The 56,897-nt window shown below is 60.1% G+C and carries 48 protein-coding genes and 12 pseudogenes (2 of these 60 cut by a window edge); 34 read left to right on the top strand and 26 right to left on the bottom strand.

Annotation, left to right across the window (positions count from 1 at the left end; translation table 11 throughout):
* Window positions 1-202, bottom strand: partial view of a type II toxin-antitoxin system RelB/DinJ family antitoxin gene (locus tag PZL22_RS29190; RefSeq protein ID WP_010967242.1) — the 5' portion only. It extends 107 nt beyond the left edge of the window; only the first 202 of its 309 coding nucleotides appear in the window; it begins with the start codon at window positions 200-202; its stop codon lies off the left edge, out of view.
* Between the two features lie 424 nt (window positions 203-626).
* On the opposite strand from PZL22_RS29190, the gene PZL22_RS29185 reads away from it, so the two are divergent.
* The 9 genes and pseudogenes from PZL22_RS29185 to PZL22_RS29145 all read left to right on the top strand — a co-directional run bounded on the left by PZL22_RS29185 (window position 627) and on the right by PZL22_RS29145 (window position 8,942).
* Window positions 627-1,628 (top strand): LacI family DNA-binding transcriptional regulator, encoded by a 1,002-nt coding sequence (locus PZL22_RS29185; protein WP_041170005.1) that lies wholly within the window; start codon window positions 627-629, stop codon window positions 1,626-1,628.
* A 179-nt stretch (window positions 1,629-1,807) separates the two neighbouring features.
* Entirely contained in the window at window positions 1,808-2,842 is a 1,035-nt protein-coding gene (locus tag PZL22_RS29180; protein WP_127701581.1) for a sterol desaturase family protein, read from the top strand.
* Window positions 2,839-3,150: a Rieske (2Fe-2S) protein gene (locus tag PZL22_RS29175; protein ID WP_127634532.1), complete on the top strand. Its 312-nt coding sequence runs from the start codon at window positions 2,839-2,841 to the stop codon at window positions 3,148-3,150. Before PZL22_RS29180 ends, PZL22_RS29175 begins: the two co-directional genes overlap by 4 nt.
* Before the next feature lie 74 nt (window positions 3,151-3,224).
* Window positions 3,225-4,172, top strand: coding sequence for a substrate-binding domain-containing protein (locus PZL22_RS29170; RefSeq protein WP_127668391.1), 948 nt, complete (start codon window positions 3,225-3,227; stop codon window positions 4,170-4,172).
* A gap of 59 nt (window positions 4,173-4,231) precedes the next feature.
* Window positions 4,232-5,437: an NAD(P)/FAD-dependent oxidoreductase gene (locus PZL22_RS29165; protein WP_127668390.1), complete on the top strand. Its 1,206-nt coding sequence runs from the start codon at window positions 4,232-4,234 to the stop codon at window positions 5,435-5,437.
* Window positions 5,434-5,724 (top strand): annotated as a pseudogene (locus tag PZL22_RS29160) (sugar phosphate isomerase/epimerase); the annotation flags it as partial. The gene PZL22_RS29165 and the pseudogene PZL22_RS29160, both read left to right, overlap by 4 nt.
* Window positions 5,725-6,051: 327 nt before the next feature.
* A complete protein-coding gene (locus PZL22_RS29155; RefSeq protein ID WP_164830278.1) occupies window positions 6,052-7,491 on the top strand; it encodes a DUF7125 family protein in 1,440 nt (479 codons plus the stop codon).
* Window positions 7,492-7,497: 6 nt separating this feature from the next.
* A complete protein-coding gene (locus PZL22_RS29150) occupies window positions 7,498-8,541 on the top strand; it encodes a sensor histidine kinase (RefSeq protein WP_127701582.1) in 1,044 nt (347 codons plus the stop codon).
* A gap of 11 nt (window positions 8,542-8,552) precedes the next feature.
* The gene (locus PZL22_RS29145; RefSeq protein WP_010968081.1) at window positions 8,553-8,942 is read left to right on the top strand and encodes a response regulator; all 390 of its coding nucleotides are present in this window, start codon (window positions 8,553-8,555) and stop codon (window positions 8,940-8,942) included.
* 370 nt (window positions 8,943-9,312) lie between these two features.
* Here PZL22_RS29145 and PZL22_RS29140 read toward each other — a convergent pair whose 3' ends face one another.
* The 4 genes and pseudogenes from PZL22_RS29140 to PZL22_RS29125 all read right to left on the bottom strand — a co-directional run.
* A complete protein-coding gene (locus PZL22_RS29140; RefSeq protein WP_127701583.1) occupies window positions 9,313-10,356 on the bottom strand; it encodes a sulfate/molybdate ABC transporter ATP-binding protein in 1,044 nt (347 codons plus the stop codon).
* Between the two features lie 81 nt (window positions 10,357-10,437).
* Complete coding sequence (locus PZL22_RS29135; protein WP_127701584.1) at window positions 10,438-11,463, bottom strand: sulfate ABC transporter substrate-binding protein; 1,026 nt, start codon at window positions 11,461-11,463, stop codon at window positions 10,438-10,440.
* 558 nt (window positions 11,464-12,021) lie between these two features.
* Window positions 12,022-12,213, bottom strand: a complete 192-nt coding sequence (locus PZL22_RS29130) for a CsbD family protein (RefSeq protein ID WP_010968084.1) — start codon at window positions 12,211-12,213, stop codon at window positions 12,022-12,024.
* Between the two features lie 705 nt (window positions 12,214-12,918).
* A pseudogene (locus PZL22_RS29125) lies at window positions 12,919-13,095 on the bottom strand (acyl-CoA dehydrogenase family protein); the annotation flags it as partial.
* An 11-nt stretch (window positions 13,096-13,106) separates the two neighbouring features.
* On the opposite strand from PZL22_RS29125, the pseudogene PZL22_RS29120 reads away from it, so the two are divergent.
* A pseudogene (locus PZL22_RS29120) lies at window positions 13,107-13,367 on the top strand (NtaA/DmoA family FMN-dependent monooxygenase); the annotation flags it as partial.
* A 125-nt stretch (window positions 13,368-13,492) separates the two neighbouring features.
* Here the strand turns inward: PZL22_RS29120 and PZL22_RS29115 are convergent.
* Window positions 13,493-14,887, bottom strand: a complete 1,395-nt coding sequence (locus tag PZL22_RS29115; RefSeq protein ID WP_164843115.1) for a sulfite oxidase — start codon at window positions 14,885-14,887, stop codon at window positions 13,493-13,495.
* 433 nt (window positions 14,888-15,320) lie between these two features.
* Between PZL22_RS29115 and PZL22_RS29110 the strand changes: the two genes are divergently transcribed.
* Window positions 15,321-16,499, top strand: coding sequence for a Fic family protein (locus PZL22_RS29110; RefSeq protein WP_164830277.1), 1,179 nt, complete (start codon window positions 15,321-15,323; stop codon window positions 16,497-16,499).
* 108 nt (window positions 16,500-16,607) lie between these two features.
* On the opposite strand, the pseudogene PZL22_RS29105 reads toward PZL22_RS29110, so the two are convergent.
* Window positions 16,608-17,502, bottom strand: a pseudogene (locus PZL22_RS29105) (LysR family transcriptional regulator).
* 82 nt (window positions 17,503-17,584) lie between these two features.
* Here PZL22_RS29105 and PZL22_RS29100 point away from each other — a divergent pair.
* Together PZL22_RS29100 and PZL22_RS29095 are read left to right on the top strand one after the other, a co-directional pair.
* Window positions 17,585-18,511, top strand: coding sequence for an NmrA/HSCARG family protein (locus tag PZL22_RS29100; RefSeq protein ID WP_164830275.1), 927 nt, complete (start codon window positions 17,585-17,587; stop codon window positions 18,509-18,511).
* A gap of 2 nt (window positions 18,512-18,513) precedes the next feature.
* Entirely contained in the window at window positions 18,514-18,774 is a 261-nt protein-coding gene (locus PZL22_RS29095; protein ID WP_127668384.1) for a DUF2798 domain-containing protein, read from the top strand.
* 26 nt (window positions 18,775-18,800) lie between these two features.
* Here the strand turns inward: PZL22_RS29095 and PZL22_RS29090 are convergent.
* A pseudogene (locus PZL22_RS29090) lies at window positions 18,801-19,365 on the bottom strand (UPF0149 family protein).
* Window positions 19,362-19,595 (bottom strand): annotated as a pseudogene (locus tag PZL22_RS29085) (transposase domain-containing protein); the annotation flags it as partial. The pseudogenes PZL22_RS29085 and PZL22_RS29090, both read right to left, overlap by 4 nt.
* A 172-nt stretch (window positions 19,596-19,767) precedes the next feature.
* Between PZL22_RS29085 and PZL22_RS29080 the strand changes: the two are divergent.
* The 3 genes from PZL22_RS29080 to PZL22_RS29070 are packed head-to-tail and all read left to right on the top strand — an operon-like array spanning window position 19,768 to window position 22,965.
* The gene (locus PZL22_RS29080) at window positions 19,768-21,009 is read left to right on the top strand and encodes a site-specific integrase (RefSeq protein ID WP_284718732.1); all 1,242 of its coding nucleotides are present in this window, start codon (window positions 19,768-19,770) and stop codon (window positions 21,007-21,009) included.
* A 56-nt stretch (window positions 21,010-21,065) separates the two neighbouring features.
* A complete protein-coding gene (locus tag PZL22_RS29075; RefSeq protein ID WP_210212685.1) occupies window positions 21,066-21,965 on the top strand; it encodes a tyrosine-type recombinase/integrase in 900 nt (299 codons plus the stop codon).
* On the top strand, window positions 21,958-22,965 hold the full coding sequence (locus PZL22_RS29070) for a tyrosine-type recombinase/integrase (RefSeq protein WP_101780196.1): 1,008 nt from the start codon (window positions 21,958-21,960) through the stop codon (window positions 22,963-22,965). Before PZL22_RS29075 ends, PZL22_RS29070 begins: the two co-directional genes overlap by 8 nt.
* Before the next feature lie 3 nt (window positions 22,966-22,968).
* On the opposite strand, the pseudogene PZL22_RS29065 reads toward PZL22_RS29070, so the two are convergent.
* The 6 genes and pseudogenes from PZL22_RS29065 to PZL22_RS29040 all read right to left on the bottom strand — a co-directional run.
* A pseudogene (locus tag PZL22_RS29065) lies at window positions 22,969-23,664 on the bottom strand (IS66 family transposase); the annotation flags it as partial.
* An 80-nt stretch (window positions 23,665-23,744) separates the two neighbouring features.
* The gene (ltrA, locus tag PZL22_RS29060) at window positions 23,745-25,004 is read right to left on the bottom strand and encodes a group II intron reverse transcriptase/maturase (protein ID WP_127702034.1); all 1,260 of its coding nucleotides are present in this window, start codon (window positions 25,002-25,004) and stop codon (window positions 23,745-23,747) included.
* A 533-nt stretch (window positions 25,005-25,537) separates the two neighbouring features.
* Window positions 25,538-26,278 (bottom strand): annotated as a pseudogene (locus PZL22_RS29055) (IS66 family transposase); the annotation flags it as partial.
* A 48-nt stretch (window positions 26,279-26,326) separates the two neighbouring features.
* Complete coding sequence (tnpB, locus tag PZL22_RS29050) at window positions 26,327-26,683, bottom strand: IS66 family insertion sequence element accessory protein TnpB (RefSeq protein WP_284718731.1); 357 nt, start codon at window positions 26,681-26,683, stop codon at window positions 26,327-26,329.
* Window positions 26,680-27,150, bottom strand: coding sequence for an IS66-like element accessory protein TnpA (gene tnpA / locus PZL22_RS29045; protein ID WP_127668381.1), 471 nt, complete (start codon window positions 27,148-27,150; stop codon window positions 26,680-26,682). Before tnpA ends, tnpB begins: the two co-directional genes overlap by 4 nt.
* 350 nt (window positions 27,151-27,500) lie before the next feature.
* Complete coding sequence (locus PZL22_RS29040; protein ID WP_284718729.1) at window positions 27,501-28,835, bottom strand: ISNCY-like element ISRm17 family transposase; 1,335 nt, start codon at window positions 28,833-28,835, stop codon at window positions 27,501-27,503.
* A gap of 650 nt (window positions 28,836-29,485) precedes the next feature.
* On the opposite strand from PZL22_RS29040, the gene PZL22_RS29035 reads away from it, so the two are divergent.
* Complete coding sequence (locus PZL22_RS29035) at window positions 29,486-31,009, top strand: calcium-binding protein (RefSeq protein ID WP_324280229.1); 1,524 nt, start codon at window positions 29,486-29,488, stop codon at window positions 31,007-31,009.
* Between the two features lie 418 nt (window positions 31,010-31,427).
* Here the strand turns inward: PZL22_RS29035 and PZL22_RS31765 are convergent, their stop codons facing one another.
* Window positions 31,428-31,778 carry a DUF7884 domain-containing protein gene (locus PZL22_RS31765; protein ID WP_459178659.1) on the bottom strand — a complete coding sequence of 117 codons (351 nt, stop codon included), beginning with the start codon at window positions 31,776-31,778 and terminating at the stop codon, window positions 31,428-31,430.
* A gap of 1,480 nt (window positions 31,779-33,258) precedes the next feature.
* Between PZL22_RS31765 and PZL22_RS29030 the strand changes: the two genes are divergently transcribed.
* The 3 genes from PZL22_RS29030 (at window position 33,259) to PZL22_RS29020 (ending at window position 34,683) form a co-directional block, all read left to right on the top strand.
* Entirely contained in the window at window positions 33,259-33,459 is a 201-nt protein-coding gene (locus tag PZL22_RS29030) for a type II toxin-antitoxin system VapB family antitoxin (RefSeq protein WP_013851145.1), read from the top strand.
* Window positions 33,456-33,839 (top strand): type II toxin-antitoxin system VapC family toxin, encoded by a 384-nt coding sequence (locus tag PZL22_RS29025; protein ID WP_010968151.1) that lies wholly within the window; start codon window positions 33,456-33,458, stop codon window positions 33,837-33,839. The genes PZL22_RS29030 and PZL22_RS29025 overlap by 4 nt, the downstream gene beginning before the upstream one ends.
* Window positions 33,840-34,287: 448 nt before the next feature.
* Window positions 34,288-34,683 (top strand): response regulator, encoded by a 396-nt coding sequence (locus tag PZL22_RS29020; RefSeq protein WP_014528244.1) that lies wholly within the window; start codon window positions 34,288-34,290, stop codon window positions 34,681-34,683.
* Between the two features lie 286 nt (window positions 34,684-34,969).
* Here the strand turns inward: PZL22_RS29020 and PZL22_RS29015 are convergent, their stop codons facing one another.
* A complete protein-coding gene (locus tag PZL22_RS29015; RefSeq protein ID WP_164843122.1) occupies window positions 34,970-35,281 on the bottom strand; it encodes a hypothetical protein in 312 nt (103 codons plus the stop codon).
* Between the two features lie 332 nt (window positions 35,282-35,613).
* On the opposite strand from PZL22_RS29015, the gene PZL22_RS29010 reads away from it, so the two are divergent.
* From PZL22_RS29010 to PZL22_RS29000, 3 genes are all read left to right on the top strand, one after another.
* A complete protein-coding gene (locus tag PZL22_RS29010; RefSeq protein ID WP_127535252.1) occupies window positions 35,614-36,450 on the top strand; it encodes a TIGR02587 family membrane protein in 837 nt (278 codons plus the stop codon).
* Complete coding sequence (locus PZL22_RS29005) at window positions 36,447-36,893, top strand: TIGR02588 family protein (RefSeq protein WP_014528240.1); 447 nt, start codon at window positions 36,447-36,449, stop codon at window positions 36,891-36,893. Before PZL22_RS29010 ends, PZL22_RS29005 begins: the two co-directional genes overlap by 4 nt.
* 255 nt (window positions 36,894-37,148) lie before the next feature.
* Window positions 37,149-37,790 carry a DUF433 domain-containing protein gene (locus tag PZL22_RS29000; RefSeq protein ID WP_234836496.1) on the top strand — a complete coding sequence of 214 codons (642 nt, stop codon included), beginning with the start codon at window positions 37,149-37,151 and terminating at the stop codon, window positions 37,788-37,790.
* A gap of 60 nt (window positions 37,791-37,850) precedes the next feature.
* Here PZL22_RS29000 and PZL22_RS28995 read toward each other — a convergent pair whose 3' ends face one another.
* The gene (locus tag PZL22_RS28995) at window positions 37,851-39,185 is read right to left on the bottom strand and encodes an ISNCY-like element ISRm17 family transposase (RefSeq protein ID WP_284718729.1); all 1,335 of its coding nucleotides are present in this window, start codon (window positions 39,183-39,185) and stop codon (window positions 37,851-37,853) included.
* Window positions 39,186-39,326: 141 nt separating this feature from the next.
* Here PZL22_RS28995 and PZL22_RS31720 point away from each other — a divergent pair.
* From PZL22_RS31720 to PZL22_RS31710, 3 pseudogenes are all read left to right on the top strand, one after another.
* A pseudogene (locus PZL22_RS31720) lies at window positions 39,327-39,473 on the top strand (DUF433 domain-containing protein); the annotation flags it as partial.
* A pseudogene (locus tag PZL22_RS31715) lies at window positions 39,470-39,598 on the top strand (DUF5615 family PIN-like protein); the annotation flags it as partial. The pseudogenes PZL22_RS31720 and PZL22_RS31715, both read left to right, overlap by 4 nt.
* Window positions 39,599-39,687: 89 nt before the next feature.
* A pseudogene (locus tag PZL22_RS31710) lies at window positions 39,688-39,791 on the top strand (integrase); the annotation flags it as partial.
* Between the two features lie 285 nt (window positions 39,792-40,076).
* On the opposite strand, the gene PZL22_RS28985 reads toward PZL22_RS31710, so the two are convergent.
* Window positions 40,077-40,481: a MerR family transcriptional regulator gene (locus PZL22_RS28985; RefSeq protein ID WP_127635039.1), complete on the bottom strand. Its 405-nt coding sequence runs from the start codon at window positions 40,479-40,481 to the stop codon at window positions 40,077-40,079.
* Window positions 40,482-40,535: 54 nt separating this feature from the next.
* Between PZL22_RS28985 and PZL22_RS28980 the strand changes: the two genes are divergently transcribed.
* The 3 genes and pseudogenes from PZL22_RS28980 (at window position 40,536) to PZL22_RS28965 (ending at window position 43,273) form a co-directional block, all read left to right on the top strand.
* Window positions 40,536-41,324: a glutaredoxin family protein gene (locus PZL22_RS28980; protein WP_127635038.1), complete on the top strand. Its 789-nt coding sequence runs from the start codon at window positions 40,536-40,538 to the stop codon at window positions 41,322-41,324.
* A 146-nt stretch (window positions 41,325-41,470) separates the two neighbouring features.
* A pseudogene (locus PZL22_RS28975) lies at window positions 41,471-42,129 on the top strand (class I SAM-dependent methyltransferase).
* 793 nt (window positions 42,130-42,922) lie between these two features.
* Window positions 42,923-43,273, top strand: a complete 351-nt coding sequence (locus PZL22_RS28965; RefSeq protein WP_088195959.1) for a DUF2200 domain-containing protein — start codon at window positions 42,923-42,925, stop codon at window positions 43,271-43,273.
* A 169-nt stretch (window positions 43,274-43,442) separates the two neighbouring features.
* On the opposite strand, the gene PZL22_RS28960 is transcribed toward PZL22_RS28965, so the two are convergent.
* The 5 genes from PZL22_RS28960 to PZL22_RS28940 form a co-directional block, all read right to left on the bottom strand.
* Window positions 43,443-44,030 (bottom strand): DJ-1/PfpI family protein, encoded by a 588-nt coding sequence (locus PZL22_RS28960; RefSeq protein ID WP_014990328.1) that lies wholly within the window; start codon window positions 44,028-44,030, stop codon window positions 43,443-43,445.
* A 119-nt stretch (window positions 44,031-44,149) separates the two neighbouring features.
* Complete coding sequence (locus PZL22_RS28955; RefSeq protein WP_013845074.1) at window positions 44,150-45,115, bottom strand: substrate-binding domain-containing protein; 966 nt, start codon at window positions 45,113-45,115, stop codon at window positions 44,150-44,152.
* Between the two features lie 29 nt (window positions 45,116-45,144).
* Window positions 45,145-46,140, bottom strand: coding sequence for an ABC transporter permease (locus PZL22_RS28950; RefSeq protein WP_010967145.1), 996 nt, complete (start codon window positions 46,138-46,140; stop codon window positions 45,145-45,147).
* The gene (locus tag PZL22_RS28945; protein WP_014528236.1) at window positions 46,106-47,698 is read right to left on the bottom strand and encodes a sugar ABC transporter ATP-binding protein; all 1,593 of its coding nucleotides are present in this window, start codon (window positions 47,696-47,698) and stop codon (window positions 46,106-46,108) included. Before PZL22_RS28945 ends, PZL22_RS28950 begins: the two co-directional genes overlap by 35 nt.
* Window positions 47,695-48,387, bottom strand: a complete 693-nt coding sequence (locus PZL22_RS28940; protein WP_127635035.1) for a GntR family transcriptional regulator — start codon at window positions 48,385-48,387, stop codon at window positions 47,695-47,697. Before PZL22_RS28940 ends, PZL22_RS28945 begins: the two co-directional genes overlap by 4 nt.
* A gap of 94 nt (window positions 48,388-48,481) precedes the next feature.
* Between PZL22_RS28940 and PZL22_RS28935 the strand changes: the two genes are divergently transcribed.
* The 5 genes from PZL22_RS28935 (at window position 48,482) to PZL22_RS28915 (ending at window position 55,397) form a co-directional block, all read left to right on the top strand.
* Window positions 48,482-49,486, top strand: a complete 1,005-nt coding sequence (locus PZL22_RS28935) for an Ldh family oxidoreductase (protein WP_010967142.1) — start codon at window positions 48,482-48,484, stop codon at window positions 49,484-49,486.
* A 21-nt stretch (window positions 49,487-49,507) separates the two neighbouring features.
* A complete protein-coding gene (locus PZL22_RS28930) occupies window positions 49,508-50,707 on the top strand; it encodes an iron-containing alcohol dehydrogenase (RefSeq protein WP_095918716.1) in 1,200 nt (399 codons plus the stop codon).
* Between the two features lie 16 nt (window positions 50,708-50,723).
* Entirely contained in the window at window positions 50,724-52,187 is a 1,464-nt protein-coding gene (locus PZL22_RS28925) for an NAD-dependent succinate-semialdehyde dehydrogenase (protein WP_127700920.1), read from the top strand.
* A gap of 15 nt (window positions 52,188-52,202) precedes the next feature.
* The gene (locus PZL22_RS28920; RefSeq protein WP_013845080.1) at window positions 52,203-53,048 is read left to right on the top strand and encodes an alpha/beta hydrolase; all 846 of its coding nucleotides are present in this window, start codon (window positions 52,203-52,205) and stop codon (window positions 53,046-53,048) included.
* A gap of 255 nt (window positions 53,049-53,303) precedes the next feature.
* Window positions 53,304-55,397: an oxidoreductase gene (locus PZL22_RS28915; protein ID WP_284718728.1), complete on the top strand. Its 2,094-nt coding sequence runs from the start codon at window positions 53,304-53,306 to the stop codon at window positions 55,395-55,397.
* A gap of 168 nt (window positions 55,398-55,565) precedes the next feature.
* Here PZL22_RS28915 and PZL22_RS28910 read toward each other — a convergent pair whose 3' ends face one another.
* Together PZL22_RS28910 and PZL22_RS28905 are read right to left on the bottom strand one after the other, a co-directional pair.
* Window positions 55,566-56,543: a 3'-5' exonuclease gene (locus PZL22_RS28910; RefSeq protein WP_010967137.1), complete on the bottom strand. Its 978-nt coding sequence runs from the start codon at window positions 56,541-56,543 to the stop codon at window positions 55,566-55,568.
* A gap of 129 nt (window positions 56,544-56,672) precedes the next feature.
* Window positions 56,673-56,897: the 3' portion of a DUF2161 domain-containing phosphodiesterase gene (locus PZL22_RS28905; protein WP_010967136.1), read on the bottom strand. The gene runs 456 nt beyond the window's last position; only the last 225 of its 681 coding nucleotides appear in the window; its start codon lies beyond the right edge, outside the window; the stop codon is at window positions 56,673-56,675.

Here is a 56,897-nt window from a genome sequence, read left to right as displayed (position 1 = left end):
GCAACACTTTGGCGCGGAACCAAGCGTCGTGCGCCTCGCTGTGGCTGAAGAGTTCCAGCGGCAGGGCGCCCTCATTCGCCGTCCGAGTTAACAGGATTCGAACAGCGTCCGAGACCGTCAGACCCATGTTCTCTAAAACCGCCGTGGCGCGCTCTTTGACCTCGGCATCGATTCGAGTCTGAACAAGTGCATTTGAAGCCATATGCAATCTCCTTCATCGCCAAGGTAATGCACATGCACGACAAATTCTAGAGCCGCCGCAACTGTCTCATGGCCGAATCACCGACTCGGGCCGACGACAACGCCGTTCCTTTTGATACATTATGCGATCTTTTCAGCCCAGAAGCGTGACAATCCTCGCAACAATTCCTGCACACGGCTCGTGAAGAACTGAAGAACGGCTGCCTTCGACCCAAGGGGATCTCGCCACTAGCATCTGCAATTTCCGGTGAATGGCGCAAGGCAGACATGTCACGTGACCAAATTTCCCGCGGCCGTCTCCATTCGCCCCCCGCTTTTGACTTCCCTGCATACCTCTGTGAGGCTTGCGGGCTCACGTGTATGAGCAACGGACACGCGCATGGAATCGACCATGGTCGCGTCAGCCCATTAGAGGGTGCCGGAAAGTGAGCAAACCGAATTATCGCGACATCGCCCGCCATGCGGGCGTAGGGACCGCAACGGTCGAGCGCGTCCTGAACGGGCGCGGAGGTGTTCGCCCGGAACTGGTCGAAAAGGTGGTCGTTGCCGCGCGCGCACTGAACTACCCGCGCACGCTTCCCGACGCCCATCGAGGATTGCTGCGCATCGAAGTGCTGCTGGTCCGCCCCGAGACGACCTTCTATCGGCGGCTTTCGAAGGCGTTCGAAAGAATTGCCGACACCCTCGATCCTTTGGTGGTCGTACACCGCAGCTTCGCCGAAGAGATGAAGCCGGAAGAGATTGCAAGGCGGATCCTGTCCGCGGACCTCACCCGCGCCGGTCTGATCCTTGCCGTACCCAGCAGTCCGGTAATCAGCGCGGCCGTGGAGGCGGTCGTCGAGAGGGGCCTGCCGGTCGTCCATGTCGTGACCCGAGCCTCCGTAGATAAGGGGGAGTTCGTCGGCATCGATAACTACGCGGCCGGGCGGACTGCGGCTCACTTCATCGCCCGCATGGCGCGGGCCGAGGGGCCGGCCGTTGGACTATGCCATCCTATCTATCAGGTACACCGCGATCGCATCCGGGGGTTCTCCGACTACTTTCGCGACAAGCCCGGTCCCATTGCCTTCGATTGGCTCGGCTTCACTCGCGACGAAGAACACTACAGCGCCGAAACCCTGTCCACTGCACTTGAAATCTATCCGAACCTGGTCGGTCTCTATAATGCGGGCGGCGCGAACTCCGCTCTGATCGATGTACTTCGGCGTCATCGGCGCGGCCGGGATGTACTGTTCGTCGGGCACGAACTGACCGAATATACGCGCGCCGCCCTGCGCGAGGGCATTATGGATGTCGTCTTGGATCAAGCGCCCGAGGCCCAGGCCCAGCGTGCGCTCGATCTGATCCTGCGTCGCATCGGCTTGACGGCGATCGAACCGGATTACGCCCCCATTCGCTTCATCACCATCACGCCCGAAGGCCTTTGATCTAATTAGATCAAAGAAGGTCTCGAAGCTTGGAAGGCCTCCTGCTAACTTCGCGGCAAGGAGGAGAGCCTGAGTTGCAAGAGCAGCGCACCGGATCACGGCGCGACTGCATCGCTCCTTCCACCGTAAAAATTCGAACGGGCGCGGGACCTTCAATCCACCGCCCGAAGGAGAGCGCTATGGACGATCTCAAATATGGAACGCGCAACAAGCGCGGTGACTGGGCGCCGAACCAGCCGGTCGAAACCGCCCCCCTATTCGCCTTTCCGCCGCGCCTCAAGGCAGTCATAAAGTGGCTGCCGCACTACTTCTTTCCCTGGAACATGATCTTTGCGGCCTCGGCAGTGGCCTACTGGGCCTGGGTGATCCCGCCGGTGGAAAGGCTGCAGACACTCGGCATCGAGTGGATCGCGTGGCTTTACGTGGTGAACGCGATCTCGGTGTTTCTATTCTACGGCGCTTTCGAGCTGCATCTCTATGTCTTGAAACGGCAGGAAAACCGCTTCAAGTACAACGGCAGGTTCCCGGCCGATCAGAAAAGCAAGGCATTCTGGTTCGAAAGCCAGAACTTCGACAACATCCTGCGTACATTCCTCTCGGGCGTGACCATCTGGACCGCAGTCGAGGTCGCCATGCTGTGGGCCTATGCCAACGGTTATGCGCCCTGGCTCGACTTTGCGGAAAATCCCTGGACGGTCGCGTTGGTCGCGCTGGTGGTTCCGATCATCCACGAGTTCCATTTCTTCTGCATTCACCGGTTCATCCACACCCCTTTGCTCTACAAGTGGGTGCATTCGGTCCATCACAATTCAGTCAACCCTTCGCCCTGGTCCTCGCTATCGATGCATCCGGTCGAGCATCTGCTCTATTTCGGAACGGCCTTCTATCACCTAATCCTGCCCTCCAATCCGGTGCTGATGCTCTATCAGCTTCATTACGCGGGCTTCGGGGCCATTCCCGGCCATGTCGGCTTCGACAAGGTGGAGATCGGCGAGGATAAACTGGTCGATAGCCACGCCTATGCTCACTACCTGCACCACAAGTATTTTGAGGTGAACTACGGCGATACCTTGATCCCGCTCGATAAGTGGTTCGGCACCTGGCACGACGGCTCCGCGGAGGGCGAGGCGCGGATGCAGGAACGCTACCGCAGGAGGAAGGAAAAACTCGCGGTCCGCAAGGCGCGCGTCGGAATCGGGGAGGCTGCCGAATGACCTGGGTTTCAGCCTGCAAGCTTGACGATATCGAACAGGAAGGGGCCATCCGCTTCGACCACGGCGGACGCACCTACGCGATCTATCGCGGGCCGGACGACAGCGTTTACTGCACCGCAGGGCTCTGCACGCACGAGGCGATCCATCTCGCGGACGGACTGGTCATGGATTTCGAGGTGGAATGTCCCAAGCATTCCGGCGCCTTCGATTATCGCACGGGCGCGGCCATCCGGCTTCCCGCCTGTGAGAACCTGAAAACCTATCCGGCGGAAGTGGTCGACGGAGAGGTGCGCGTGGCTCTGGCCTAGGCCACCAACATCAAGCTGGCCAGGTGGGCCTCCGGGATCGAAGTGGGTGGCCCGGCACCCGATGGGAGGATGAGATGAAAACGAGTTTTGTGGCGGCTGTCCTGGCCGCCGCCCTGATGGCGGGTACCGCATCGGCCGAGACGATCGGCGTGTCGATGCAGAGCTTCGATAACAACTTTCAAACGCTGCTGCGCGAGGGGCTCGATGCAAGAGCTTCCAAGGTGAGCGGGGTCAACCTTCAGATCGAGGATGCTCAGACAGACATTTCCAAACAGCGCAGCCAGGTGGACAACTTCATCGCCTCGGGGGTGGACGCAATTATCATGACCTTGGCGGATACGTCAGCCGCCGCGGGCATAAGCGAGGCTGCGAGCAAAGCAGGGATTCCACTCGTCTACCTCAATCTCGAGCCGGAAAATCTCGATCGGCTGCCTGAGAAGCAGGTCTATGTCGGTTCGAAGGAGACCGACTCGGGAAGGCTCGGTGCCGAGGCCGCCTGTGACCTGTTGAAGAAAATTGGCAAGGTGAGCGATGCGCAGGCCTACATCTTGATGGGCGATTTGGCTCACCAGGCGTCGCGCGATCGCACCTCGTCGGTCAAGGAAACGCTGGTGCAAGGCGATTGCAAGGGCGTGACCATCGCCGACGAGCAGTCCGCCGCCTGGACGCGCACCAATGCGATGGACCTGACCACGAACTGGGTCACCGCCGGTCGCCCGATCGACGTGATCTTCGCCAACAATGACGAGATGGCGATCGGCGCGATCCAGGCGCTCAAGGCCGCAGGGATGTCGATGGACGATGTGATCGTCGTCGGCATCTATGCGACCCAGGATGCGCTTGCGGCAATGGCGGCGGGCGATCTGGACGTGACGGTATTCCAGAACGCCAAAGGACAGTCGGCAAATGCCGTGGATGCTGCCGTCGCGCTCGCTCGGGGGAAAAGCGTCGACAGGGAGGTTTGGGTGCCCTTCGAACTCGTGACGCCCGAGAACATGGACCAGTACAGCCAGAAGAACTGATCCCCCTGACCGGCGCACCTGCCCTGTATGCGCCGGTTCATTTTCACTTGGAGAATGCGATGGACGGTATCTTCATCATTGGTGCCGGGGAATGCGGCACCCGAGCAGCATTCGCGCTGCGCGAAGCAGGCTATTCCGGATCGGTCACGCTGATCGGAGCCGAGCCCCATCTGCCCTATGAACGGCCGCCGCTTTCGAAGCCCATGAGCGGTGCGGTGCAGATGAAATTGATTTGCGCGAAGGAATCGCTGGAGGCGGCCGGCATCGACTATCTTCAGGGTGTGTCGGCCTCGAAGCTGGACGCCGGCGCCGGAATCCTGACCTTAAGCGACGGGCGGGTGTCGAGGTACGAGAAGCTGCTCCTCGCCACGGGCGCACGTCCGAGACGGCTCGCATGCCCAGGCGCGGAACTCGCGCTCGACTTCCGCACCCATGCCGACGCCGAGGCGATTTTCGCCAATATTGCGCCAGGGCGGAGCGTTGCGATCATCGGCGGCGGTTTGATCGGAATGGAGCTTGCGGCGGTGCTTCGCGGAAAAGAGGTCCCGGTCAGCGTGATCGAAGCCGCGCCGAAACCTCTCGGACGAGCCGTCCCTCCGCGCTTTGCCGAAAAGCTGCACGCCAGGCATGCGGCCGAAGGCGTGCGGTTCCATCTGGGCCGGGCTGTCATGGCAATCAGCGACGATGGGGTTGCTCTGACCGATGGGAGCATGGTGCCCGCCGATCTCGTCGTTAGCGCCATCGGCGTTTTGCCTGAAACCGCGCTGGCGGACGCCGCAGGACTGGCCACGGGTAACGGAATCCTAACCGACGGGCGTCTCCGCACCAGTGCACCAAACGTTTTCGCCGCAGGTGATTGTGCGGCGGTGGCGCAACCAGGTGGCGGACACACTCGATTTGAAAGCTGGCGGAATGCGAGGACACAGGCCGAGACCGTCGCCCGGAACATGGCCGGTGCCACCGAGACTTTTACCGCCATCCCGTGGTTCTGGTCCGATCAGTACGACCTTGGACTCCAAGTCGCAGGGCTCCCGCAGCCTGCGCAAAAGAGCGTCGTCCGTTCAGTCGCGACCGGTGAGCTTCAGTTCTACCTGGACGATGGGCGCCTTGTGGCTGCGGCGGGGCTTGGCATCGGCAATGGCTTGGCCAAGGACATCAAGCTGGCCGAGATGTTGATTGCCTCTGGAACGAAGCCGGAGCCCGCAGCATTGGCCGACCCAGGCTTGAACCTCAAGGCGCTGTTGAAGAGCGCACGGGCGGCATGATGCAAAAGCTGCTGATTTTCCAGTCGCTCTGGGCCATGGAACGCCGGCACACGGACGGACACGAACGCAGTCTCGATGAAAACATCGCAGCGATTTCGGGGGCTGGGTTCGATGGGATCAGCGCTCATTATACCAATCGACACGATGTCGTGCGCCTCAACGAGGCCATCCGCGGCAGCGGCCTGAAGATCGAAGGCGTCTGCTTCCCGCATTCCGTCGAGGATCTGCGCCTACCGCTGGAGCTTGCCGCGGAATTCCCGGTAAGCCACATCAATCTTCAACCCGACCACGCCGCGGAGCCCGGCTGAGACTGGCGGCCGTCGCTGCCGGTCCAGCGTGGGTTGATCAACATTCCGCCCCTATCGATCCCTAACATTTCAGCGAATGCCGTGAACCGCTTGCTTGCCTTATAGAGACGGCTCTCGGCCGTTACGAAGATGGAGCCGCTGCTCTTATGCTGTTTCGTAGGATGCACGGTGAGGCGGGTTAGCACTGCGCGACCCGCAGGCTTTAGTGGCTCGCCGTCCTTCTGCTCTGTTTAGAACTCGAAATCATACCTGGACGCCCTAACTTCCATTCTCGTCTTCAATGTTGAACATCATCGAGAGGTGAACGTGGCAGAGCGCAAGAAGCAGACAGTGGTGAGCTCTGGTATCTCTGGGCTAGACGAAATCCTCCGCGGCGGCTTGCCAGCATCAAATCTCTACATCGTTCAGGGCGCACCGGGGTCGGGCAAGACGACCGCGGCGCTGCAATTCCTCCGCGCTGGTGTCGCGCAGGGCGAGCCCTGCATTTATGTCAGCCTGTCTCAGACCAGAGCCGAGTTGGAGGCGATCGCGCTGTCGCACGGCTGGACCCTCGATGGAATCCGCGTGGAGGAACTTTCCGCTTCAGATTCGATAAACCGGGCCGCCGACCAGACCATCTTCCAGACGACTGAACTCCGTCTGGACGAGACGAGAAAAGCGATCGAAAGCGCAATTGAAGAGCATAAGCCGAGCCGATTGGTTTATGATTCCCTGTTGGAAATCCGGCTGATTACCGCCGATTCACCCCGATTCCGACGCGAGCTGATCGCCTTCAAAGCGTTCCTCGCCCAGCGCAACATCGTGGCACTGTTGCTCGACACGCAAACCTCCGAGACGGATCGAACGGGCGAAGAGGTCGACGGCATCGCCCACGGGGTCATTCGCCTGGACAAATCACTCGAAGAATATGGGGGCGTTCGCCGCCGCATTGAGGTGAGTAAGATGCGTGGCGTTCCCGTCGCCGATGGCTATCACGACATGGCGATCCGCGAGGGCGAAGGCGTCGTCGTGTTCCCGCGAATCGTACCGGGTGCGGCGGCGAGAACCGTCAAGCCGCAGCTGATCAAGTCGGGTGTCGATACTCTGGACGAAATGTTCGGCGGCGGGCAGGAATCGGGAACGACAACGCTCGTCATAGGCCAGGCGGGCACCGGTAAATCGACGATGGCGTCGCTCTATGCGACTGCAGCCCTCAAGCGCGGTGAAAGTGTTGGGCTCTTCCTGTTCGAGGAACGAATCGAGACATTCTTCCGGCGCTCCGAGGGGCTGGGAATGGCTCTGCGTCAGTTCCATGAGGATGGCCAGCTGATCCTCCGCGACTTCAATCCCAACGAGATCTCGCCGGGAGAGTTCGGCCAGATCGTCCAGCAATCGGTGAACAGTGAAAAGGTGAAGGTCGTCGTAATCGACAGCTTCACTGGATATTTGAATTCGCTGCCACATCGTGAGAAAGCGGTTCGCGACATACAGTCGCTCCTCAAATATCTCGCCCGGGCCGGCGTCCTCACAATTCTCATCGTCGCGCAACACGGTCTGCTCGGCCAGGGCGTAGGCATTGACGTCGATGTGAGCTTTCTGGGTGACACCGTGCTTCTGCTGCGAATTGCGGAACACGAGGGCAGGCTCCGGCGCAGCATCACGGTCGTGAAGAAGCGGCATGGCCCGCACGATCTCGATGTACGCGAATTGTTCATTCAAAGCTCGGGCGTCTCGGTGATCGCGTATAACCCGCTCCCGGAGGTGTGATCGCTCGTGGACGCGACCGACAGCCCTCTCGACTGGGTGTTGACGATGGCTCCTTATCGGCGCGACGCCGAGCATTTGGAAGCGCTCTTGGCCCAAAATGGCTTGCCCGTCCGGCGCGCGGAGGGCGTGGAAGAGCTGACGGCGCTGTTGGAACAGGGTCCAGGAGTTCTTGTCGCGACCCACGAGGCGCTTAATCCGGAGGTCCTGGAGGTGATCCGCCGGTATTTGATCGACCAGCCTGAGTGGTCTGAGATGCCCCTCGTCATCCTGCTGGATCGCGCAGTGCCTCAGGCCCGCGTCCGCGCCGAGCTGTCGGCAGCCTGGCCCCGCTCACGCCAGCTCTATTACCAGCGTCCTGTCACCACGCTGGAATTGCTAAGCGGTATCCAGTCGATTCTGCTGGCGCGTCTGCGTCAACGCGACATACGCGATCGCATCGAGCGCGAGATCGAACTGCGACGCGAGCTCAACCATCGAGTAAAGAACATCTTGGCCAGCATTTCCTCCATCTTCCAGATGACCCGGCGACGCGCTGTTTCACTCGATGAGTTCGCCGAAGATTTCGCGGGCCGGCTCGCGGCGCTTGCCAACGTACATTCGGCGGTCTTTCAGGCGGACGGTGAAGCGGTCGAATTCTCCAGCGTTGTTGAACTGACCTTCAGTCCATACCGAGTAAGAGGCACGGATCGCCTCGTCTTCACAGGTCCAACGGTCCTGCTGCGTCCGGATGCAGCGACCACGCTTGCGCTTTGCCTCCACGAGCTGGCGACCAACGCGCTCAAGTATGGTGCGCTCTCGACACCAGAAGGCCGGGTCAGCTTGCAATGGTCCGTTGCGCAAGAGGCCGATCTGCTGAGCTTTGAATGGGTCGAGAGTGGAGGTCCGTCAGTGTCGGAGCCGTCGAGGAGTGGATACGGAACGCGGTACATCCGCTCGGCGTTGTCTAGTCAGTTTGGCACGCCGCCGGTCATCCTGTTTCATCCGCAGGGATTGCGTTGCATCGTATCGGGCCCGCTTTCGCGCGTATCACCGAGGCAGCCGGAGGTATAGGAGATTAGGGTATGGCTCCTTCCGTGTCGCCGTTGCGGATATTCTATCTCGAAGACAACCCGCTGATCGTCTTTCACATTGAGGCGATGATCGAGGATCTGGGGTATGTCTTTGCGGGCTCCGCCAGCAGCTTCGCCGACCTGGTTGGCAGGATAGAGACGATCGAGGTCGACGGGGTGCTGGTAGATATCGATCTGGCCGATGGGCGCACCGGCCCGGCTGCCGCAAAGTGGCTTCGCCAGCGCGGCATTCCAAGCATCTTTGTCACCGGACAGGAAGCGATCGCCGCTGAGTATCCGGAGACAGCGCTCGCAACGATAGGCAAACCGGTGTCGGAAAGCGAACTCGCCGAGAAACTAGAACTGTTTCGGCTCACCAGCTCCACCAGCAAGACGATCTAACAATTCATTGCCCTTTGGCTTGGGCGCCGCATCTCGCGATCAGTCGGCGGCGCCGCGGCATTCTGCTTCAGCCACTGCACCAAAATGGCCATCCGCAATCTGCTTGGGTCTGCACAGAAATTCCAACCGATCATCCCGGTCTTGCTTAAACTCCCTGGATGATCACCAGGAGGTACGACTTGAGGCGGGAAACTAGGCGCGACCTGGACGGTCTTCGACGTCTTTAGCGGGTTGTCGGCCATCCACCCCCACGATGAAAGGATGCTGGGAACTATCCGCATCGGAGGCGCACGAGCTGCTAGATCTGCTAAATTTGCAGACTGCCTTAAGTCCACGGCTTGAAATCGACGTCATGAACGCTCCTTCCAGGCTACTCGCCACAAAACAGCTTCCACTTCGTGGGGCGGAGCGCGATACAGGTGCGGTCGGCCGAGGACGCCAGCTCGGGCGGCAACTCAACCTCGATCGACGACTGTGTCTTGCCGAGATCCAATTCGAGGTGGCGCGTGCCCGCTACACGCCGACTCGCCGTGACACGCCCGGCGAGACAGCCACTGCCACCCTCAATGAGCTCGACGTCGTGCGGGCGGAAGAAGAGGGTTGCCTGCCCGTCCGGCTCGTTCGCGGCGCGAAGACCGATTGGGCGGCCCTCGAACCAGATCTCACCATTGGCAAGCGTGACGTTGAGACAATTGGACTGACCGATGAAGCCGTAGACGAAAGGCGAGACGGGGTGATCGTAGATCTCGTCGGGGGTGCCGACTTGCTCGATCGCGCCCTTGCTCATCACTACGACGCGGTCGGCAAGCTCGAGTGCCTCTTCCTGGTCATGGGTGACGAAGAGGGTCGTGTACCCGGTGCGGTCGTGGATTTCGCGGAGCCACCGGCGGAGTTCCTTGCGAACCTGCGCGTCGAGCGCGCCGAAGGGCTCGTCGAGCAGCAGCACGCTCGGTTCGACCGCCATAGCGCGGGCGAGCGCCACCCGCTGCCGCTGGCCCCCAGAAAGCTGGGCCGGATAGCGTTTTTCGAGCCCAGAGAGCTGCACCAAGTCGATGAGGTCGAGCGCACGACGGCGGATCTCTGCGGCGGGCGGCCGCCGGTTGGCGGGCCGTACCTTGAGCCCGAAGGTGACATTGTCGAGCACCGTCATGTGACGGAACAGGGCGTAGTGCTGGAAGACGAAGCCGATATTGCGCTCCTGGACGGTCCTCTTCGATGCGTCCTCGTCGCCGAAGAAAATCATGCCCTCGGTCGGGCTTTCGAGGCCAGCAATTAGCCTGAGCAGCGTCGTCTTTCCTGAACCCGACGGGCCGAGGAGCGCAATCAGCTCGCCGGAGAGGATGTCGAGTGTGACGTCGACGAGCGCCGGGAAGCGGCCGAATTCTTTCTGGAGGCTCTCGACCCGGACTTCCATCTCTGTGCGCCTTTCAATGTCTTCGACCAGCCGCAAATCGTCACTGTCGCAAAGGCCAAATACGGCGCCGCCGAGCGCTGACTATCGTCCGGGACTATAGATACGATCGAAGATACCGCCAGCGCCGAAGAACTTCGGCTGAGCTTCCTTCCATCCGCCGAACTCGTCAATGGTGACCAGTGTGAGATCGGCGAAGCGGTCGATGTCCTTCTGATCCGCTGCCTCGGGCTTGAACGGCCGATAGTAGTGTTTGGCGACGATCTTCTGCCCCACATCACTGTAGAGATAATTGAGGTAGGCTTCTGCCATCTTGCGCGTGCCGTTACGGTCGACATTGCCGTCGACAAGCGCCACCGGCGGCTCGGCTCTGATCGAAATCGAGGGCGTAACGATATCGAAGTTGTCGGGGCCGAGTTCTTCGAGCGCGAGGTAGGCTTCGTTTTCCCAGGCGAGCAGCACGTCGCCGAGACCGCGCTGGACGAAGGTGGTCATCGCTCCCCACGCGCCAGTGTCGAGAGCGAGAACATGCTTGAAGAGTTGCGCCACATATTCCTCCGCCTTGGCATCGTCGCCGTTGTTCGTCGCCCGCGCCCACGCCCAGGCCGCCAGGAAATTCCAGCGGGCGCCGCCCGAGGTCTTCGGGTTAGGCGTGATCACCTGGATGCCTTCCTTGGTCAGATCGCTCCAATCCCTGATGCCTTTCGGGTTACCCTTGCGGACGAGAAAGACGACCGTCGAGGTGTAGGGAGCGCTGTCGTTCTCAAGACGGGTTTTCCAATCAACAGGGATCTTGCCGGTGGCCTGCGCAATCGCGACGATGTCCGCTTCAAGCGCGAGCGTCACCACATCGGCGTTCAGGCCGTCGATCACCAAGCGCGCCTGCTTTCCGGAGCCGCCATGCGATGTCTGGATCGTCACCGTCTCGCCCGTATCCGCCTGCCATTTTTCGGCAAAGGCGGCGTTGAATTCCTTGTAGAGTTTCCGTGTCGAGTCATAGGACACGTTCAGGATCGTCGTGTCCGCCTGAGCGAGACCGATATAACCGAGCTGCAGCATTCCGACCAGAAGAGCTCGTTTCACGACTTCGGCAAGTCTAGCGGTTCGCATATCAACCTCCTTGCTTAGCTGGATGAAACTACCCCCCGAACGCCAGACGGGAAAGCCGAGATGGAGGCGATTGTGCGGCGCCCGTGCGCAATGTGCCATACGTGATCGGCGCGCTCAAACTCGCTTTTCCTGCGCATGGATGGTGGCAAGCCGATTGAGCGACGAAGCGACCGATCCGGAAGGTGGAACCACCGGCATCCATCGTGCGATTATCGGATGGTGGCGCCTAGACAACATGGCGCTGGAGCCGCTCTTCAACCCGACTGATTGATTGAAAGGGTGCGATTGTCTTATCTGCAGCGACGCCTCAGGCCCATCGTGTAAGCCCACGGGTCTGTATCGAACTTGATTGCAGGGATAATCGGTTGAGGCGCGGCTATATCCGGATAGTCGGAGAACTTCACGATCGTCGGCTGGCTTGAGGCCATGATGGCGCGCCGTCTCTGCACGTCAGCTCCGGCCAGAAAGATTGCCGGAGCGGCCGGGGACCCTCATTCTTCACCCGAAGCGGCCCGGCTGGCGCGGGAACAGGTTGGCACCAACCGCAGCTTCACTGCTTTAAGTCTTGTCGACAGCGCCTTTAACTGCGTCCTTTAACTTTCCCTTGGCTTGCTGGGCACCGCCCTTTGCCTCTTGCGCTGCGCCTTTGGCGCGGAGCGAGTTGTTGTCGGTTGCATCGCCCGCGGCCTTCTTGGCCTTACCAGCGAGCTCATTGGCCTTGCCGGCCACTTTGTCCTTTGCACTGCCCATGGGGGTCTCCCGGTTTGGAGGACGCGACTTGCGCCGCCACAGACGCTCGAACGAGCGGCTCGGCGCTTTTGTTCCCACTTGATCTGGATCAGCCAGCACGCATCAGCACAGGCTGCGGTCCTCCAACCGTTTGCCGAGATCCTCGCACTTGGAATCCGAAGTGGTCAGCTCCACGATCCAACTTTCGCCTCCGGCACGGGAAGCTTAGCCCAACCGGCAATGATTGGAGAGGATCAGGAATTCCGCTCGCGTGGTGGCCAAAGACCCAACGGCGTCGTCGGTTGCCGCGCCATTGTGAGGCTTGGTATTCCCGCATGCGACTCGTTCCCGATTGCCGTTGACTCGGTACATATGCGATCTTCGAAGCACGAAATTGGAACGTTGGGCGAATGAAGGACGTATGCGCCACTCGCGATTGTGTTGTTCACAGCCCTGACCCCTGCCAGACCGCTATGCTTGGGACGTTTCGAGACGGTTAGGCAGCGAAAGCCAGATGGCGCTTGTGCCTCTGGGAGGAGGCGCGGCAGATGGCCTTCGCCCGTACGTGCTCAACCAACACGAAGCTATCCGCCTGAACGTCGCGGACCTCTCCGTCTCTTTTTCGAGGACGGGGTTTCACTGTCTCGAACATCACGAAGCATTAGCGTTCACCATGGGAGAGCGTGCGGCCCCCTGTCTTGAGAGGGTGATGCTTGCGGGGCCCCCTCAAAACACCTTCCCTTCCCTCAGATGCGTGGTCGTGCCGTTCAGCAGATAGTCGCCCAGCGCACGCGATTTGTGCAGCAACGGGTTGTGGTTGAGTATCGTGCGGATATTGCGCCAGTGCCGATCGAAGTTGTTGTTGCGGGAGGTCGCCGACCCGCCTCCGAGCTCGAACATGCGCCCGGCGCTTCGCAAGGCAAGTGGTACGCCGCTCCGAGGGCCATCATCGGCTACTGATCGGGACCGCAGAAGAGGTAGCTGATGCGCTCATTGATTTATGGGACGACGGCACCGTCGACGGCTACACGCTTCAGCCGCCAAGAGCACCAGACGATATCGAGGAATTCGGGGACAAAGTAGTCCCGATCCTCCAGGACCGCGGAGTTTATCGCAGCCGTTACGAGGAGCGCACCGTCCGCGAACGCTACGGTTTGCCGTTTCCAGCAGACTGAGGATAGGCCTTGTCGACCCGGCGTCAGAGGGCAAGCGGCTTGTCTTCCCGATTGCGAAAACTGGCTCTCACCACCTTTTCACCGCACATGAAGCAACGCCGGTTTGAAACGCGTGCTTTCCGCCTTCAGATTACCCGCGCTGCAACAGAGTGGATCGAGTTGTTGCCGTAGCCCAGACGGTTCCACTCAGCGTGCTCGGGTTGGGTCCGGCCCGTCATGTCGGTGGCGCGCGCCCGTACGGTGAGTGGCCCCGTCTCCTCAAGTCGCGTGATCAACTCCCACCATTGCCACGCAGAGCGTCGTCGTTCGCCAACGAGCCGCGCCTCGCGCCACGGGCTGCCGTTCAGGCTTACATCGACCCTGGAGATGTTCCCGGCACCCGACCACGCGACCCCACGGATCGCGGTGTCGCCGCGCGGCAGGTTCTCCCCCTCTTCAGGCGAAGATATCAACGCTCGCACGTTCATCAGCTTCACCTGCGCGCGCTCATTGTGCCCGTTTCGCACCCAATGGTACCAGTATTTCTCAGCCTGATAGTATGCCTCGCAGGGTTGGTCGGTAACGACAATCTCGGTCAGCCACTTGACGGACGCTACCGCATACCAACCGGACACGATCAGCCGCAATGGATAGCCATGAGGTGGTGACAGCGTTTCGCCGTTCATCTCATAGGCAAGAAGCGCATCCGTTTCACGAATCTGGTCGAGGCTGAGGCCGCGTTCGAAACGAACCGGCGCGTCGTGCCCGTCGACGACCCCGCTGTCGGCACCGCGGAAGGTGAGTTCGGTCGCGCCGGCTCGCAGTCCCGCTCGCTCAAGCACTTCCATCAGGCGAACGCCGGTCCACTCGGCAGTGCTGACGGCGCCCAGTCCCCAGGCTTCGCCGGGCACGGCCGGATCGAACAGGCTACGGCCGTTGCCAGCGCATTCCAGCGTCACAACCTGGCTTTCGGCATGAAGATTGTGAAGCTCCCTCATGCTCAGTTTCAGTGGTCTTTCGACCAGCCCGCCGATCGAAAGCCGGTAGTTGTCACCGCCAAGGTTCGGGATATCGAAGTGGTTCCGCAGGTAAAACCGACCGTTTGGCATCACGGCACCGCCTGCAAGGTCCGGCACCGAGGTCTCGCCATTCAACGGATTGACGCTGTGAATGAGAAGGCCAGCCTCGACAGCATCCTGGCAGGCGTCTGCGGGATCGAGCACCTCTGCCGAGACGTCCACTGGACGTTCTTCGCAGCCGCCGCTCGAAACCATCGCGGCGCAAGTCATCGCTGCCGTCACTTCGACGTTGCCGGCTTGACGGAGAGGCGCCAAAAAAGCCTGAAGGATGGCCTCATCCGCTGCTTCGGCAATGAAGAACAGCGAATGTGAGCCCTGTGCGACGGCTTCCCCCTTGATCAGCACACCGTGGCGAGCAGCGCTCGGCCGGCTCAAATGGTTCAACAGCATCGTGCCCTTGGCTGGATCGCGCGCGGGACAGGTTTCGGGCGAGTGCTGATGGTGCACAATGAACAAAGGCAATGGGACCTCCATACTCGGGCAGCAGCGAACCGTCAGGTCGGTCTGATACGATCAGTGGTGGTCCTTCGGCCACTTCAGCACCCCCGCATGATCAGATAGAACCGCGCGGCCTCCCGGCCAGGATTAGACGCCGGAATTTTGGGTGAACATGTCTTGTCAGCCGCGCTAGGAATAGGTCGGCGGTTGATGTTGTGAGGCCGAAGGTCCGCTTTGGACCGGAATCCGAGAGAAATCCCCCGACTTGAACCGAATCGGCACGTAGACACGCAAATAGTGATGGCCGAGATAACCCTTGTCTCGAAGCGGTTCGAATAGAAGCTGTGATGAGCGACCGAATTAAATAAGCGATCTCACTAATTAACGAAAACGGGATTTCATTTATTAACTGGACATGCTAATTAAAGGCGACAAACTTAGCCAAACTGGAAAGTGCATGAGGAACGAGACCGCTGGCCGCCTTGGTCGTTTTGTGGAGACCGCTGTTGGCGGCGAGCGTGTGAAGGCGTTTGTACCCCCACCTCTTCCTCCCAATCCCCCTCTTGAAATCACCGGCCTCTTGACGCGACTCAGCGCCGCCGAGCGCGCTCTGGGACGACTTGATGGCGTTTCCATCCTGCTGCCGAATAAGGAGCTCTTCCTGTACATGTATGTACGCAAGGAGGCTGTCCTTTCCTCCCAAATCGAGGGCACTCAGTCGACGCTGTCCGATCTCCTTCGCTTCGAGACAGAGGCGATCAGCGGCGAACCTGTCGACGACATCCGCGAAGTCTCGAACTATGTTGACGCCATGATGTTCGGTCTAGAGCGAATGCGGCAGTTGCCCCTGTCACTGCGCCTCATCCGGGAAATGCACCAGCGGTTGCTGGATAGCGGTCGCGGCGGCAGAAGGAGCCCTGGCGAATTCCGCACCTCACAGAATTGGATCGGCGGCACGCGGCCCGGAAACGCCATGTTCGTGCCTCCTCCAGCGAATGAGGTCATGACTTGCCTCGGTGACTGGGAAAGGTTCATTCATGAGGAGACGCCGAGCATTCCGCCGCTGATTAAGGCCGGCCTCATCCATGTCCAGTTTGAAACCATCCATCCTTTCCTAGATGGAAATGGCCGCCTCGGTCGACTTCTGATCGCACTGTTCCTTTGCGCGACCGGCGTGCTTCAACAACCTCTGCTCTATCTCAGCCTTTATTTCAAATCGCGGCGGCCCGACTACTACCGGCTTCTACAGGAAGTCCGAGAATATGGAACGTGGGAAGCCTGGCTGGAGTTTTTCCTGGACGGTGTGGCCGAAACAGCAGATCAAGCTTTCGAGACAGCCAACCGTATTGCACGACTATTTCACGACGACAGGGAACGGATCGTGAGAGAATCCGAACGTACAGGATCGGTCCTTCAGATCCACGAAATCATGCGCACGAGCCCCTATCTGACCGCAGCGTCCGCGGCGAAGCGAAGCGGTCTCACAGTGCCGACCGTGAACGCTGCACTGGACCAACTACAGAGACTCGGCGTCGTCGAAGAAGCCACCGGACGGCGCCGTGGCCGAGTGTTCGTGTATCGAGCTTATATGGACATCCTCAGTGACGGCGCGGGCACTAACGCTGCTCGTTCATAAGGGGCGGTTCCTGTTGATACTTTATGCGATTTTCGATGGAGAGGACGAGCGCGATAACGACGCGCCCGAAAATCTGGCTCATCTCCGATGCCCCTGAGGGCATACGTATCAAAGGTCATCGAGTCTGAGCCGCATGGCTAGGAGGTCAACGAACGCGCGCACCTTCGCGGGCGGACGTGTACTTTCTTGCCAGAGGGCATGAATCGGCACTGGCTTGGGCTCAAACTCCTGCAATACGATTTCTACCTGCCCGGCATCCACAAGATGCCTGATCTCCCACAGAGGAGAATATCCCAACCCTAGGCCACTTCTTACAGCAGAATAAATCGCTGCCATTGCATTGGAGCGAAACGAACCCCGGACTCCAACCATCCGCCTCTTTCCATCAATTTGGAAGGCCCACTGCCCCGGTCTGTTGCCGATTGTTCTGACGATGCAGGCGTGCTGGCGCAATTCCGCAGGATGTTCTGGCCGGCCATTCCGAGCAAAGTAGGAGGGTGCTCCGAACACCACCCGCCGTAGCGCACCCAATCTTTTACTCTGCAGGTTGGAATCAGGCAGGTCGGCAATGCGGACCACTACATCTATCCCTTCGCTTGCAAGGTCGACGAACGCATCTGTCAAACTTAGATCGACCTCGGCCTGCGGATAGCTTTCAATGTATTCCGCGACGATCGGAACTAGAAAGTCTGGCCCGAACAGCATTGGTGCACCCACGCGCAGAATTCCGGATGGTCCAGTCCTGCGACCAGCCGCCTCAAGTTGGGCCTCTCTGATTTCCAACACCGCTGGCTTCACCCGCCGATAAAAGGCCTGACCAGCCTCGCTGAGCGCAGAATGTCGTGTGGTGCGGTGAACAAGCTGAAGTCCAACGTCAACTTCAAGTGATGTAAGGGGAGCGGCTCACCGCTTGCAGCGAGCGATTGAGACGAGTCGCAGCCCGGGTAAGGCTACCACTTTCCGCCATATGGATGAATGCTTCAAGGTCTTCGAGGCGACTCATATTATCTCGCATATTGTGATTCTATCTCCATCGCGACGTCAATTGTTACGTCTTCCACAGGAAATTAAAGTGCTCCCGCGTCATGAAATTTGCAAAGGACACGCTTATGGTATTGAACCAACCAAAGATCCTCGTTGTTGGAGCCACCGGCAAATTCGCGCGCTGGGTTATTCCCGAACTGATGCGCCGCGACACTGTCGTCCATGCGCTCGTGCGCAACGACGCACGGGCAGCCGTCGCCCGCTCGCTGGGTGTGGCCGAGGTTTTCATTGGAGACCTCCGCAATACGGACAGTCTTGCCGAGGCAACGCGAGGCATGGACGGTGTCTTCCATATTGGCCCCGCGTTCACACCTGACGAAGCAGCAATGGGGATTGCCATCGTCGAGGCCGCAGAGCGAAACGGTGTGAAGAAGTTCGCCTTCTCGTCGGTGATCCAGCCTACGAACACGCGCCTGAAGAACCATGCGAGCAAAATCCCGGTCGAGGAGGCGCTTTACTCGTCACGGCTCGAATATACAATCCTGCAGCCGGCGAACTTCATGCAGAACATCGGGATCGCGTGGCCATCGATCATTCTGCATGGTCGCTTCGGAGAGCCATTCCCGGAAGACATCAAGATCGCTCGAGTTGATTACCGCGACGTCGCCGAGGTCGCAGCCATTGCACTTACGGAGGACAAGCTGGCATTTGCCACGCTTGAGCTGGCGGCAGGTATGTTCAGCCGTAATGACGTTGTTGCGGCTATCTCGGCAGAGCTCGGACGCCCGATAGAAGCGTTTGAGCCCAGCTTCAGCGAGTGGGTGCAGAGCGCCCGTCTACCTTACAGTGAGCAGCAGATGCACCTGCTCTCAAAGATCCACGAGCACTACAGAAACTACGGACTTGGGGGAAATAGCCTTTCGTTGACCGCTGCGTTGGGCCGCGAACCTCGTTCGCTGCGTGATTATATTCGGGAGTTGGCACGACAGAACGATCCGTTAACGCCCCATCTCGCTAAGGATTCGTAGTCATGCAAATCGACCGTGAGCAATTGATGCGAAGAAAGCTCCCGCCGGGCTATGCGAGAGTTGTGATGCCACTTGTTCTGTCCATCTTGATGTCGGGGGTCGTATCGGCAGTGGCTACCGCTAGTAACATAGGGCCAGGAGCCAGCTTTACTGCGGCCTGGCCGAATGCGTGGGTCGCCTCATGGATGGTCGCATTTCCCACGCTACTCGTCGTGTTACCACTCGTGCGTCGTGAGCGCAACGAATGGCCCACGGCTTCATGATTGACGGATAGGTTTCTGGCGCTCGGTCAGAACTTCTGCTTTGCCCGCTTCGGCATAAAGTAGGTTCGGATATTGACGAGTGCTTCGGCGACGTCAGCAGCATCCTGGCTTGTCACTTTCCGTTTTGCCTCGCCGAGCTTGCGGATGGGTGCGATGATATCCCCCAGTGACGGCATGACCACGAAGAACCGGCTGCCAAAGCCTCGGCGCGTATCCAGTTCCCAACAAAAAGCAGAGGTCCCAATCGAAGATATCAAAGGTCTGATCATCGATCCGGGTGAACCGGGGCCGGTGGTCTTTCGGTGTTTCGGAAAGGCTAGCCGAGATGCGGTTATATTCCGCAACAATGGTCTGTACGGCCCGATGCTCGGTCGTTTCCATCGGCAGGTTCAGGGCATCCGGACCGGTCAGTTCCGGGAGCCATTTGCGTGGGTCGATGAACTTCGGTCCGATGATGAGAGCCGTAAGATAACCATCGAGACCGCTCATTGACCAGATTGGCGATGCTGGACGGCGTGCCCTGATAAACGCCTCGAACGCCTTGTCATCGAGCTTCGGTCGTGCCGTCGTCCCTTGGCTGTTCTGTGTCATGCCGCCCGTCGCTCCTGACGTGCAATGGCCTCGCGTTCGGCCTTCCAGGCCCATGGGAAGAGCGTATCCATCCGGTTCGCGGGCACCTTGCCCGAGATGATGCGCTCAAGCACATCGGCAAGCCAGACCTCGGGGTCAACACTATTGAGCTTTGCTGTGTTGACGAGCGATGCCAGGACCGCGAAGGACTTGCCACCGCGTTCGTTGCCCACGAACAACGAGTTCTTTCTCTTATGCAAAGGTTTGCATAAGAGGAATTATGCGAAGCTCTTGATTATGCGTAGGCTCTCTGGCTCCTCGGCAAATAACCTTTGTTTTACAGCGATTTCGAAAGCAGCGTGACGTTTCCAACTGAGCATAATTTCATTCTCCCTGCTCCAATCACTGGAAGGGGAGATCTCCATGAAGCCCATCATTTTGCAGCCTGGACCACAAGCATGGCTGTCGTCCAGCATTCTGTCCGCCTACCAAGACCGCTACGTCGCTCCTCTACGGCAAGACCGGTACGCGCACAACGTGATCCGCGTCTATCTTGCAAGCGTTGCACATTTCGCACGCTGGCTTGACGAGCAACACATTGGCCTTTCATCGCTGTGCACGGCGGTGCTGGATCGCTTTCTTAACGACCACCTGCCAATTTGCAGTTGTCGACAGCCGGTTCGTCGGACGCGGCATGAACTACGGACCGCCATTCGCCACCTTCTAAGACTACTGGAGACCGAGAGAGACATTCGGCCGATCGACGAGCAAGACGCACTCAGCAGAGATCTGGCCAGGTTCGATGCCTACATGCGTGACGTCGCAGGCTTAGCGGAGACCACACGGCGGCAACGCGGGTTGATTGTCGGCAGATTCCTCGCTCAAACTTTCGGCTCGGACGATATCGACGTCACGAAGATCGATACCGTAGCCATGAGGCGGTTCGTCCTGGGTGAAGGTCGCGATTGGGGCGCCGGGGCGGTGCGCGTCGCTGGCAGTTCGATAGGCTGTTATCTGAGGTACCGCCAGATGTGCGGTGACGAGGTCGCCAAGCTTCTGCAAGCCATCCCACGCGCGGCGAACTGGCGTCTGGCGTCACTGCCCGACACGTTGTCACCAGCCCAGATTGACGCGCTTCTAGGATCGTTCGATGCGGGTCTGCCATCTGGTCGGCGGGCCTATGCCATCCTCAGATGTGTCACAGACCTTGGCCTTCGCTGTGCGGAAGTGGTCAAGCTGCGCATCGAGGATATCGATTGGCAGAACGGAACAATCACAATCGCGCGCTCCAAGACGCATTTCACAGACTGTCTGCCGCTACCCAGGGCAACGGGTGAGGCAATCGCCGACTACGTCAGGCACGAACGGCCCGAGACGGTAAGCCGCGCGGTCTTCGTCCGCCATGTCGCACCCTATGATCGGCCGGTCCAGGCGGGAGTAGCCCAGCGAGCAATCATCGCCGCGTTTCGGCGGTGCGGTTGGGATCGCAGCGATCCGCATGTTCTACGCCATAGCGTAGCGAGCCGACTGTTGCGCGAGGGCACACCGATGAAGCACATTGCCGATATCCTACGCCATCGCAGCCTCGACACTTCAAAGATCTACACCAAGATCGATTTCGACCGGTTGTCGGCTGTCGCTCTGCCATGGCCAGGGAGGGCGTAATGACGACGATGGTGACAATGAAGGAACATGTCGCCGCCTACCTGCTCGAGCGGTCCATGCTCGGCTTCAGCGTCAGCGGCCCCAATGCTCAACTGCTGAGTTCCTTTGCCGATTTCGCTGACGAGCAGGACTGTCGCAGGCTAACCAGTGACCTCATCATCAACTGGGCAAAGGACAGATCGCGCATCAATCAACCCTTCACCTGGGCAGGAAGACTGGCAATCGTGAAGCCGTTTGCGGCCTACATGACGCGCCTGGATCCAGCGACGGAGTTTCCGGCGAGCCCGATATTCGGCAAGTCACGGCGGCGGTTGACGCCCCACATCTATACCGACGACGAGATCCTCGGTCTTCTGGCCGCCGCCCGAGCTCTCCAAGCAAAAGGCGAGTTGCGATCGGTCGTGTTCGAGACACTGATCGGATTCATCGCCGCAACCGGCCTGCGCATTTCGGAGGCGATCAACCTGCGCTGCTGTGATGTCGACATCGAAGCTCGCTGCGCAACGGTTCGCATGACCAAGTTCCAAAAGTCTCGGCATGTACCATTTCATCGGTCGGTCACCGAGGCACTTGAGTCATATCTACAGATCCGAGGACGCTTCGTGAGGCAAGAGGCGGAGCAAGCCTTCTTCACCGTCGCAGGTGGCCAAAACCTCAAAAAGCGCACCGTCCACGGCGTCTTTCAACGACTGCGCGCGGCAGTCGGTATCATTCCGCGCGGCTCCCATTCGCATGTTCGCATTCATGATCTGAGGCACACCTTTATTTGCCGACGGTTGGAGCGCTGGCAGGCCGAAGGATGCGACATCGATAACGCCATCGCCGCGCTCTCGACCTATGTCGGCCACGCCAAGGTATCGGACACCTATTGGTACATGAGCGGCATCCCCGATCTGATGGCCATCGCCGGATCACGCTTCGAAGGCTTCGCACTCGGGGAAGACAGCTATGTCTGATCATAACGCGCCGTCCCTTTCCACCCTCGTCCAACGGTTCTTTCTCGAGCATCTTGGTCAACATCGCGCCGTCAGCCGCGAGACGGTTGCCGCCTATCGCGACACGTTGAGACTGCTCTTGGGCTTCGCAGCACAGCGATTGCACCGAACGCCAAGCGCGATCACGCTGCTGGAACTTGATGCGCCGTTGCTCCTAGCGTTTCTTGATCATCTCGAGAAGGAACGTGGCAACAGTGTGCGAAGTCGCAATGCGCGCCTCGCGGCCATACGGACTTTCCTAAAATACGCTGGACATCACGATATCGGTGCTCTGGCTACCATCGAACGGGCGCTCGCAATCCCGCAAAAGCGATTTGAGCGGCCGATGGTCGGCTTTCTGTCGAGAGACGAGATCCGCACCATCATCGAGGCCCCGGACGCCAAAACTTGGGCTGGCCAAAGAGATCGTGCCATGTTCAGCACCCTGTACAATACAGGCGCGCGCGTTTCCGAGATGATTGCAATGCGCTGGGGCGATGTTGTGCTCGAAGGACAGCCGGCTGTCCATTTACATGGCAAAGGCCGTAAGGACCGATCAGTGCCGTTGTGGCGAACAACGGCGGCGCTGCTTCGTAGTTGGCGCCGGCGGCTCGGTGAGCCCCCGGCCGATGCGATGCTGCTTCCGAACCGCAGCGGTGACCGGATGACACGCTCGAATGTGACCCAGCGGCTACAGCTTGCGGTCGAGGTGGCCGCGTGCAAGCACCCGGCGCTCATCGGTCGGGCAGTAACACCGCACGTTATCCGCCACACGACAGCGATGCATCTGCTGCAGTCCGGCGTGGATATCACCGTCATCGCCCTCTGGCTCGGCCACGAGGACACCGCGACGACGCACATGTACGTTGAAGCGGACCTCACCATGAAAGAGAAGGCGTTGATGAAGCTGCAGCCCGCCGGCGCCTCTACTGGACGTTTCCGAGCTTCCGACGAACTGATAACCTTTCTACGATCGCTCTGATTATGTTGAGATTATCGTGGCGGAAACGGCCGCCGTGCTGTTTCCGCCACGATACCTGCGCATAATCCTGAGCTTGGCATAATTCCTCGTCAGAGCCACCGATTTCATTGAACGCTCGACCACATTGGAGTCCGCTTCGATCCGGCCATCCTCCAGGAAGGCTGCCAGCCCGTTCCAATGATTGAGCGCGTAGGAGACGGCCTTGCCCAGCGCCGATTTTGACGACACCTCTTCGCTCAGTTCGGTGAGCTGGACCTTCAGTTCTCGCATGATGGGTGCTGTCTCGCGACGCCGTACCGTGAGCCGGGTATCGGCACTTTCGCCGCGCAGTTTCGCCTCGATGCGATAGACCTCGGCGATCCTGGCCAGGATCGACAGCGCCTCCGAAGAGCCGGTCAGCTTGACGACATCGACGAACTTGCGTCGCGCGTGAGCAAGGCAGAACGCCAGCCGCATGGGGGCGATATTGCTCTTCCCCCGGCGCTTGGCCAAGGTTTTATAGGCCCGGTATCCATCGACCTGAAGTACGCCGGCAAACGACGACAGTTGCCCCTCGACCTCGCGAGCGCTGCGGCTTTCAGCAAAAGTATAGGCCACCGCCGGCGGCGCCGGACCATTCCATGGCCGGTCGTCGACCGCCTGCGCCCAGAGTTGACAAAGCTTGGTGCGTTTGCGTCCCGGATCGAGCCGCGGAAGCGGCGGGTGAGTAGGCCGGAGGGATTTCACCTGCCGGCCTCTCGTAGAACGGTGCGTGAACCTCTCGATTCACACCGCTCCCATCAGGCAAACAGGTTCGTTCCGAACGCCTGCCAGTGTACGAAGAGGCCCCGATTATCTCGAGCAAGTTGCCGCAGGAACTGCGAAGCCCGAGTTTTGTGGAACCGAAAGCGCTTGTACTTTCGCATAATCCAGGCCTTGAGCTTCCGATTGACGTAGTCAGCCAGAGAGAACAGGGCCGAACGACTGAACCGCCCATAATAGGCAATCCATCCCCGGAGGAGCGGATTGATCTGTTTGGCGATTTCAGCCAGCGTCCCCGGCGTTTGCCGCGGAATGTTCAAGCTCTTGATCGTGGCCCGCATCGACTTTAGCGCCGTCGGGCTGGCCGCCGGGGTGTAGCCGCAGAAGAACTCATCCTGCTGCGCCGTCGCCACCTGTCGCGGCCGGAATTGGTATCCAAGAAAGTCAAATTTGACGGTCGGATACCTTTTCCGACGCCGATTATCTTTGCAGTAGACGATCTGGGTCTTGATCGGATGCATCTGAAGTCCGCATGCTGCCAGCCGGGCTTGAAGCGCAGCCTTGAGGGCCTGTGCTTCTTGCTCGGTCCGGCAGTGCACGAGACCATCATCGGCATACCGACACCATGGAAGATCAGGGTGCGTCCGAGTCATCCAGACGTCGAACGCGTAATGCAGGAAGAGATTCGAGAGGATTGGGCTGACCACGCCCCCTTGCGGGGTACCACGTGTGCGCTCAATGACTGCTCCGTTCTTTTCCATGGGCGCGACCAGCCATCTTTCGATGTAGAGCAGAGCCCAGTTGCATTTGACGTGCTTTCTGACCGCCTTCAGCAAGAGATCATGCGGAAGATTGTCAAACAGCCCTTTGATGTCGAATTCCAGAACCCAATCGTACTTCCAGCACCGCTGACGCGTCACCCCAACGGCATCCAGCGCCGATTTTCCCGGCCTGTATCCGTAGGAGTCCGGAAGAAAGAGGGAATCCAAATCCGGCTCAATCATCTGCTTGACCACCATCTGTGCGATCCGATCGCTGACCGTGGGCACACCCAAAACCCTTTCGCCACCAGTCTTCTTCGGAATGGAGACGGCGCGCACCGGCGGCGGAAAGTAGGTCCCGGACGACATCCGATTCCAGATCTTGTAGAGATTTCTCGCAAGGTCTTTCTCGAACATCTCCAAGGTCTCACCGTCCACTCCGGCTGCGCCATGGTTGGCTTTGACCGCTTTGTAAGCTTCGTACACTTGCCGCTTCTCAATTCGAAACGGCTTGTCTGTCGTATCTATCGAAGTCATCCTGTTTCCAGTTGTTCCAAGCAATACGACCACCTGATCCGACCCCTTTGCTCCGACCCCATTACAGGGCCCTCAACGCTCATACGGATCGGTCCGCCCCAGTCTCCTGCATCGGTACTCTCGCCTTGCGGTTTGCTCCGCTTGGGCTTCTCCCTTGGCATCAGGAGCCTGGTTCCTGCAGTTCCGCGTGAAAGCCTGTGTCCGACTCACGCCCCCTCTACGCCGGTCGCCGCCCGCCCGGTCATCAGGCGCCTGGCGGGCTTATCCCAGGATGACGAAACGGTCCTGGTTTCGACGACGCTTGAATTTCTTAACGACGCGTCTTCGGAGGGTTCACTTTCGTTCGTCTTTCGGACACGCACCTGCTCGGATCTCGTCCGAACTTTTCATCCGACGCTCACCACCACGGCTCTTTACCGCAGCAGCTCGGACTGGTTTGAGACCCGCTCCTGAAAGCCGATCCCGGAGGGCCATCCTCCATCATTCACACAGCTTTACGACACAGTGTCAGTTCATACTGAACTCCTTCCGTGCCTCTGCAGCACACTCTCGTCACAAAACACCCTTGGCTGGGAGCGGATGAAGGCGGTAAGCGCATCGTAGAGAAGCTCGAGCCACCAGGCGACCCGCGTCACCCAGGCGCCAAGCGTGCCGCGATCGATGATCACGCCGCAGGAGGCAAGCATCTGCGCCTGGCGATGCAGCGGCAGATGCCAGGCAAACTTCGAAACGGCGATATGGGCTGCAAACGCCGTAGTCACCATGCCGCCGTCCATCACGCGCGCCGGTGCGGGCGCTTGCACAATGACGCTTTCGCAGGCCCGGCATGCATAGCGCGGCCGGATCGTCCGCTTCACCCGGACAACCGCCGGCACGATGTCGAGCGCCTCACTGACGTCCGTGCCGATGCAATGAAGCTCGAACGAGCAGCACGGGCAAATCTTGCTCTCCGGCTCGATGAGCTCTTCATACCGTGGGAGGTGCTTGGGCAAACGGCCGATGTTGCGCGACGGCGATCGCCGCTCCTGTCTTGGCCCTTCAGCCACGGGTGCAACATCGTCATTGGCCGCCTCGGGAATGTCGCTGAGATCGCCAAGCTCGAGCGTCGCCTGCGTCGGGTCGATCGCCGTCATCTTCTCCGATTTCGGTCCAAAGAGCTGACCCTCCAGGAAGGCAACGCGCGCCTTGAGGTCGGCATTCTCCGCATCGAGCGAGAGAATGATCCGGCTCAATTGGGCGGCATCCTGAGGTAAAGGGTCGGGTCGAAGCGGCATGGCTGACCCTAGCACATGATCCTGAATCTTCAAGCAAATCCAATAAGATCAGCCCACTTTCGTCGGCCGCTTTACGACGTTCCGTTTAACCCGAGTCCAGTCGATACCGGCCAGCAAAAGCGAGAACTCTTGGCTACTCATCTGCATCGCGCCATCGCGGATCGGTGGCCAAACGAACTTGCCCGCCTCAAGCCACTTCGTCGCTAGGATCATGCCCGACCCGTCCCAATAAATGCAGCGCAGGCGATCGCACCGCTTGGCGCGGAACACAAACACGTCACCACAGTAGGGATCAGCCGAAAGCGCTGACGCCACCAGCGCAACAAGGCCATTCATGCCGCGCCGGAAGTCGACAGGCTGCGTCGCCACCATGATCTTCACGCCATTCGGCCAAAGTCCGATCACCGGCGTGCTCGCAACGCTGCCACGATCGCCTGCGCCAACTCGGGCGCCACCGAGCCGATCACGGTCATGCGTGCTCCGGCAATCTCGATCTCAATTCGGCCGGAAGCAACGGAAGCGATATCCGACGACGCGCTCTGGGGAGGCGCTCGTTCTCCAACGACGGTCACCGGCACGAACATGGCCTGCTGCGCGCAGGCTTGCACGGATCGTCGAGCGGTCAGCCCGGCTTGGCGGCGCCAGACATTCAGCAAACCACGGTTGACGCCCCAACGCCGGGCAACAGCCGAGATGTTCACGTCGGATTCTGCGCTTTCAGGAAGGATCCGCGCCTTCTCTTCGTCGGTCCAATTCCGCCGCTGTCGTCGACCGGTGATCACCTCGATCCGCCGGTAGACTCCATCATGCCTGGCTTCATCCATGGCTTCATCCATGACTCCAAGCATGGCACCAGCGCGATCTCCAACCATCCCGTTCCACTCCTGCAGATGAAGGAGCTTATCTCGCGGTCTCAATCAGCAAAGAAAAGGTGGGCTGTTCGTCGCGCTCACCGTGCGTCGGCTCGTGGCAATAATCGTGGAGCAGCCACGTTAAAGCCATTTACCTTCGGCTCACGCCTCCGATATAGCTAGTGCCCGTCCATAAACGCCTGTTTTTCAGGGTTTTAGAAGTGTTTTGCTCGCTGAAGCGGTCTTTATTCGCGAGGCGTGATGGCACAGGGCTTGCAGGTTGTGATCGAAGGGCGATTTGGCGGCGATAGGGTCGTGTGGCATCGGCCGGCGCTCGCGGCGTGTTCCGGAACGCGGCGCGATGACCGGCGTTAGGTCGGCCTGAGACGGGCGAAGAGGGCGAGATTGTAGGCGACCACCGAGGACCAGACGTAGGTCTTGAAGTGGTCAAGCCCGCGCCAGGTGCAGCGGGCCAGGCCATAGGTCCGCTTCAGGCAGGAGATGCCGGCCTCGATGCCGGCCCGGAAGTTTCTGAGCTTTCGATACACCCAGCGGCTCCTGACCATGTCTTCGATCCTGAGGCCGCTCTTCTTATGGAAGGCCATGTCGCCTACACCCCAGGCCTTGGCCTGGCGCAGGTTTTCACGGCTTGCATAGCCGCCGTCGGCGGCCGCCTGCCGCGGCGCCTCGCCATAGAAGGCGATGTGGCGCTCCAGTAGGGGCAAGAGCCGCTCGCTGTCGGCTGGATTGCCGGCTTCGATGACGAGATCGAGGATCAGTCCGCTCCTGCCGGTGGTCAGATTGAGCTTATGTCCGTAATCGACGTCGCGGCTGCCCTTGACGATGATGTCGGCATGCGGTTCGAACAGGCTGACAAGCTTCTCGCCGGCCGGCACTGCTTCGCCGGCTAGCACCCGCCGCTCGGTCTGGGCGATGATCTGCGTGATCAGTGGCTGATAGTGGCGAACCTGGGCCTGCCAGAGTTTGCCCGCCGGGCCTGCCGCCAGCGGCAACTGTGCCGCCGCCTGCTGCAGATAATCCAGGGTGTTCCGGGCGATCCTGAGCAGAGCGCGGTAGTGCTGAACCCGTTTCGGGCGACCGCGGGTATACTCGATCACCCGAGCCCGCTTCTTCGCCGCGCGGCAGTGATCGTGCCAGGGAATGGTGCTGCCCAGCGAATCCGCCTGCTGCAGAAGACGAACCATCACCCGCACGCAGTCCCACAAAAGACTGCTGTCGCTTGGTTCGTGGATCAGCGCCGCCGTGACGGTGCTGTCCACACGCACGACCCTGCCGCTTTCCAACCTTTCTTGCCGGGCGCTGGCCAGCAGCATTTTGTTGACCGCTTCCCAGGTGTCCGCCCGGATCGCGCTGATCGTCTTGTGCAAGACCGACTTTTTCGGGCTCCATCCCCATGGCAGCCGGGCAAAGGCCCGGAACGAGGCGGAATCTTCCAGATGAAACGCCAACTCCTCGTAGCTCAACTGGCGGTACTGTTTGAGGAGGGCACAGCGCAGCACCGCCTCCGACGGCAAACCCTGCCGGCCAGTTTCCGTGACCCCCTGTCGGCGCAGATCGGACGTCACCAAATTCAAAAGATCGCGATGGGCGTCCAGCCACTGCGACATCGCCTCCAACTCACGACCGATCTCGTGCTCGGCGAAAAGATCGAATATGCTGCCCTGGACGGTGCGTTCTTGGCGCATTGTCGGCTCCGGCGGTTGCGGGTTTGTCTTTAGAATCAGTGGCTTGATGCTAAAGTGTACCTAAAACCGCCGGGCCTTGCCCGCACAAAAAGCCCGTTTTACGCAATAATTCCAAATACTTGCTGTTTATGGACGGGCACTAGCTAGACTTTCCTCGCTACAGCGGCGTGGACTCCGATCCCGTTTCACAGGCAGGCGTGAGAAGGAGTCCCGAGGGCTGCGCCCAAACATGGGCGACGATCCGGTGAAAATAATTGCTGGCGGTGCGGCCAGCAATCACGACCGAAAACTGGAGAGACTCTGTGGCCCCCGATTCCGCAAAGATGTCGGAAATGAAGAAGCAAGGACGGCAAAAAACTGACGATAAATAGCGCCCTTCCCTACCCCCTTCTTCGACCGAAACCTGCACCTCGATCGATTACAGTTGGTGATATGCTGCCCATGCGCTATCGGATTCTCTCCAGCACCGGCGGGTTAATTCCGCCGCCCGCGCTCGGCGCGCTTTTCCCCTCACTCCAGATACTCAAATATTCAAATTAAAGTACTTTCACTTCATACTTAGATTTGCAGAATATCCAGTGAGAATTGGGAGCTCTATTATTCCCTTCTCGGGATATTATAATTTCCTCTTCACGCTGAGGAGCCCTATTATGGCAAGGATTGTTGGAACGAGTGCCGACGATACTCTGGATGGCATGGCGGAAGGCGACCGGATCTGGAGTCTCGACGGCAATGATGTCGTGGATGGCGGCGCAGGCGACGATGCGCTGACAAGTTCAAGCGGCTTTGACGAGTTCACCGGCGGCGAAGGCAATGATCGGCTGTCGTTCATCGGTGTCGGCGGCGCGGCACGGGGCGGCACGGGGGTCGACACGCTTGTGGGCGATTACGCCGCAATATCCGATGCCTTCCTGTTCGATGGAATGCATGGCCACGCAGCCTTCGGCGATCTGTCGGTTAAGGGAAACCACCTTTATTTCCTCGATATCGAGCGGCTCTCTTTGACGACCGGGATCGGCGATGACAGGATCATTGCCACGGGCTTCAGCTTCGTCAACGTCCATACCGGTGCGGGTGACGACCGTGTCGAAACCGGCATCGGCAATGACCAGATCTATGCTGGCGACGGCCGGGATCTGCTGTTTGGCGGCGGCGGCGACGATTTTATTCACGGCGGTCAGGGCGACGACTACGTCAACGGCGGCAACGACGACGACAGACTCGAGGGGGAGGATGGCAATGACAGTCTTGTGGGCGGTCGTGGCAACGACCGGCTCGACGGCGGCAGCGGCGATGACGACGTCAATGGTGGCGACGGCAACGACTCTCTGACCGGAGGCCTCGGATCGGATACGGTGACGGGCGGTGCCGGGGATGATTACCTGAGCAATAGTTTTGCCGCCGGAGACATACTGCTCGGCGGCGACGGCAATGACACTCTCTCGGCGGGTGGGGAAGACACCGCCTATGGCGGATGGAGTGATCTCTACGGCGGCGCCGGCGATGACAGACTTCACATCTATACGGATGGTTCCTTGGGCGCATTGGACGGCGGCGAAGGTTTCGACCGAGCGAGCATCGCCCTCGATGATGTGCCCGCCGGCTTCGTTCTCGATGCGTCGCGTTTTGGCTCGATCGAGGAGTTCAACATTACCGTTAAATCCGCCTATCGAGGCGTTCACCTCTCTGGCGGGAATGGCAACGACAGGCTCTTCTGTTTTGATACCTACAGGGAAGGTCCCAGCGGAAACGATGTTTTGAACGGGCGCAACGGCGATGACATACTCGTCGGCGGCAGTGGAGCAGATAGTCTGCTGGGCGGGGATGGCAACGACTCGCTGAGTGGCGAATATCACTCGGACAGGCTGCTCGGCGGCGCCGGCGCAGATCTTTTGACAGGTGGATCCGATGCCGACACGTTCATTTGGGACGAAGCCTCTGTCCGCAATGACAGGAGCGTCGATCGGATCACCGACTTCCGCGGCGGGGACGGTGATGTGCTTCTATTCCGCGGCTTTGGCGGTATTGAGTTTCGCGACTTCGAAAGCTTCCTCGCCGCCTCCCGTGACACGCCCGAGGGGGTTTACGTCACTTTCGATGGCGACGCCCACGGGATATTGATCCAGAATACCCTGCTCGCTGATCTCTCGGCGGCGGACGTCTTCTTCGCCTGAGCACAGGCGTCGCCCTTCCCGAAAGCCCGGCGCCTTCCTACAATGACTATCTCAGAAATGAAGGCGAGGAGCGCCTTGGAATCGATTATCGCCAGTGCGCCTGATTCGTTCCGTCTGCGTATCGTTGCACCTCTTGGGAGCGCTTGACCGCCCCAAACCGAGAACGCGCTAGCCGTGCCCGACGATACATTATGCGATCTTTCGAGCCAGAACGTGAACATCCTCGCAACAAAGCCGGGCATAGGGCTCGTGAAGGACCGCTCCGTTCGGCGCGAGACAGTCATCGAAAGCAGGCACAGCGAATGGCCGATTTAATCCCCTCTGGGGCACCGGGCGGCCCGGTGGCCTGACTGGCATCAATCGATGCCCGGGTGGTAATTGACCCTGCCTGATCAACATCCTGCAACCCTTCTTTAATCTACACGCGTGTGCCCGTAGCCCTTCGGCAGGTGCTTCCATCTGCAGACGAAACCGCCGCCCAAGGAAGATATAGTCTCGGGATGACTGCCGCCTTCAGTGGCGTTGAGTGCAAGGAAGTCGAGAACGAAAACAGATCGCTTCGAGCCGGCTCCACGTCCCCATCCATGTATGCTTCGCCAAGCGCAAGGGCCGGATTGAGCAAAAGCCGTCTCATTGCTCCCTGGGTCCTAATCGCGACCGCTGGGAAGGGTCCTTCGCCTGTTCCAAACTCCCGTATACGTCCGTCCGGGAATGTGACCGTCAAGGTGCCGATTTTTACCAATCGAGAGAGCGCGTTTTCAAATAGCATCGGTTGACTCTTGTTGACTGTGCGCATCCGACAGCAGCCAGAGCAACGAGAGATAAAGGTTTAGAGCTGTAGAGGTGCAGAAGGCCGCGCTTGTACCGTCCATGGTCAAACCGATGCATCGATGCCAGTCGGCCCAAAGATGTCAAAGCGGGGTAGCGACGCTATCCCAGGAGCTCAAATTGCAAAGACTGATCCAAGGCGATACGGGTCGTGAGAGCTGCAATGTGGCGGGCATGCAGGCGCGCTGCGACCAGCTGACTCAGGCTGGGACCTGCCATCCCATAGCGGCCCGCATGATAGACTTCGTTGTCCGCACGTATGCGATAGGGCAGCTCCGCAGTGAGGAAACCGAGTTTCATCATTTCATAGGCTAAGGCTAGTTCCTTGCGCCGATCTTCAAGGTCGACTGGCTCGGCCCCGGCACGAAGAATACGGAGCCCAGCTTGCCAACAAAATGTTTGTATTCAATAATTCGCCAGCCCGTTTCAGGAAGTACACCGCGCGAGCTGCATCATTCCGACCGTGGAGGAGAAGCAGGACACAATCAAAGTCGAGTAGATCTTCCAATTGCACGAATTCGCAAGTGCGCCATTCACGTTCAGGCTGCCCGTCTACGGCACATAAGCCTGCGAGCTCCTTTGTGGAGACGATGGCTCCACCCTGGTTGGCTCCTTCCTCTGCCGAAACGGCTACCGCACCCATGAACCTTGATGTGGTGGCTGTGAGAAGCAAAATCTTCGCGGGCATCCGTTGCCCTTCTTCGACTGATCAAAGCTGAATTGTTGTGGTGCGCCGGTCGAGGCGACCCTCGAAAGGCGCAGGCCCTCGACCGCGCGACGTACATAAGTTCCTGGCGGCTGCATTCGCCACAGCTTAAACGTGTAGGGCCAAGAACATCCCGATATTGGCGGAGAATGTTCGAAACGAGTTCTCGCAAGTGACTGAATTCAGTTTGCTTCGCCGCAGCTACTTCATTTGAGGATTCGTCTGCGAGATCCTGTCCGGAAATGTACGCGATGAGTCTGAAATCGTCCCAATAGACCCATTTAAGACAAAACTGCTGCGTGCTTTAATCCTGTCAGCATCTTTTCGGACAAGGAGCAGCCGATGACCATTCAATCTATCCGGTCGATCCGAGCTTAATATCACCTTGATTTCGCGCCACCGCTGCCGACGACAGAAGAGGCCTTTCGAAATCGACGTCTCACCGTATAAACTCCAAGCAGGATTTTTGTGCCTAAGTTCGGCCCAAGGTCCTGCAAGCCGGCCCTGCGTTGAATCTAGAGCCCCCGGAATGACTGATCCAGCAGCTTCGAAGGCAGTGGACGAAAGCCGTGTCAATCACTTGAGTGGAATCGAACCCTCGGCCCCTAGCCAGTCTTAAGCTTGTGCGGCCGATGCGGTCGCTAAGACGGCCGATTCAGGCGTAGATTTCTTCACCAAATGGTGCTATTTGTAACACTAAAGCTAGGAACCGACGATGCGATCGACTATCAACCTCGACGACACTCTCATGGAAAGGGCTAAGTCCCTAACCGGCACAAAAGAAACCGCCGCTCTGGTCCGCCAGGCATTGGAGACGCTTGTTCGTGTGGAGTCAGGAAAACGCCTCATCGCGCTCGGGGGAACTATGCCGGATGCGGAAGCAGCTCCACGCCGCCGGAGCGCAGCTGCCAAGTGATTCTTGCCGACACTTCAATCTGGATTGATCATTTCCGGCATACCGATGCCGAGCTGCGTAGGATTATTGAGGACGATCGTCTCCTCTGCCATCCGGCCGTGATCGGAGAGCTTGCACTTGGCAGCCTTCGGGAACGCAGTAGCGTGATAGCATTCCTGATGGCTCAGCGCGAAGCACTCGTCGCAACGCACCAGGAGGTCATGATGATGATCGATCGCCACGCCATTTTTAGCATGGGGATTGGCTACACGGATGCCCATTTGCTGGCCTCGGTTCTCCTCGATCAGCGAATGGCTTTGTGGACGAGAGACAAGCGTTTGCAGGCAGCGGCCGAAAAGGCGGGGGCGTCGCTGCACACCCCCGCCCATACGCGGAACTGAACACTAAATAAAAGGCCATGGCCGTTGCTCTTGCTGGTCAACCGGTCGAGCCACACGGCGCAAAATTCCGGTTGATACATTATGCGATCGGTTGAGCACAGAACGGGAACATGCGCGGCAAGTAAAAGATTTACCAAGTATTCCAGTCCAGTATGCATAATCCACACATGACAACCTTGAGGCGCCGAGCTAGACTAGGGCAAGATGGCGCTTGGACGTGTTCGACGGGGTTCACCGGCAGCCGTTGGTGTTTGCGAGAAGCAACGCGACGCGAAGGTACACCGAAGCTCGAGACGTATCCCATCTGTTGCACTTCCATGACGCGCTGCCGCGCGAACATCCAGTCTGGCCTGACCAGCAACCTGAGCAGGCGCCGAATTCAGTCACATTAAGGGAACCGTTTGCCAAACCGCGCGTTCACGGGAACCATATTCTCGGGGGACATGCATTGGAATCGGTGACCATATTGCTCGCAGAAGACGAGACTCTCCTGCTGTTGGACTTCGAAGACGCGCTTAAAGAGGCCGGGTTCATGGTTCTGGCGGTGACTAGCGGCAAGAAGGCAGTCGAGCACTTGAAAGCCGCAGAGTCCTCCATTGCTGGAATAGTCACGGACATCCGCTTCGCGGAATCCCCGAGCGGTTGGGACGTCGCCCGCATTGCAAGGGAGATCGACCCTGAGATGCCGGTCGTCTACATCAGCGGGGACAGTGCTCCCGATTGGGCCTCTCAAGGCGTTCCTAAGAGTATCATGATCGAAAAGCCTTTCGTCATGTCACAAATGATCGTAGCAATTTCGCAGTTGCTAAATGACAGGAGGGCAGGAGCCGCAGCTTTTGAATAACTTGGGGGCTAACCTTCACGAGGAGGCTTTTCGCCTCTGTCCTGTGACAGGATCCGCGACCCGCATGCACGGCGTGTGGACTGCCGATTCGACTCGGCTTCCGGTCGCCCCGCATTCTGCCTCGGCCGCTTCACCAACGCTCCTACCGCAAATTTGGTTGCCGCCCATGAAACGGACGAATGGCATATCGTCATCGAGGCCCTCGTTCAGTGGCCTGGCAGCTGTACCGCCTCAGCACGGTAGACGTTCCACCTTGCCATTGCTACAGAGCGATCCTGACAGAATCTTATGCCTCATCATCGCCGTTGCCCCCGCTACTCTGCGACAGAACCTGTACGAGTCGGTCGCAGTCTGCATTTTGACCTGCAAGCAGGCTTGCCGGGTCAATGTTTCCTACGCTGACCCCGACAGCATTCGCAGCTGCCCATCCCCAATCTTCCTGGGCGCGTTGGAGAAGCCTTGGAGCTTCGGCAGCGACGCAGGCGCGTCCTGCCTGGACAATCTCGGTTGACGGGACACCTCGAAGGCGCTCGGATATTTCCGCCTGCAGCGGACCGACGACAAGGATGGCAAACAGATAGCTGATGAATTCCGACACTGCATTCTCCGGGCTGGTTTCGGGAGAGATATGGGGATCGCTGCAGAATAAAACCATAGATCGGCGCCGCGCGACCTAAACGGCTCAAGCGGCGGAAGGATACTCTCCCAGGATAATGCGCACCCCCTTACCAAGGGAGGCCCGGTCCCCCGGCGAGTTGAAGGTCCGATCCCGTGCGGCTGCTTGGGCGCGAGGATGGAACGACCAACGAAGCGCAGCGATCGAAGTTGCACGCGATGTGGCGGAACAAGATCGCGCAGCAGACATTGTTTCCCCACTTGATCCCAGCCGCCGAGGCTGGTGGTCGAACTACATCGTGAACGGGGGGCGACGTGACGCCAGCTGAAGTAGTCGTCGGTCCGACGCCGCGCGAGTTCTGGATTGGTCTTGGCCGCGCGTTCGCCGGAGCATTGATCTTCGCAGTGCCTGTACTGATGACGATGGAAGCTTGGGCTCTGGGCTTCCACCTTCACCCCTTGCGCCTTGCGCTATTGCTAGTAGCCACCGTTCCCACCCTGGTGCTGCTGCACAAATATGGTGGCTTTCGCAAGTCAGTAGGGCTGCGTGATCGAATCGCGGACGCATTCGTGGCCCTTCTTGTGGCCGCTATAGCTGCGTCGGCGATTCTCGTTACCTTTGGCATCGTGGACGCAGACATGCCGTTGCGGGAGATCGTCGGGAAGGTTGCCGTGCAGATTGTCCCCGGCAGCTTGGGCGCATCGCTGGCCCGGGCCCAATTGGGTCCAAGTCCATTGGAGGGGGATGCCGTTCCGGAGCCCGCCTATGCGGGAGAATTGTTCCTGATGGTGGTCGGAGCGCTGTTTCTGTCAGTGAACATCGCACCGACCGAAGAGGTTATCCTTATCGCCTACAAGATGAACCCCTGGCACGAAATTGCTCTGGCGCTAGGCACCCTGGGCCTAATGCATGTCTTCGTCTATGAACTCGAATTCCGCGGTACGCACAATCCAGAACCGGGCGCCGGGTTTGTCAACATCTTCTTTCGTTATACGATCGTCGGCTACTGTCTGGTGATGCTCGTGAACTTCTACATCCTTTGGACTTTCGGCAGAACTGATGGTGTCGGTTTTTCGGAGACGCTCAGCGCTGTCGTGGTCCTATCCTTCCCAGGCGCACTTGGCGCGGCGGTAGCGAGGCTCATTCTGTGAACAAGGGCTCCACAAAAGCCAAAAGGCAAGAGAACTCTCGCTCCGAAAACGAGGAACCCACGCGAAAGCCGGGGACCTCCATCGCGGAGTGGATCGTGGCAGGAGTAAGCTGCCTGGCCCTGCTTGCAGTCCTAGGCTACCTCATCCGCGACGGCTTAAGCGGACGTAACGGGGCCGCCGATATCATTGTGCTGCCGACCGAGGTCACGGCCATGAACGATGGTTACGTGGTCGAGTTCGCCGCCAACAATCGTGCAGGAAAATCGGTTGCTGCGGTCGAGATCAAGGGTGAACTTCGCGATGGCGAAGAGGTGGTCGAGGAGAGCGGTGTCACGATTGACTATATTCCACAAAAATCGGAGAGGAAGGGCGCACTGATCTTTCGAAGTGATCCGGAGGGCTACGAGCTGCGAATTTTTGCGAGTGGATACAGTGAGCCTTGACCAGCAGGACTGCGATGAGCTTGTTCTGCGGTTCGGGTGGCCGCAGAAGGTCGGTTATTCATCTGTTTTCACGAGACCTGGCGCAAGGCAAAGTCCCGGCCGGACACGGCCTCGATCGCCTCAGCAGAACGGCTTGCGATAGCTCCACGCTACTTCGGGCGACTTCGATGCAGCGGTGCATCGGCATCGATCATTTCCGACGGCGATGGTGGCCGCAAGCGAGATCGACCGCGAAGATATAATATGGAGGCTCACATGCCCGCGGTTGCGGAAATGCTGAAGGCGAGCGAGGCCGCCGTTGTCTCACGTGTGAGCCTACGCGACATCAATCGCGTTATCGATGAGCACATCCTGCCAGACGCCTTCGTTTCGCTCGACAATGGCCGCCACGTCCTGGCGGGGGCCTGTTCACTCATCGCCTTCTATTCTGAGAGCGCGAGCCGCCTGACGTCGGAGGAGCGACTGTTTGCCATCCGCACCGCAGAGGTCCGACTGGCAAAAGCGCGCACACTCCCCTGGGCGGCCCTGTTGCGCGAGGACTGGACCGTGCAGCACGAGTTTTTGACGATCGATCTTATGCCCTTTATGAGAAGTGCGAGCGAACGGCTGGACGACCTTGCCGCAGCGCGAGAAATCGTCACAGCCTCACCCGACGTCCTTGGCGGCACGCCTGTCATCCGCGGCACCCGCGTTCCGGTCTATGATGTTGCCGCATCCGTAGCTGCTGGTGATTCGGTTGAGCGCATCCTGGAAGCCTGGCCTAGCCTAGTGCCCGTCCATAAACGCCTGTTTTTCAGGGTTTTAGAAGTGTTTTGCTCGCTGAAGCGGTCTTTTTTCGCGAGGCGTGATGGCACAGGGCTTGCAGGTTGTGATCGAAGGGCGATTTGGCGGCGATAGGGTCGTGTGGCATCGGCCGGCGCTCGCGGCGTGTTCCGGAACGCGGCGCGATGACCGGCGTTAGGTCGGCCTGAGACGGGCGAAGAGGGCGAGATTGTAGGCAACCACCGAGGACCAGACGTAGGTCTTGAAGTGGTCAAGCCCGCGCCAGGTGCAGCGGGCCAGGCCATAGGTCCGCTTCAGGCAGGAGATGCCGGCCTCGATGCCGGCCCGGAAGTTTCTGAGCTTTCGATACACCCAGCGGCTCCTGACCATGTCTTCGATCCTGAGGCCGCTCTTCTTATGGAAGGCCATGTCGCCTACACCCCAGGCCTTGGCCTGGCGCAGGTTTTCACGGCTTGCATAGCCGCCGTCGGCGGCCGCCTGCCGCGGCGCCTCGCCATAGAAGGCGATGTGGCGCTCCAGTAGGGGCAAGAGCCGCTCGCTGTCGGCTGGATTGCCGGCTTCGATGACGAGATCGAGGATCAGTCCGCTCCTGCCGGTGGTCAGATTGAGCTTATGTCCGTAATCGACGTCGCGGCTGCCCTTGACGATGATGTCGGCATGCGGTTCGAACAGGCTGACAAGCTTCTCGCCGGCCGGCACTGCTTCGCCGGCTAGCACCCGCCGCTCGGTCTGGGCGATGATCTGCGTGATCAGTGGCTGATAGTGGCGAACCTGGGCCTGCCAGAGTTTGCCCGCCGGGCCTGCCGCCAGCGGCAACTGTGCCGCCGCCTGCTGCAGATAATCCAGGGTGTTCCGGGCGATCCTGAGCAGAGCGCGGTAGTGCTGAACCCGTTTCGGGCGACCGCGGGTATACTCGATCACCCGAGCCCGCTTCTTCGCCGCGCGGCAGTGATCGTGCCAGGGAATGGTGCTGCCCAGCGAATCCGCCTGCTGCAGAAGACGAACCATCACCCGCACGCAGTCCCACAAAAGACTGCTGTCGCTTGGTTCGTGGATCAGCGCCGCCGTGACGGTGCTGTCCACACGCACGACCCTGCCGCTTTCCAACCTTTCTTGCCGGGCGCTGGCCAGCAGCATTTTGTTGACCGCTTCCCAGGTGTCCGCCCGGATCGCGCTGATCGTCTTGTGCAAGACCGACTTTTTCGGGCTCCATCCCCATGGCAGCCGGGCAAAGGCCCGGAACGAGGCGGAATCTTCCAGATGAAACGCCAACTCCTCGTAGCTCAACTGGCGGTACTGTTTGAGGAGGGCACAGCGCAGCACCGCCTCCGACGGCAAACCCTGCCGGCCAGTTTCCGTGACCCCCTGTCGGCGCAGATCGGACGTCACCAAATTCAAAAGATCGCGATGGGCGTCCAGCCACTGCGACATCGCCTCCAACTCACGACCGATCTCGTGCTCGGCGAAAAGATCGAATATGCTGCCCTGGACGGTGCGTTCTTGGCGCATTGTCGGCTCCGGCGGTTGCGGGTTTGTCTTTAGAATCAGTGGCTTGATGCTAAAGTGTACCTAAAACCGCCGGGCCTTGCCCGCACAAAAAGCCCGTTTTACGCAATAATTCCAAATACTTGCTGTTTATGGATGGGCACTAGCCTAGACGCGGAGAAGATAAGGCTCGCCTCTATCCACGCGGAAGCGAACCCGTTGCGCGGCCGGCCCCGCCTCTCCGGCGACATTCCCGAAGGCTCGGTCATCGTCACGGATCGTCGCGTCCCCCGTCGAAGGAAGACTGGATGAAGTTTCTGATCGATGAGTGCCTCAGTCCTCAATTGGCAAAAATGGCAATCGAAAAGGGCCACGGCGACACAAGCCACGTCGTCTGGATCAAAATGGGCGGCCTGAAGGACTGGGAGCTCAAACCGAACATTCTCGAAGGCGACTGGACGTTTGTCACGAAGAACTCGGTCGATTTCCAGGGACCAAACACAAGCCGGGCACCAAGGGACAATATCCCGAAGCGGTGCAGCAGTCGCTGACAAGTCGGTGAACCAGGCCGCGCGCTACTACAATGATGCGGAGCGAAAGTTTGGCAGAGCGGCACGTCTGTTCGTCTGACCTGGCACAGCGCTATCGGACAACCCGGCGCTCTGTTCCTCACAGGTACCGCCGAGAAAATATGTGGATCCTCTATTCTGTCGACACGGCCCGCCAATCAGATCGCGAAGATAGCGGCCGGCGAGTTGACATGCCCAGCTCTCGCCAGATTGCATGCAATACGGATGTTCTCGATTTGAAGAGAAGCGAAGACGCTCGAAACAGCCTGATGGTCGAAATCAAAGAGGCCATGGAAGGCTGCGATACGCTAGGCCCGATTCCCTCCGCGGCCGACCTGATCCGAGCTCAAATTCCAAAGGAAGCCAGGATGGGACACGGTCCGGTCTTGTCCTCTGCGCATTCAGAGACCAGCTTACGAAGTGCTTCCCGGGCGCGATTAAGCTCTCCAATCCTGGCATCCAGCTGCTCAAGCTTCTTCTTCGCCAGTTCCCGTGCAGCCGAGCGGTTGTGCCCGGCATCCAGTGCCAGAAGCTGCCCGATCTCCTCAAGCGTGAAACCGGCCGCCTGCGCCTGTTTTATGAAAAGTAGTCGGCGCACGTCTTCGCCTCCATAGCGGCGCACGCCTTCTAACCGCTTCGGCGTCGCCAGCAGGCCCTTGCGCTGGTAGAAACGGATGGTTTCAACACCCACGCCTCCGGCAGCCGCAAGTTTTCCGATCGTCAGTTCTTGAAGGCCTTGACTCTGTACCATGCTACGGAACTTATAGTCCTGCCAACGATTTCACAAGAACAAGGAGATGTGAAAATGTTGGACAGGACCATTCCGCATAATCTCGCCAGGAAGGCCGTCCTGTACCGGATGGTAATGCCAGGCCACACCTGCCCCTACGGATTGAAGACGAAGGATCTGCTGCAGCGGTCGGGCTACGAGGTGGATGATCATCACCTGACCACCCGCGAGGAGACGGACGCCTTCAAGGCGCAGCACGACGTGCCGACGACGCCTCAGGTCTTCATTGATGGCAAGCGGGTCGGGGGCTACGACGATTTGCGTCGTTTTCTCGGGAAACCCGTTGCCGATCCGAAGGCGACTACGTACCGCCCGGTTATCGTTTTGTTCACGCTGACCGCACTCACGGCGATGGCGGCGAGCCATGCCGTCAACGGAACTCCATTTACTTTGCGCGCCGCCGAATGGTTCATCGCCTTTTCGATGGTGGTTTTGGCGATGATGAAACTCCAGAACGTCGAGAGCTTTGCGACGATGTTCTTGAACTATGACCTCCTGGCAACGCGCTGGGTTCCATACAGCAACATTTATCCCTATGCCGAGGGATTGGCTGGTGTGCTCATGGTGGCAGGCGCTCTGAACTGGTTGTCTGTCCCAGTCGCGATGTTCATCGGTACGGTAGGGGCTGTTTCGGTCTTCAAGGCGGTTTACATCGACAAGCGTGAACTGAAGTGCGCCTGCGTCGGGGGATCGAGCAACGTCCCCCTTGGTTTCATCTCGCTTACCGAAAACCTAATGATGATCGCGATGGCAGTCTGGATGGCCGCTGGGAGCATTGGGCTCATAGCAACCCACGCTATGTAACGCAGCGCGATGCAAACGCGGCCGATGAACGTGCGGGGCTCCGAGAGTGGCTTACCGGCGCATTCTACGAAGAACGATGCGTTCCGCCTATCGGCGCGGTTTGCCATAAACCATGATCTCAGGGAGAGTACTAGCGGAGAAGAACCATGGGCATCTATCGGGACGTGATCTTGCCGAGGCTATGCGATCTCTCGATGCGCAACGAACGTCTGCGCCCCTACCGTGAGCGCGTGATCGGCGCCGCGCAGGGGCGCGTTCTGGAAATCGGCGTCGGCTCTGGCTTGAACCTCCCGTTTTACGGCCCTGTGGTGGGTGAAGTTCTGGCGCTCGAGCCGTCCGCGGGTCTTGTGGCGATGGCCCGCGAAGCCCCGCGTCCCGACTGGCCCGTCAGCTTCATCGACGCGTCTGCCGAGGCCATACCGCTCGATGACAAGAGCGTCGATACCGTCGTGACTACTTGGACCCTATGCACGATTCCGGACGCGGCCGCAGCGCTGACGGAAATGCGCCGCGTACTCAGACCTGGCGGAAAACTGCTGTTTGTTGAACACGGCCTTGCGCCCGACCGCGGGGTACGTTGGTGGCAGGATACTCCACGCCTGTCTGGCGGCGGATCAGCGGCGGCTGTCATCTCAATCGTCCGATCCGGTCAATGATCGAATGCGGCGGTTTCCGAATCGAGCGGGTCGAGACCGGACACATGCAGGGACCGAAGCCCATGACGTTCATGTACGAAGGCAGCGCCCGCCCGGAGTCATGCGCACCGCCGAGGTCACCCGGCTCGGCGGTGCGGGCCTCTATCTAGGTAATACCCTCTACCGCATTCCTGGTTCGAACGAGCCGGAAAGTGTCAGGCGCTCCTCATCGTCAGGCTGCTTCCGCATGACGAACGAGGACGTCCTCAGACCTCTACAAAAGGGTGAAGATCGGGGCGAAACTGGTCGTCCTCTAGATACTTTGCCCAGCGGTTCCAGATGGAGGCGGCCGTTAGACATACCACCCGTTGCGAATTGAAGAGCCAACCGCTCCTGAAAACGCTGGAGTGTAAGGGGTGCGGGAAAAATTGATCCATTGGTGGGCTTTAATGGCGCGAGATGAGTGCATATGGCGCAAAGGGAGGATTAGCCCACCTTGCTACTTATCTGTACTCCATTCAACGCTAGATCCCATGATTTTAGGTCGAGTCGGCCCGGTGGCACGCAAGACTTCCGATCGGGTCATGACGACCTTCACCGGCCGCTCGCCAGCCTTGCGCGACCCGGCGGTATCGCATCTGGGACGGGTGTGGTCGGCAGAGCCCGCCCGGATAGCAGGAGCATCCGGCTTGATCGCATCATCGACCTCGATGACATGCAGTAGTGGCTCATAATGCACACGGATCAACCGGGCGGCATCTTGCGCCAGCAACGCCGAGGCCGCAAGGGCTGCACCTGCGTCGTCGCTTCGTCCCTGGCTTGTTCAAACCTCAGGCAAGGCGCGACATGGCGGCTTGAATGGCAGGGGCCCCCGGAACCTTAAATCTCAAGGCATTGGACTCGGATAAGCAGAAGGACAAATCAGTTATCAATCACTGTCTCGCGAAACCCTGAGGAGGACACATGGAGAAACATCGCATCTATTCGGTCAGCGTCGCGAGCGTCTATCCGCACTATGTCGCCAAGGCGGAGAAGAAAGGACGCACGAAGGCGGAGGTCGATGAAATCATCTGTTGGCTGACGGGATATGGCCCACAGGCCCTGGACGACCAGCTGGCGAAGAGCACCAGCCTCGAGAACTTCTTTGCGCAAGCACCTCGGATGAATCCCTCCCGCTCGTTGATCACAGGGGTGATCTGCGGCGTCCGCGTGGAAGAGATCCAGGATACGACTATGCGGGAGATCCGTTACCTGGACAAACTGATCGATGAACTCGCGAAGGGGAAAGCGATGGACAAAATCCTGCGAAAGTAATCAGCCGCGTTTCAGATTATGGATCACGCGTTCGACAGTCAGGAGCGACGTCCGGTCGAGCCACCGCTCCTGCTACAGCAGAGCGCACGTCACCCGATTGGCTTTGGCAGCAATCTCCCTCGGGCCGACCACCCGAGGGCACGCCGTCGTCGATCTCACCCTCAATCCATTACGTGTGGGTGATCTTCGTGCCGAGCACGTTCAGGCACTCGCGCATGAATGCGGCAAGGCCCGTCCACCCCTTCGCCGAGACCATGTTGCCGTCGACATAGGCCCCGGTGGGCTCCACGTCGATGTAGGTCCCACCAACAGCTGTCACCTCTGGCTCGCAGGCGCCAAGGCCGGCGACCTTGCGGCCCTTCAGCACGCCAGGCACAGCCATGAGGATCTGGACGCCATGGCAGATCGTAAAGATCGGCTTGCCCGTGTCGTGGAAATGCCGGACCATGTCCTGAACGCGTTTGTCGGTGCGGATATATTCCGGGCCGCGTCCGCCCGCCGCATAGACGGCGTCATACTCCTCAGGCCGCACCTCGGAAAAGGTCTTGTTGATGTCGGCATAATGGCCGAGCTTCTCCGTGTAGGTCTGGTCGCCCTCGAAGTCGTGCAAAGAGGTCTTGATACGGTCGCCCGCCTTTTTGTCTGGGCAGACGACGTGCACCGTGTGGCCGACGGCCTCCATGCCCTTCTGGAAAACGTAGATTTCGTACTCTTCGGTGAATTCGCCGGTCAGCATGAGGATCTTCTTGCCGGTCATGTCATATCTCCTGTTGCCTTAGATAAGTTGAGACGCGGAATGCGGGTGGAAACCTCACATATTTTTCCTCACCCCGCTCTCGTGTTTGATCGATGCTCGGCCATTGGGCCGGGTGAGACTCAGAATGGGGAATCGGGGAAGTAGAACTGGTCGGCGTTCTCCGGAGTGATAAGCGGTGCACCGAGCAGGAACGAACCGCGCATAGGCGCCTGACCAGCGAATTGTGCCGCTGTCATATAGATGGCCGACTTGATCATCGACGGCGGATAGGGTGTCGAGACCGGTGTGCGCTCGTTGCCTTCCTTCACCATTTCGATGACTTGCTTCATGCCGTTGCCCCCGAGCGCATATTTGATGTCCTTGCGGCCCGCACGGTCGACGGCCTCGATAACGCCGAGCAACATGTCGTCATCGTTGGCCCAGACGGCGTCGATCTTCGGGTACTTTGCAAGATAGTCCTGCATGAGCTTGAAGGCTTCGTCCTGGTTCCAGTTGGCGTATTGGATATCGAGGATCTTGATGTTCGTCTTGTCGATGACGTCCGAGAAGCCTTTGATGCGTTCGTCGTCGATCACGGTCGGGATGCCGCGCAAGACGACGATCTCGCCTTCCCCGCCAAGTTTGTCGGAAAGCCAGCGCGCGGTATTGGCACCCACGGCGATGTTGTCGCCAGCGACATAGAGGTCCTGGATGGTCGGGTCGGTGAGGCCACGGTCGACCACGGAAATGAAGGTGCCGTTTTTCTTGATCTGCTCGACCGGTCCTGTCAGTTCCTCCGACGTAAACGGCAGAATGACCAGCGCGTCGAGCTTCCGGGTCGCCGACAGGTCTTCAAGCGCGGAGACCTGAGCGGTCGCCGATGACGCGGTCGACAGCACGACGTCTACATTCGGAAACGCGGCCTCGACCTCTTTCTCAGCCTGTTCCGCATGGTAGACGACTCCTCCCGTCCATCCATGCGTTGCGGCCGGAATCGACACGGCGACAATCCTCTTCTCCTGGGCCTGAGCGGTGCCCAGTGGCTGAGCCAGGACCAGGGTAGCCGTCGATAACAAGAGTCCAGCCTTGCGGATAATAGACTTCATTTTCTCCTCCTTCGAAGTCGGTGCTGTTTTCAGCGGTTGGCAGTAAAGCGGTGCGCCAGCATGGCGATGATGATGATCGCTCCCTGAACGGCGGCGACGAGGTATTCCGAGACCAAGTCCGACAGAACCATGACGTTGGCGATCACCTCGAGGATGAGGGCGCCGGCCACCGTGCCGCCAATGCGTCCGCGCCCGCCGCGGAGCAGCGTGCCCCCGATCACAACCGCGGTGATGACCTGCAGCTCCCAGAGCTGGCCGGTCGTTGGCGTCGCCGCGCCGAGGCGGGGCACATAGCAAATCGCAGCGACGGCGACGCAGAAGCCCTGGATCACGTAGGCGCCGGTGCGCACGCCGGCGACGTTGACGCCCGAAAAGCGCGCGACCTCCACATTGGATCCTGCCGACTTCAAGCGGCGGCCATACTTGGTCTTGTAGAGCAGGAAGGCGCCAGCCATGACCACCACGAAGGTGATGAGCACCGGATATGGAATACCGAAGAAGCTGCCGAAATAGACCGGTCTATAGGCTTCCCGGAGGCTGCGATCGATGGGCAGCGAGCCGCCGTCGGTCATGAAGGTGATGAAGGCGCGGAAAATGCCCATCGTGCCCAGCGTGACGATGAAGGGCTCTATTCGCCCGACGGTCACGATAAGCCCGTTGAAGAGGCCGCATAGCGCTCCGACCAGCAGCGCCACGCCCGCTCCCATCGGAATCGCCCAGGCTCCAAAGGCCGGGGCGAGATGGTTCATCGCCATGATCATGATACCGGTGACGAAGGCCATCATCGAACCCACCGACAGGTCGAGCCCGCCGGACGAGATCACGAAGGTCGCCCCGACGGCGATAATCGCAATGAAGGCGCTCCGCGTGATGACGTTGATCAGATTGGCCGACGACACGAAATTGGGGTTCACCAGCGCCCCGAACAGTACGATCACCGCAAGGGCGATGAAAGGCGCCAGATCGGCCCAACGGATGCGCGCGCCTTCGTTAGTTGGTGCGAGTGTTGCTGTCGCTACGGTCATGTTTCTCCTCCCCGACGTCCGCGCACCCACCGGTCGTGGCGGCGTAGACGACATTTTCCTCATTGATTTCATCGCCGCGTAGCTCAGCGACGATCCTCCCGGCACGCATCACCAGCACACGGTCGGCAAGACCTACGAGTTCCGGCATTTCCGACGAGATGACGATGCAGGCCTTGCCGGCGCGCACCATCCCGTCGATGAAGTCATAGATCTGGCTCTTGTTGCCGATATCGATCCCGCGCGTCGGCTCGTCGATGATGATCACCGACGGATCGGCCATCATGACCTTGGCAAGAAGTAGCTTCTGCTGGTTCCCGCCCGAAAGCTGGCTGGCTTCAAGGCGCATCGAGCGCACGCGAATGTCGTAATCAGCCACCGCCTTTCGAAGGCGGGAAAGCTCACCTTGCTTGTCCAGAAAAACACCCGGATTGATCGTATCCAGCGCCTGCAGGGTGAGGTTAGGACCGAGCTTCTCCTCCAGGAGCAGGCCTTTGCCCTTGCGGTCCTCGGTCAGGTAAACCAGTCCGGCGTCCATTAGGGTACGGACGGAGCGGCTCCCGATCTCCCGGCCGTTCAGGACGATGCTTTCAGCCTCTGACGGACGAAGGCCCATCAGGCCCTCGATCAGTTCGGTACGACCCGCCCCGACCATGCCGCCGATACCCAGCACTTCGCCGGGGCTGACGCTAAAGGAGACGGTCTGCGAGCCGTGGTCGACGGCAAGGTTGGTGACTGACAGGATCGGAGCAGCGGTCGTGGCTGACCGCTTATGCGGATAGAGCATGTCCAGCTCTCGCCCGACCATCAGTTCCGCCATTTCCCGCTGGCCGAGGCCTGCCGCGGGCCAGGTTCCGATCATGCGGCCGTCACGAAGCACGGTGATCCGGTCGGCAAGAGCCTGAACCTCATCGAGACGATGGGAGATGTAGAGCACCGCAACCCCGTGATCGCGCAAGCTGCGAACGATGTCGAGCAGCGCCGCCACTTCGTCGTTTGCGAGAACCGCAGTAGGCTCGTCGAAGATGATGACCTTTCGCTCATCGAGAAGGGCACGCGCGATCTGCACGAGCTGGCGCTGGGCGAGCGGCAGCTCACCCACACGGTCGCGCGGCCGCGCCGCTGAACCGACCCGTGCGAGGAGTTCGGCGGCACGACTGTTCATCGCCTTGTCATTGACCAGCAGACCGCGGCCGACCTCGCGACCCAAATACAGGTTTTCCGCAACGGTGAGGTCCGAAGCGAGCAGGATTTCCTGGTGCACGAGTACGATGCCGGCGTTCTCCGCCTCCACCGCATTTCGGAACTCGACCGACTTGCCCTCCAGGAGCAAGTGGCCGGCCGTTGGGACGACATGGCCGGAAAGGAGCTTCATCAGCGTCGATTTTCCGGCGCCGTTCTCACCGATAATGGCGTGAACCTCTCCAGCATGAACCTCAAGCGTGACGTCCGAAAGGACGGTAATCGGGCCGTAGGCTTTGCCAAGGCCCTCTGCCGCGAGTGCGGCAACAGCACGGTTTGGCGGCGGCGCGACCGCATTGGAAGGCAGAGCCGCGTTCATTCGAAAGCCGAAAGCAAGCGGTCGCGCGAGCGCTCGATGTGGACGCGCATGGCATCGTGTGCGGCCTGCGGATCGCGCGACCGGAAGGCAGCCAGCAGGCTCTCATGCTCTTCGAGCGCCTCCTGAGTCACCCGGATATGGAACATCAGCCGGAAGATGTGCAGATGGACATGCTGGTTCGACAGAGTGCTGCGGATCACGTCGTTTCCGGCGATTTTCAGGATCTCGTCATGGAACTGCGCATCGGCGCGGGCAAAGCGGGAGTAGCGTGTGTTACGATCGACCGGCGCCTCGCCGTGGCCCATGTCGGCGGCGGAATTCTCGAGCTGCTGGAGCGCCTCCGGAGTCATATTGGCGGCGGCAAGCCGGGCAGCTTCGGGTTCGATCAGCAGGCGAAAGGCATAGAGGTCTTCGAACTGCTTGCGCGTCCATTGCGGGGCTGCACTATAGCCGATCAGGTGCTCTTTGCGAACGAGGCCCTCGCGTTCCAGCCGGCTCAGGGCCTCGCGGATCGGCGTCTGCGAAACGCCGAGTTCGCGAGCGAGGACATCGATCGGAATGCGTGCACCAGGCGCAATATCGAGCGACATCAGCCGGTGATAGATGCTGTCGTAGACGCCTTCGACCACACTCGTCGGGCGAATACCAGCCCCCCTGCTTGCCCGCTCCGCTGCAATTGCCACTACCATTCTCCGACTGCTTATTGACATACGACGTTTTGTTGCAAATAACATATCGCATGTCAAATACAATATCGTATATGATCTGATATAGGATTAGGAAATGAGGCTGCCGCCCGCCCGCCTGAGGAATTTGAGCGTCGCTCTGCTCGAAAAGCGGGGTGTTCCTGCCGACTCCGCTCGTCTTCAGGCAAATCTCCTCTTGGAGGCCGAGCTGCGCGGATTGCCCTCCCACGGCCTGCAACGGCTGCCGTTGCTTCTTTCCCGGCTGGATAAAGGACTCGCGAACCCCACGACCCGTGGAAACGGAACCTGGCGAAGAGCCTCATTTCTGAGCGTCGACGGCGAACGCGGTCTTGGCCCAGTCGTCATGATGGACGCCATGCGCGTCACGCGAAGGATCCTTAAGGAGACAGGGCTCGCCATTGCCGCGATCCGCAACGCCAATCACATGGGAATGCTTGCCTATTATGCGGAAGCCGCCGCAAGAGACGGCCTGATCGGCATTGTCATGTCGACCAGCGAAGCGCTCGTGCACCCATTCGGCGGAACGCAGGCCCTGATCGGCACCAATCCGGTCGCGATCGGCATCCCTGCGGCTGGCCACCCTTTCGTGCTGGATCTCGCAACCAGCATCGTTTCCATGGGCAAGATCAACAACCATGCGATGCGTGGTCTGGCGATCCCGCCCGGCTGGGCAGTGGACCGAGACGGTCGCGCGACAACCGATCCGCACGCGGCACAGGCAGGGGCGATCGCGCCCTTCGGCGACGCCAAGGGATATGGTCTGGGCCTTGCGATCGAGCTTCTTGTCGCGGCGCTTGCCGGATCCAACCTTGCGCCTGATGTAAATGGAACGCTCGACGACATTCATCCCGCCAATAAAGGCGACCTTCTCATTCTGATCGATCCGTCGGCGGGCGCGGGTAGCATACCGGCACTTGCCGCTTATCTCGATCGCCTGCGCCTATCCCGCCCGCTCGACCCTACGCAACCAGTCGCCATTCCGGGAGATGGGGCACGAGCACGACGCGCTGCAGCAGCGAAGACGGGCATCGAGCTGCCGCAGCCGCTTTTCGACCACCTTACGGCTCTCGAGGCCGCCTGAACTCATCGGAGGACATACGGAATGAACCTATTCGGCACACTGAGGGCGCCGCGCGAACTGCTTTTCGGCGCCGGGCAGCGCCATGCCCTTGGCGGCATCGCCGCCAAGCTCGGCCAGCGCGCGCTGATCGTCACGGATACGCGCCTTGCCGTGGATGCCGACTTGCTTGCACTGGTGCGGCGACTCGAAGAGGCAGGGCTTGAGGTGATAGTGGACAGCTCCACCCTGCCGGACGTCCCGGTGGAATCGGCTATCGTGAGCGCTGCAGCGGCCAGAGGCTTTGCGCCGGACCTCGTCATCGGCATCGGTGGCGGGTCCTGTCTCGACATGGCGAAATGCGTCGCCCTCCTCCTTACCCACGGCGGGCGGCCACAGGACTATTACGGCGAATATGCCGTGCCGGGGCCCGTGATGCCATTGATCGCCATTCCCACCACCGCCGGCACCGGCTCGGAGGTGACGCCCGTCGCCGTGCTTTCGGATGCCGAGCGTAGCCTGAAAGTTGGCATTTCAAGTCCGCACCTGATTCCGGCGGTATCGATCTGCGACCCCGAACTCACGCTCTCCTGCCCATCCGGCCTGACTGCGATCGCCGGCGCGGACGCCCTGACGCATGCGATCGAAGCCTTCACGGCGATCCGGCGCGAGCCCGTCCCCGGCATCGCGCAGCAGCGCGTCTTCGTCGGCAAGAACGAGCTTTCCGATCACTTTGCCCTTAGCGCCATTACCCTCCTGTGGCAGGGGCTGGAGAGGGCCTGCAAGGACGGCACCGACGCCAGCGCGCGCGAAAAGGTGATGCTCGGCGCAACGCTCGCCGGTCTTGCTTTCGGGGTGGCGGGCACTGCCGCGGCCCACGCCATCCAGTACCCTGTCGGCGCGCTCACCCATACCGCGCATGGCCTCGGGGTCGCCTGTCTCATGCCCTATGTCATGACTTGGAATGAGCCGCTCATCCGCGGCGAACTCGCGCAGATCGCGCATGCGGCCGGGCTCGGCGGACCGGATGAGGTGATCCCTGCCCTCGTTTCGCTCTTCGAACGCATTGGCATTCCCGCCACGCTGCGGGACCTCGGCCTCGAGGAAGACCGGATCGACTGGGTGGCGGAACAAAGCTCGGGTATCGCACGCCTCATCCAGAACAATCCCCGCCCCCTGAACCCGCACGAGATGCGCAATCTCGTCGCCGCCGCCCATTGCGGCGACCGCTCCCGCCTGAACTGAGTCGAAAGGACCCTCCATGACGTTTCATGCCAAGTTTTCCGGCTACGCCGATCCTGCCCTGCATGCCGCGGGCCTCTACATTGGCGGCAAATGGCAAAGCGGCAGCGGAATAACCGTTCTCGACCCTTCGACCGGTAATCTGCTGGCCGAGGTCGCCGACGCCGCCATCGAGGACGCACAGCGCGCAGTCGATGCCGCGGATGCCGCTGCGGCCGGGTGGCGCGCCACTCCAGCTCGCCAGCGCTCGGAAATCCTGCGACGCTGGTATCAGCTGATGACACAGCACGCCGAGGAGCTTGCAACGCTCATCGCACTGGAAAACGGCAAGGCCCTGGCCGACGCACGCGGCGAAGTCGCTTATGCCGCCGAATTCTTCCGCTGGTACGCTGAAGAGGCGACCCGCATTCCGGGCGAATTCCGGCACACTCCCTCCGGGTCGCACAATATCCTCGTTGACCATGAGCCGATCGGCATTGCCGTCCTGATCACGCCCTGGAATTTCCCGGCCGCTATGGCGACGCGCAAGATCGGGCCCGCCCTTGCCGCCGGCTGCACGGTGATCCTGAAACCTGCCTCGGAGACGCCGTTGACAGCCTATGCCACGGCCCGTCTCGGGGAAGAGGCGGGCGTCCCGCCTGGCGTCGTCAACGTGCTGACCACAAGCAATCCAGGCGGAATAACGAATGCGATGCTCGCCGATCCGCGCGTTCGAAAGCTTTCATTCACCGGCTCGACCGGCGTTGGCCGCGTTCTACTTGCCGAAGCCGCCAAGTCGGTCGTCAGCTGCTCGATGGAGCTCGGCGGCAACGCGCCCTTCATCGTGTTCGACGACGCGCACCTCGAGGCGGCACTCGACGGTGCGATGATCGCCAAGATGCGAAACGCTGGAGAAGCCTGCACTGCCGCCAATCGTTTCTATGTCCAGGCGGGCATCCATGATGCGTTTGTCGCCGGCCTCACGGCGCGGATGAAGTCACTGAAGATCGGCCCCGGCTACGATCCCGAGACGCAATGTGGACCCATGATTACGCAAAACGCCGTCCGCAAGATCGACCGGCTCGTCTCAGAGGCACTCGCCGCGGGTGCGCGGGCAACGACCGGCGGCAAACCGCTCACGGAAAACGGGTACTTCTATCCGCCGACGGTACTCGAAAACGTCCCCGTAAACGCGTCGATCGCACGTGAGGAAATCTTCGGACCGGTCGCGCCTGTCTACAAGTTCGAAAGCGACGACGAGGCGATCCGCCTCGCAAACAATACGGAGTATGGCCTCGCCGCGTACATCTACAGCCGCGATCTCAAACGTGCGATGAAGGTCGGCAAGCGCATCGAAACCGGCATGCTCGGCATCAACAGGGGCCTGATGTCAGACCCCGCCGCTCCCTTCGGCGGCGTCAAACAGAGCGGCCTTGGCCGCGAAGGCGGCGTGACGGGCATCCTGGAATTCATGGAGCCGAAATATTTCGCAGTTGATTATTGATCGGCGGAGCAGACGATGACAGCACAGGACCTCTACCGCATTCGCGACTTCGTGCCCGATTTCGACACGATCGCCGCAGAGTTCGCCGAACGCAGCTGGGCCCTTTCGGCGCGCGCCGACGTTCGGGCAGACATACGGTACGGCTCGGGCGTGCGGGAGGTCATCGATCTCATCTTACCGGAGCGCGTGCAGGCCGGCGCGCCCCTGCATGTGTTCGTTCACGGCGGATATTGGCGCTCCGGCGAAAAGATCAACTATCGTTTCGTCGCTGCACCGGTTCTTGCGGCGGGCGGCATTGCGGCCTTGGTCGAATACGACCTGATGCCTGGCAAACGCCTGGACGTGCTGGTGGATCAGGTTCGACGATCGGTGCTCTGGCTTCAAGCCCACGCGGGGGATTTCGGCGCGGATCCTGCGCGACTGACCGTCAGCGGTCATTCGGCAGGCGCGCATCTTGCTTCCTTCCTTGCCGCGACCGGGCCCGAGGAAGCCTACCCGCCCTCCCTGCCGACGCTCCAAGGCTTGCTGCTCCTAAGCGGAATCTACGACCTGTCGGGAATACCGGACAGCTTCCTGCGACACGAAGCGGAGATGACACCGATGGAAGCGGCCGCATGGTCGCCTCTTACCAGCTCGCAGCTCCCCTGCCCGTTGCGCATCATCGCTTATGGGGCGGACGAGACGGCGCCATTCCAGAATCAGGCGGCCGGGCTATGTGAGCTGCTGCGTGCCCAGGACAAAAGTGCCGAACTGCTCCCGGTTCCCGATCTCAACCACATGAGCATCGTCCTGGACCTTGCCGACACCGACGGCGTACTCGGCCGGCAGCTTCACGATTTGGTGGCGCAACCCACGCGGTGAAACATGAAGGAGTTTTAGGGCCAAGGCGCTCGCGGCGGCAAAGGCGGGCGCCGAAGAAGTTCGCCGCTGGTGTGTTGGGCCACGTCGATGAAGGGATGCGAACCGCGGACCGGATCAAAAACTTCGCCGCAGCATAATATTATACACTCGTATAACAAATCTCTTGCCTGACGGAAGGTTCCCGATATTTTGGCGGCCGCCCCAACCGCCGCGCTCCGGCGCGGCGGACCACAGCTCCCTTCAGGATGGCAGGAAATGTCCCGAGACTCCCGCTTCGATATTCTATTCGAACCCGTCAAGATCGGCCCCGTGACGGCGCGCAACCGTTTCTATCAGGTGCCCCACTGTTCCGGCATGGGCTACCGCTATCCCAATGCGGAAGCCCATCTGCGCGGCATGAAGGCTGAAGGCGGTTGGGCCGTCGTTTCCACCCAGGAGGCGGAAATCCACCCGACATCGGACCTGACGCCAGCCAACGAAGCCCGTCTTTGGGACGACGGCGATCTGCCGGCCCTTTCCGCCGTTACGGAACGTATCCACGCCCATGGCAGCCTCGCGGCCATCCAGCTTGTGCACAACGGCCTGCACGTCGCCAACCGTTTCAGCCGGATGATCCCGCTCGCTCCCTCGCACGCCGTCAGCGACAGCCTCGATCCTGTCCAGGCGCGCGCAATGGACAAGGCAGACATCACCGACATGCGCCGCTGGTATCGCAATGCCGCGCTGCGCGCCAAAAAGGCCGGCTTCGACGTCGTCTATCTCTATGCCGGCCACGACATGAGCGTGTTGCAGCACTTCCTGTCCCGCCGCCATAACGACCGCAGCGACGAATATGGCGGCTCCTTCGAAAACCGGCTCCGCCTGTTCCGAGAGATTCTGGATGATGTGCGCGAGGCGATCGGCGACACCTGTGCGCTGGCGGTGCGCCTCGCGGTGGACGAGCTGATGGGTCCGTCCGGGATCACCTGCGAGGGGGAAGGGAAGGACATCATTTCGGCGCTCGGCGAACTTCCGGACCTTTGGGACGTCAATCTCTCCGACTGGTCGAACGATAGCCAGACGGCTCGTTTCTCCGAAGAAGGCTACCAGGAGCCCTATATCCGCTTCGTCAAATCCGTCACGACCAAGCCGGTGGTCGGCGTCGGCCGCTATACGTCGCCGGACAGCATGGTACGGGTTGTAAAACAGGGCATTTTGGACTTCATCGGAGCCGCGCGCCCGTCGATCGCCGATCCCTTCCTGCCGAAGAAGATCGAGGAAGGGCGCATCGATGACATCCGCGAATGCATCGGCTGCAACATCTGCACCTCCGGCGACAATACCAACGTACCGATGCGCTGCACGCAGAACCCGACAGTTGGCGAGGAATGGCGCAAGGGCTGGCATCCGGAGACCATCGCAAGATCCGAAGCTCCCGAACCCGCCCTCATTATCGGTGGCGGACCGGCGGGCCTGGAAGCGGCACGGGCGCTTGCCCAGCGCGGCGTCGATGTCATGCTGGCGGAAGGCGGCGGCGAATGGGGCGGTCGCGTTGCGCGCGAATGTCGCTTACCCGGTCTTGCGACCTGGGGCCGCGTGCGCGACTGGCGCATCGGCCAACTCAGCACCCGCGTCAATGCAGAGCTTTACCTGCACAGTCCGCTTTCGGCCGCCGACATATTGCAATACGGCATCCCCCATGTGGCGATCGCGACCGGAGCGAGCTGGCGGACGGACGGCGTTGGCCGCACCCACCGGATGGCGCTCGATTTTCTGTCGGAAGGCATCCTCGTCTCTCCCGACGCCATTCTTTCCGAGGGCGCCGAGGCAGTGCCGTCGGACGGTCCCGTCGTCGTCTTCGACGACGATTGCTTCTACATGGGCAGCGTGCTCGCCGAACTGCTCGCCAGGAGGGGGCGCACGGTTACCTTCGTAACGCCCGAATCCCAGGTCTCGCCCTGGAGCAGGAACACGCTGGAGCAGGCACGTATCCAGAAGCGCCTCATCGGTCTCTGCGTCGAGATCGTCACGGCCATGGCGCTCGCCGGTCGAACGAAAGACCAGCTGGAACTATCCTGCGTCTACAGCGGCAGGTCCCGCCCGGTTGATTGCGCCACTCTCGTCCCGGTCACCGCCCGCCTGCCGGACGAAACGCTGTGGCTGGAACTCAAAGCACGCGAAGCCGAGTGGGCCGATGCCGGCATCAAGACCATCACCCGCCTCGGCGACTGCCTCGCGCCAGGCCTGATCGCCGCCGCCGTCTATTCCGGCCATCAATATGCCCGGACCTATCAGGAACAGGTCGACAAAGATCGGGTCCCATTCATGCGGGAAGATATTGCAAGGCTTTATGGTCTTCGCTCGGGGTAGAGCAATTCCAGGAAAAGTGCGCAGCGGTTTTCCATCCGGAGTTGCGGCAAAACAAAGGGGTAGAGCGTTTCCGCAATTCGGAGAAAAGCGGAAATGCTCTAGGATCGTTTTGCGCCGGGATCCTCCGCCCCACCGAATCGATTGGGCACGCTGGACCGCGATGGTAAACTATCTTCGCGCTCTGTATCTGTCGAAAGCCGTCAGCCGCTGCGTCGGAGGATCTGCCTCGTCCCAGCGATAGATCTCCTTCCGAAGGAAGCCGAGTTCAGCCTCGAGCTCCTCCTCGGCGACCTCTATCCACCAGGATTTTGGGCGGCCGTCGCTGCCATCGGACCAGCGGTACCCGCGAGCCTTCAGCACGTCCTTCAGGTCGAACGGCGCATTCTCCGCGAAAATCCTCACCCGTGAACGCTGGCTCGCTTTGTAAAGTTCGGCGAACGGCGGCAGTGCGGCGCCACCACTGGACTGTTCCAGGACCCCGAGGAGAGCAAAGCAGTCATCTACAGCCCGATGCCCGTCGTGGAAATATCCGCTCTGACCGATCAGATAGCCGAGCTTCGTGCCTTCAAAGCCGCGGCCACTCCAATCGATTTCGGAGACGGAGCACGCCCAGGCCTTGCGGACAAACACATCCGAAAACGCTTCGCAAAACGGCCGATCGAAGCCGGCATTGTGGGCGATGATGAGATCCGCAGGCCCAACGATTGCTTGGACTGCAGCAATATCGATTGACTGGCCGGCGACCATGGCATCGGTGATACCCGTCAACCGGGTGATGTCGGGTGGAATGGCAATTGTCGGCTGCTGCAAACCGCCATAAACAGCTACCACATCGCCGATCTCGCCCTCCTCGTTGTAGGTGAACGAGACAAGCCCGATCTCGATGATCTCGCATTTACGGGCATCGAGCCCGGTCGTCTCAGTGTCGAGGATGACGCCCCTCAGGGGAAAACCGGGCCTCACCTCGGATGCGACCGTGCGAGCTTCAAGCTTTCGCAAGATCCTGTAGCGACCCGTCGCCTTCAACGCGGCAAGCATCTCGGTTTCGGAGAAGGATGTCGACGTCTGCCGCCGGGCACGGCTTGCCTCGGCTCTCGCGGCTGCTGGTCGCACATCTCGGGCAAACATGTCGAGCTGAGAGGTCATCCGATCCCCATCGTTAAGGTGCGTCAACTCTAAAGCGCCGGTTGCCCTATGAACACCTCCCCATGCTCATACCCACCGATAATGCGATGGAGCACCCCACATGCGCTATTTTCAGCGCGTCGGCAACAATCAGGCCGGGACGGCCGTTTTTGCCTGCATATCCTGCTGCGGCCACCGCTGCAGTGCTTCCCGTCCAGCCGCCGTCAAGCCGTAGACACCTCTGTCGAGCCGTTCAAACCAGCCATAGACATTCGCAAGCAGTATCTTCCCGGCATCCGGTACGCTGGATCTGATTTCACGCACGCGCAGCGGGCCTGATGTCAGGGCCAGCGCACAGCCGAGCGCCTGCTGGCG

Source organism: Ensifer meliloti, from assembly GCF_030064585.1.
GTDB classification, from domain to species: Bacteria; Pseudomonadota; Alphaproteobacteria; order Rhizobiales; family Rhizobiaceae; genus Sinorhizobium; species Sinorhizobium meliloti.
The sequence above is the reverse complement of the archived record's forward strand: the minus strand, read 5'-3'. Positions and strand labels throughout refer to the sequence as shown.

What these genes read in the sequence shown, in the direction of transcription:
- PZL22_RS29000 (WP_234836496.1), top strand. Translation starts at nt 37,149, where the DNA reads ATGCCCGCGGTTGCGGAAATGCTGAAGGCGAGCGAGGCCGCCGTTGTC.
- PZL22_RS28910 (WP_010967137.1), bottom strand. Translation starts at nt 56,543, where the DNA reads ATGACCTCTCAGCTCGACATGTTTGCCCGAGATGTGCGACCAGCAGCC.
- PZL22_RS29180 (WP_127701581.1), top strand. Translation starts at nt 1,808, where the DNA reads ATGGACGATCTCAAATATGGAACGCGCAACAAGCGCGGTGACTGGGCG.
- PZL22_RS28980 (WP_127635038.1), top strand. Translation starts at nt 40,536, where the DNA reads ATGTTGGACAGGACCATTCCGCATAATCTCGCCAGGAAGGCCGTCCTG.
- PZL22_RS28950 (WP_010967145.1), bottom strand. Translation starts at nt 46,140, where the DNA reads ATGACCGTAGCGACAGCAACACTCGCACCAACTAACGAAGGCGCGCGC.
- PZL22_RS29110 (WP_164830277.1), top strand. Translation starts at nt 15,321, where the DNA reads ATGAGGAACGAGACCGCTGGCCGCCTTGGTCGTTTTGTGGAGACCGCT.
- PZL22_RS28915 (WP_284718728.1), top strand. Translation starts at nt 53,304, where the DNA reads ATGTCCCGAGACTCCCGCTTCGATATTCTATTCGAACCCGTCAAGATC.
- PZL22_RS28925 (WP_127700920.1), top strand. Translation starts at nt 50,724, where the DNA reads ATGACGTTTCATGCCAAGTTTTCCGGCTACGCCGATCCTGCCCTGCAT.
- PZL22_RS29145 (WP_010968081.1), top strand. Translation starts at nt 8,553, where the DNA reads ATGGCTCCTTCCGTGTCGCCGTTGCGGATATTCTATCTCGAAGACAAC.
- PZL22_RS28935 (WP_010967142.1), top strand. Translation starts at nt 48,482, where the DNA reads ATGAGGCTGCCGCCCGCCCGCCTGAGGAATTTGAGCGTCGCTCTGCTC.
- PZL22_RS29170 (WP_127668391.1), top strand. Translation starts at nt 3,225, where the DNA reads ATGAAAACGAGTTTTGTGGCGGCTGTCCTGGCCGCCGCCCTGATGGCG.
- PZL22_RS29165 (WP_127668390.1), top strand. Translation starts at nt 4,232, where the DNA reads ATGGACGGTATCTTCATCATTGGTGCCGGGGAATGCGGCACCCGAGCA.
- PZL22_RS29100 (WP_164830275.1), top strand. Translation starts at nt 17,585, where the DNA reads ATGAAATTTGCAAAGGACACGCTTATGGTATTGAACCAACCAAAGATC.
- PZL22_RS29175 (WP_127634532.1), top strand. Translation starts at nt 2,839, where the DNA reads ATGACCTGGGTTTCAGCCTGCAAGCTTGACGATATCGAACAGGAAGGG.
- PZL22_RS28960 (WP_014990328.1), bottom strand. Translation starts at nt 44,030, where the DNA reads ATGACCGGCAAGAAGATCCTCATGCTGACCGGCGAATTCACCGAAGAG.
- PZL22_RS29130 (WP_010968084.1), bottom strand. Translation starts at nt 12,213, where the DNA reads ATGGGCAGTGCAAAGGACAAAGTGGCCGGCAAGGCCAATGAGCTCGCT.
- ltrA (WP_127702034.1), bottom strand. Translation starts at nt 25,004, where the DNA reads ATGACTTCGATAGATACGACAGACAAGCCGTTTCGAATTGAGAAGCGG.
- tnpA (WP_127668381.1), bottom strand. Translation starts at nt 27,150, where the DNA reads ATGGTTGGAGATCGCGCTGGTGCCATGCTTGGAGTCATGGATGAAGCC.
- PZL22_RS29080 (WP_284718732.1), top strand. Translation starts at nt 19,768, where the DNA reads ATGAAGCCCATCATTTTGCAGCCTGGACCACAAGCATGGCTGTCGTCC.
- PZL22_RS28920 (WP_013845080.1), top strand. Translation starts at nt 52,203, where the DNA reads ATGACAGCACAGGACCTCTACCGCATTCGCGACTTCGTGCCCGATTTC.
- PZL22_RS28995 (WP_284718729.1), bottom strand. Translation starts at nt 39,185, where the DNA reads ATGCGCCAAGAACGCACCGTCCAGGGCAGCATATTCGATCTTTTCGCC.
- PZL22_RS28965 (WP_088195959.1), top strand. Translation starts at nt 42,923, where the DNA reads ATGGAGAAACATCGCATCTATTCGGTCAGCGTCGCGAGCGTCTATCCG.
- PZL22_RS29035 (WP_324280229.1), top strand. Translation starts at nt 29,486, where the DNA reads ATGGCAAGGATTGTTGGAACGAGTGCCGACGATACTCTGGATGGCATG.
- PZL22_RS29135 (WP_127701584.1), bottom strand. Translation starts at nt 11,463, where the DNA reads ATGCGAACCGCTAGACTTGCCGAAGTCGTGAAACGAGCTCTTCTGGTC.
- PZL22_RS29040 (WP_284718729.1), bottom strand. Translation starts at nt 28,835, where the DNA reads ATGCGCCAAGAACGCACCGTCCAGGGCAGCATATTCGATCTTTTCGCC.
- PZL22_RS28930 (WP_095918716.1), top strand. Translation starts at nt 49,508, where the DNA reads ATGAACCTATTCGGCACACTGAGGGCGCCGCGCGAACTGCTTTTCGGC.
- PZL22_RS29095 (WP_127668384.1), top strand. Translation starts at nt 18,514, where the DNA reads ATGCAAATCGACCGTGAGCAATTGATGCGAAGAAAGCTCCCGCCGGGC.
- PZL22_RS29030 (WP_013851145.1), top strand. Translation starts at nt 33,259, where the DNA reads ATGCGATCGACTATCAACCTCGACGACACTCTCATGGAAAGGGCTAAG.
- PZL22_RS31765 (WP_459178659.1), bottom strand. Translation starts at nt 31,778, where the DNA reads ATGCTATTTGAAAACGCGCTCTCTCGATTGGTAAAAATCGGCACCTTG.
- PZL22_RS28985 (WP_127635039.1), bottom strand. Translation starts at nt 40,481, where the DNA reads ATGGTACAGAGTCAAGGCCTTCAAGAACTGACGATCGGAAAACTTGCG.
- PZL22_RS28955 (WP_013845074.1), bottom strand. Translation starts at nt 45,115, where the DNA reads ATGAAGTCTATTATCCGCAAGGCTGGACTCTTGTTATCGACGGCTACC.
- PZL22_RS29075 (WP_210212685.1), top strand. Translation starts at nt 21,066, where the DNA reads ATGCTCGGCTTCAGCGTCAGCGGCCCCAATGCTCAACTGCTGAGTTCC.
- PZL22_RS29140 (WP_127701583.1), bottom strand. Translation starts at nt 10,356, where the DNA reads ATGGAAGTCCGGGTCGAGAGCCTCCAGAAAGAATTCGGCCGCTTCCCG.
- PZL22_RS29070 (WP_101780196.1), top strand. Translation starts at nt 21,958, where the DNA reads ATGTCTGATCATAACGCGCCGTCCCTTTCCACCCTCGTCCAACGGTTC.
- PZL22_RS28940 (WP_127635035.1), bottom strand. Translation starts at nt 48,387, where the DNA reads ATGGTAGTGGCAATTGCAGCGGAGCGGGCAAGCAGGGGGGCTGGTATT.
- PZL22_RS28945 (WP_014528236.1), bottom strand. Translation starts at nt 47,698, where the DNA reads ATGAACGCGGCTCTGCCTTCCAATGCGGTCGCGCCGCCGCCAAACCGT.